This window comes from Pseudomonas sp. W2-17 (genome assembly GCF_041060445.1).
Lineage (GTDB): Bacteria > Pseudomonadota > Gammaproteobacteria > Pseudomonadales > Pseudomonadaceae > Aquipseudomonas.
Window position 1 is genome coordinate 115344 of sequence record NZ_JAUFNS010000008.1, and the last position, 56768, is coordinate 172111.

The following is a 56768-nucleotide window of genomic DNA, read 5'->3' on the forward strand; positions in this document are numbered from 1 at the left end:
GCCGCAGTCAGCTGATCCACATAGGCCGGCCCAATCTCTGGAAGCAGCGCTGACTCAAAACTGTCCATCCATTTATGTAAGTCGAGGAACGGAAGCTTGAGAGAGCCTTTTGCGGTGGTCACCGTTCGTTCAGTAAGCCAATTCATCAACGTTAGTTTGGCTCGGACTGGCAAGCCATGAGCCTCCAGCACGTATAGCGCTGTGCCGGCGGCGCACTTGGCGATGCTGATGGCTTCTTCCATGTTGGGTGCTTGGCCCGTTGGAAGATCAAGCGTGCCCGGCTTCTCAAGGTTGAGCAGGCTGTCGATGAGCACAGCAGCTACGTGTTGCTGATCCACTGGGTTGGCGGCCTTAACGATACGATCAATTTTCTCCACACCTAGAATCGTTCGCAGCTCTAAAGAGGTGACGAGGTCATTGCAAACAATGCCAAGCACCATTTCCCGTGTACGGACTGGCAGACGATCAATGATGTCTGCCACCACACGCATTGCGTTGAATTTCAATGCTTGCTCAGTGCGATGCAGCTCACTGAGCATGTTGTGCAACAATTGACCCTCGACGTCGCTCAGCAGGTCGTTTGCTCGCGGGGAAAGGGTCTCCAGGAAGCCCTGAGTATCACCCGAGACCAGTTGGTTGTAGATCCGTGAGGCGTGAGCACCGTATTGGCGAGTGACCGTGTCTTCCGAGAGCAAGAGAAGGCTCTGCAGAGATTCTGGCCAGTTGATGCCGACCAGGCTCGCCAGGAACTGGCGCAGATCCCGGCAACCTTCAACGAGTATGGGATTGTCATCCCCTTCCTGCGTGACGTATCGCTTAAGGACGTGATGTGCCTCCAGCGGCTCGTCATGTAGAGATGTTTGCCTGACCATCAGGTTGGTCAGTCGGAGCAGAAGCTGGGGATCGTCCTGTAGGTCACGATAGAAACCTGGAAAGCTCACGCGCGCTGCGCTGAGCGCGCCTAGGGCGATCGGGTGCTTTGTGACTGCTCCCTCATGCAGGCCCCCTGGGCGGTCACTGCCAATGGCGTCGAATTCGCGCGTCTTGGCGAGCCACCAAGTCTGAGTGAAGGCGTTGACGATCTGAAGCGCATTACGTGGGTCGGTTACATTCACATGAATCATGCGATCCACGATCTGCTCCACCGAAGCGCCCTTATCAGCGATATCTTGTACGAGCTCGGGGAAGCGTTTGAGCTTCGAAAGCGCGAATTGGCGCATGTCATTGCGCGGTGGTGGTGGAATCTCAAGTCGGAACTGGAAGATGCGATCGAGATAGCGACGGGCATCGGCAGAGCTGAAAATCGATCCCGGTTGCTCAGGGTTGCTCCGGCGTTTGAAGAGCGCGTCTGCGACCTTGCCTTCATCGCAGGAAATGACAAATACCAGCCCCAGGTTTTTTGGCAGTTTTTCTATGGGGATTTCCATGAAGGTGCGGACAGCGTCCAATCCCAACACCATTTCCTCTGCGGATAGGCGATCGAGGTCATCCACGAAAATGACCAGCCGCTCGTAAGGCACTGAGTTGTCTTTGCTGGGCTTAAATTTGCGCAACTGTTGGAGGAGCAACTCCTCGTACTGCTCCGCACTCACGCTGGGCAGATGCACCCGAGTAACGGTGTTGAATGGGTTAACTGCTGAGGGCTTCATGACGTTAATCAAGTAGGTGTAGACCGCACTGACTGCGGCTACAAACAGCCCCTGGGCTATGCCGCCGTCCAATGGCAGGAACAGCAGCCCGACGATTACCAAGATGACGTAGGCAGTGAAGGCGAGCGCAAAGGCGGGCACCGGCGCTGCCCAGGTGTGAAGGTGCTCCTTGATAAGTTCCTTGACCTTCTTGGGCACCGATGTGGTGTGAGTCACGTTTCGGTACAGGTCGTCCTGCAGCCTGCTCTCATCTCCGCCCAGCTCCAGGAACACGTGGCGAAGAAGCGCTCGTTTAATATCTTGCTCTTTTCCACCAAAGCGCCAGGCGTTGAAAGTGATGCTCTTGAAGCGCTGACTTCTGGGCTGCTGTCCACCAGCAGTCGAGGTGTCGTCCGCAAGTGCCCTTGTATAGAGTTCCTTCACCGAGCTCTTGCCGGTCCCCCAGCCGCCCAGCAAACCGATGCTGAACGGGGGCTGATGCCTTTCATCCTCGATCAAGCAACGCAATGCTTGAGCATAGTGGCGGTGTCCGAACGCGTCCTGGTCTTCGCGTTCAATGTGGCGATCCAGTACGGCGGGCATCATGCGACGCGGATCTTGCATTAGATCATCCCTAAAAACTGTGGCAATTGGCTACCTTGGTAAGAGCTTACTTACCTTGTGGTCGAGTGACTAGCGCATCTGGGGGAAAGACCCAAAGCCTGGCTGGCTTTTGACAGGAAGCTTGGCTTTACAAATATGGTGAGGCATCGCGGCGACGCCAGCGTATCAGCGCTCTCGCCACGAACGTAAGAAGGCCGAAACGTTAGCCCAACTCAAGCGCATTCTGAAACTGGATCGCTTGCGACTATGTGAGTGGCGCGTCCGATGAGTTAACGCTGGCCGCCGCGGTACAGAACCTGCGACGTCTGGCCAAAATTTATCTTTCAAGGGCCACCAGCTATGGGATAGGTGCGCCTGCACGAAGCAAAAAACCTCAAACTAACCCACTAGCCAAGCTGCAAAACTCAACGAAGGGCCGAAAAACCACTCAATGTGGTGAGTAGGTTCTCCGGTGGTGGTTGTGCCTGAGCTCAGGGGAGCTGAAAATCTGACTTTTCAATAGAATCGGTCGCAAGCATGCCCTCCATGACCGGCAGCTTCTGGCCGTGAGCTGCCTCAGGACTGGGTATTCGCATCACGAATCGGTCTGAGCACTATCGCCCCATTAACCAATTCGATGCTCAAAGAATCACCTAGACCGACGTTTATTGCTGCAAGGACATCAGGTGGGAGATCGATGATTACGTCTCCGCTACCATCACCTAGATCTTGGCACTTCACGATTGTCCGCACGGATTGAGTCATAAGGGAAAAGGTCTGGACTGATGGGAAAGGCCTCATCCTACGCCAGCATGGCCCCTCCACGAAGCCATACAGCCTGTCCGGCGAGCAGCCCTATCAAACCTGACTGGCACCTTTACCCTCGCGCGAAGTCTAGGATCTCGTGGAGCGCAACCCACGGAGACTCGGATTTTTCTCCCTTGGCCGCGCATATCCGAGCATGAGAAAACGGCCTCTCACAATCTTCCAGTGCTTGGCTTTCCAGGCAATCACTGCAAACCGCTTGTCCTGCAACAATCATCCACTGGGTGTTCCATTCTTCAATCCTCCGCTCATTGTCCATAGCCGGATCTCTTCCGTGTGCGCTCTAGAGAACTGACGATACATTCGGGACAGCCGCATTGATACGCTCAAAAACGTACCCTTATTTGAAGGTAATGCCGCTATCCTTAAAACACGAGACATTGCGCTCAGTAAGCGTTCGTCACTGCCAGCTGTCGGCCAAAATCGGTCGTTCGAAAAGCAAGAGCGTCGTGCACGGATAGTGATGGCGCAGCTTTTGAGCACGGCATCAAAGAGGGAACATCACCGAATGGCGCCGCTCGTATGATTGGGTTAGCATCTCAGCACCGCGTCAGGAGGCTCTAACATGGCTGCTGTGCGCAAAAACATCGTCATATCAGGTGCACAAGACCGCTGGATCAAAACTCAGATCGAGTCAGGCCGGTACGCGAGTTACAGCGAATGCATCCGTGCGCTCATCCACTGTGAGCAGGAGCGATCTGATATTACCGAGGTTATCCGTTCTGCACTGATAGCCGGCGAGAACAGCGGCGAACCTATCACATTCGACCCGGAGGCATTCAACCAATTCATGTCAGAGAAGAAATGATAGCGTATTGATATCGGCAAGGCATCAGCGGGCGTAGGATAAGCCTCATCCCGTCAGCCGAGGGCGAATCTGTCGCAATGACTGGAGCTGCGCTGGCTACTCTGAAATGTCAGGACCGGAGGGATGGTAGCTGGGACCTCATTCCGACCACCCCGAAAGCATAAACCTCATTGCGGATTCTTTTTCACATCGGAACGGTTTCACCTACAGATCCCTTGGCCTACGCAGCTCCGCTTGTAGAGGAATTGAGAGATATCAATAGCTATGCGGGGCAATTTCACCATGACACTAACCCTGGGGTCTGCGACACTCTTCCAGTAACCACATCAGAACTTCTCACCTATAGCCAGCGGGCGCTGACTCTGGTTTATCGTGGGGCGGTATAAGCACTTTTTGGATCATCGCCACCTGAAGGCCGCTGTTGCCCGATTGCAGCCCTTTCCTACAGGCAGCAATCGGCCAGTTGCGAGCGATTGACTGGAGACATAATACTGCTATTGGTTAGCGGGTTGGGTGGAGCACTCCTTTGAGCGTGCTCACGACCCGAGATTTCTGGTGCGGGTAGGGCTTATCGAACTTTGTCAGCCAATCTTCATTTGTATCCGTCTTGGGAATACCCTAAGCTCCAAGTGCTTAAAAAGTATTGGTAGCGCGTCTCTGCAACGCAACGGCCATCATTTTTTCCGCGATAGTGTGTATCGTCTCCCCACCAAAGACTGTCACCGCAACCTCGAACAGAATCTGGTACCCCAAGAAGAGCCACGACTTGCTGTTGCGTAGTGCCCGTGCGTATTTGCTCGAATGCGTGACTTGCGTGGCTTTCTAAATGTGAACTGAGGTATAGGCCAAAAATGGTAGCTGCTATTGCACTAACGGTAGCCAGCGCTAGTATTCGATTCCATGCTGTATGACTTGGCACACATGATTTCCATAGGGCGTTAGATCACGATAGCTTAGCACCAAGCGAAGCTGACTTATGCGCGGCGCAAGCGGCCGCTTTTGGTCGATAGCTGTCAGTAGGAGCTACGCGGGCGTAGGATGGAAGCTCTCCCGCCAATGCAGGGAGATCTTTCCCTCATCAGTAAATCAGTGCAGATAGTCGTGAAATGCCAAGATCCAGGTGATGACAGCGGAGATGTCATCATCGATCTCCCATCGGATGTCCTTGCAGCAGTGAACGTCGGCTCGGGCGATTCCTAGAGCATCGAGTTGGTTAACGAGGCGATATTGCTCAGACCGATTCGTGATGCGGACACCCGGCCCTGGGGCAGCTATCGACCCCAAAGCGTCCTTTCAACTGCATCTCCACAAGGTGAGTGAGACCTCGGCCCACGTCTACCGTACTGGTGCGTATGTCAGCCACTCAAACAATGCGATTTAGCTTTACGCTTAGTAAAAGGCCTTACGCTAAGGAGGCGTGGATGAGCAGAAATTTTCTTGGTATTGCGTGGACGGGGCTCTATGCAGCCGATCTGACTGCGCTGGTCGGTTTCTATGTCGAAAGGGTAGGCCTTCCTATAGTGGAAAACGGCGATGGCTATTGCATGCTGGATGTCGGCGGCGGCGCAATTTTTGAGTTGTGGGCCGATGGCGCGCGCGCTCCTCATCGGAAGACGCCGGCAGAGCAGTCGGTGATCATCGGATTCGCGGTACTTTCTCTGGAGTCCGCCATGGAAGACTTGAGCAATCATGGGCTCCAGCCAGACTCCGAAGTCGGTACATACGGCAATAGTCGTTGGGTCTATTACTCAGACCCAGAAGGCAACAGGTTTGAGCTCAAAGAAACGATGGATTTCGCCCTCACTCATTTGGGAACGCCTTCGCGAATGGCGCGCGACCATAGTTGATCAACATGTCGAAGACATTCCGCATTTGCGCCGTAAGTCAGCAGCGGCAGCGCCTCGGCAAGCCGAAACCAGCGAAATGATGTGTGCTCTGCTGACAGGACAGGATCTCCCATACCCGAGATATCTGCAGTAAAGACGCGCTCTTCTACTTGCTGAGGCTCCGCACCATAGTGCTTGCGCCACTGCTCCTTGATCGGATATTGGTGACTGAATCCACAGTAGACAGGCGGACTGATGCGCAGCGCAGTTTCTTCGAATACTTCGCGAACTGCCGCGTCCTGGAAGCTCTCCTGATCTTCCAGCGCGCCCGAAATGCCCTGAAAAAACGCCGGCAAGCCTAGATCATCGCGTGGGGCTCGCTGGAAGATCAGATACTGGCGTTCGCCTCCCACAGAGCGGGTCAGAAATACGTGAACTGAATAAGCACGTCGCATTGGCCTTCCTTTGCAAAGGATCGATGGGCGAACGCGCGTTTACCTTTGCCAGGTTTTGGACAACTCTCTCACCTGTGCAGCAGTGCAGCCTTTGTGCGCCGGGACGTAGAGAATAAACATTTTGATCTGGGTAAGGGGACTTAAGCAGGTCGCCCCTCAAGCGTCACTCTCCGGATTCAGTCGTTCAGTCCGAGGAAGGTCAGGCGCTGCTGGTTTGGGCAGGGTGCCCCGTCGATACGTTCGATAAGATGGCGGTTATCCGCGATCATCATTACTGCGTGAGGTCGGATGCGTTTTTTGAGGTCATCAGTCGGCTGCCGGCACCTTGGCCCCTGCTTCAAGTGCTGAAGGTATTTCCACGCTGGCTGCGGGACTGGGTTTATGACCGTATCGCGCTCAACCGGAATAAGCTCAGGAAAACATTGCCTCCGTTGACCAGTTTGCTGCCGTTCGAAGCGGCTGCTCGACTGCAGAGCTTTTCGAAGGCCGCTGATGAGTTGCACATCACTCAAGCGGCCATCAGCAGGCAGATTCGGGGTCTGGAAAGCGATCTGGGGGCGAAACTCTTTATCCGCCGTAACCGAGCTGTCTTTCTAACAGAGGAGGGGAGACAGTTAGCGGGGGTGGTGAGCGCGGCATTGGCAAGTATCAGCGACGGTGCTGTATCGCTTCGCAAATCACATCGCAGAAATCGTGTTGTCCTGCTTTGCCAATTATGTGAAGCCTTTTATTGGCTGATGCCCCGCCTCGCCACGTTCCAGGATCGATATCCGGAGATCGAAGTGCAGGTAGTGACCTCAACGCGGCCTATTGCCGAATTCAATGACCGCTTCGATATAGCCCTGCAAAGCAGGGCGTGCGAACGGCCCGCATACTCTGGTCTCTACAGCTGCCGACGAAGTCTTCCCGGTGTGTAGCCCGAGCTACCTTGCGCTTGGCGAGACGCTAAGCCTTGAAGAGCTCCGCTCGCACTCTCTCTTATACTACGCTCCCACCTCCCCGGATTTCATGATCTGGGAGGATTGGTTGCAGGTGTTTGGGAATAGGATGGAAGCTCATACAGGCACTGTGTTTGACAGCTACCCGCTGATGCTTCAGGCGCCGAACGCCAGGCGCACAGGCCCGTCGATCTGAGATTTTTAGCGATCTGGACTTTTTGCTTTGGAGGTGAATTACGCATGAGCAGCGCGCACTTCGCAGGGAATTGCAGAGAAGACTCTCTCGGGAAAAGACCGCGCCAATCCCTTCGTTGTTCTTGTCTCTGCAGGTGGGGGCGGGCCGCTGTCGAAAACAAGCCCGTAAAATGCGGCTTACATCCTCACGGCCTCGCGCTCCGCTTGCGAGTGTCGTGGCCCTGAGGACCTATCCACTTACCAGCGAAGGCTACGAGCATCAGAACGTGCGCATGCCGGTCATTGCGGCTACTGTAATGGATGATTACTGCCTAAGGATTTCTTATGTATCAAGTACTCGGGATTCAAAAATGCATGTTCTACTTTGCGACGCTGTGCATCATCATTTTCGGAGCGCTAAGTTTTTGGCGTTTTGCTGAAGTTTTCAGCGGATTCGGTGCTTTCTGGCGTATTTGCTCGACGTCAGTTTTCATTGCAACCCTTGTTGTCCTGGGCTTGGGCCAAACCCTGATTTTTCCGTTGATTTGTAGGCTGCCCTTGGTACGACGATTTTTCCCCCCTATAGATGGTGAATGGCAAGTGACCATCCGATCTAATTGGAATGTATTAAGGCAGCTCGTAGCGCAGCCGGTGGGAGAGGTGCTGTTCAGCAAGCAAGGCAAAATCTCAATTACTTCCCGCCTGTTCAGCGTGCGCATGAAATTCCAATCCGACGATAAGTACTCCAAGTCGAGCACAACAGTCGTCGGTGTTCGACGCGACCCCGAGCACGGCTCTATCGAACTCAATTATTCCTATCATAATGTGACGCATAATCCGGAAGTGACCGATAGCGGCTGCCACTATGGTTCCGCGCGGGTGGAAATTCGCGACGAGAAGGATGTGGTCACTCTGGATGGCGAGTATTGGACGAATCGGAACTGGAACAAGGGATTGAACACTGCTGGATTGATATCGTTTGAGCGCTTGAGCCCACCGCAATAATCTCCTTCACCGCTACAGCCCGTTCGGTTGCCACCTCCGTCGGCTTCCATTTTTCCCTACGCCAATCAACGCCCATCTCCGGTTCAGGCAGATGATGGCCTGGCTCTAGAGCCCACGTGTGCACCCCCTAGTCGTGCACGCGCGCGCTCAACCAAGAAATGATAAAACCCGTTTCAGATTTTAGGACAGCTTCAAACCACGCTACACTACATGTGGTGTTAATCGGCCGTAATCTAGACGCTGTTGCACTATATCTGGTGTTGTGTCAGGCTTGGATCCAGCTTGTGTCCGTTCCGATACAGATGAGTGCATCTTGCCGAAAACCCTGATTGCAGGCGCAGGGATGAGGGCTCCTATTGGGAAGATTCCTGATGCCAAAATCAGTGTAAAAGCCGACACGATGCGCAATCGCCATCCAATGGAGTAGTCCCATGCTGAACCTAAGCCCATTGCTTTACACGACGAAAGATCAAAGTGGCGACAGCCAATCTAGCATCGATCATCCGACGTTCCTGAGGGCCATGGATCTCAGTCGCGAAGAGAAACAGACAATCGATGCTGCGCGAAAGGAAATTCGCCAGGCGCTACGAGATGGGCTGCCGCAGGCGTTGCGCGACAAAGGCTATGAAGGGGATGCCTGCGAACCAAAATTTTTCATACAGGGTTCTTGGGCATATAAAACGCTGAACCGGCCATGCCAAACCCCACCGCAACAATCTGATGTCGACGATGGGGTTTACCTGCCGTTGAGTATCATGAAAGAAGAATCCAAGCCTCACTTGGCGATCAACGATTTTTTTGAGGCCGTACAGGCTGTGCTGGAGAGTCTGTGCTGCGAAGAGAGTGGGTGGACGCTGGAGCGTAAGCCTAACTGCATGCGGGTGGTTATTTCTGATTACGCCCACATTGACTTACCGCTCTATGCGATTCCGGACGACCAGTATCTGCTGTTGAAGGCCGCTATTGAGTCATTCACTGTACGAGCGATGGATGGCGTTGCCACTGCCTCCACCCAGACTTGGAAGAAGCTTCCAGCCGATAAGATTTTGCTAGCCTGTGATCGCGGGTGGATCAAGTCGGATCCTTTGGAAATGAAGGAGTGGTTTGAGCGTGAGGTGAGCGACAAAGGTGAGCAGCTACGTCGCGTGGTTCGCTATATCAAGGGCTTCCGTGACCAGCAATGGGAGGAGAAAGGGCCTAGTTCAATATAGGACTCAAGAAGGCTTCATCGTTCCTTTTGTGAGTCTGAAAATTGGAACTGAATATCGCGTTTGGACAGGCACTTCGGGACATCCGCAAGCAACGAGGCCTCACCCAGGAGGATTTCTCGGACGTTAGTAGTAGGACGTATCTGAGTACCCTAGAGCGCGGCTTGAAGAGCCCTACGATTGACAAGGTGAGTCAATTAGCTAACGTCCTGAGCGTGCACCCAGTCACGCTTATCGTTGCAGCGTTCCTTATCCAAGAGAGATCAGTCACTCGTAGGGACCTACTCCAACAAATCGACACGGAGCTTGAGGAGCTCGGCATCCGTTAGAACGTGTCGATCGATGGGCGGGGGAGACGAGGACTGGTCTGGTCTGCCTTGGCGATTGTTAACTGGCGCTGACTTCGCAACAAAGAGTTCCAATTTTTCGCCGTAGGATAGCGACACGGTTTGGCGATTGAGCGTCTAGGTTCGAGCCTGTTCTAATGGAAAGTATCGAATTTCGGAGGTCACAAGACAGCGCGTTTGAGGACGTCGGTATGATTTAGGCAGAAAAGGTGAGGGATAGAGCAGGGCGCTGGCTTTGACGATGGCAAACCGTCGACCAGTTCATCGCCCAGATAAATTCTGAGACTAATGAGTCACTCTACAGATGCTTCACTCTTGAAACTAAGACTCCTAAATAACGGCTTACTATGCCATCACTGAAGATGGGGCGAAATATACCAGGAGGATAAAATATGACAGTCAGAAACACCGAGCACACTACACTTGATCAAGTAAAATATGCGGTAGCGGAATTAGATCGCAGTGACTGCTTCGCCAAATTTCCTGATCGATTTAAAGCGATAATTATGGCTACCTACACAGAGCTGATCGATGAAGTAGAAGCCGAAAAGCGTAAAAGAATTGTAGAAATTCAAGAGCTTGAAAAAGGTCTACGAGCTCGATGGGCCGTTCACATCAGAGAAAAAATTAGAGCTGTTCGAAGCCTTGAGGCGGAGGTCCAGCACTCCGCCAACATGAGAATGGAGTTAAAAGATGTAACCGCCAAAGCCTGGAAAGATCAAGAAAAAATCACTGATTTGATCGCGCGCTTAGTAAAAGCAGAGTCGGAAAATAAGTATTTTCTAGAAACCATTGAAAACTTACAAAAGCGGTGCGAAAACCTGAAAAAAAACATAGAGCACTTTGATGCTCAAGCTTTACAACAAAGAGATTCAGATTCTCAAATGTATTCGCAGAGGATTTCAAAACTAGAGCAAGACTTAATGAGTAGTCAAGCTCAGGTATTGGAGCTCTCAAAAGAACTATTGTCTGGTAGACACGGAAGATCGACGTGAAGTCCAACTTTCCAGCGGGATGGAATGCGAGCGAGTGCACTACAAAGGTGGCGAGATCACGATGCCGTCTATCACTGGTGCAACTCCATGCGCAAGTTCACTGCGTGCTCACCACCGGTGTCCGCCAACGCAGAGGGGCGAGAGCCTCTTGATAGAGATTTTCAAGATTGGCTTGGGTTTGGCAATGGCGCACGGCATACCAATCTTTACCAGTCATTGACGATAGAGGACTCGACAGAGGGAGACAAAAACCGTGCAGGCTTCTGATTCCCTTGTATTTATTGGCAATAGATAATTTTCTGTTGCCAATGATTGAGCCTGACAGTCACACCGCCCCAGCACCGTAACATCCAGTTACGCATAATGTATATTATGTTAAATTATATGTCCGAATCTCTGCCCAGCCAGTGTCACCGGTACCCGGAAGTGAATATCGAAAGTTCTCTGCTCCAGAGTGCTCTGAAGTAAAAATAGCCCTAGATTCCCTCTCAAGCGCCGAATCTGGACGATGTACGCCTTAAACACCGATTCCTTCAAATCTCCGACAGCTTTTCCCTCTCTGTACGCTCTAGGTTGCATTTACTTCCAAACCTCGCAGATATATCCATTTGGATGAGAGAAAGCGTGACATCTCGTTGGCCTACACGTCTACGCAACCATACGACCGACGATACTCGTAAAAAGTATACTCCATGGCTGATGCTTGCGATCCCCGCGTGAGGGCTCAAGTTACATGTATGCCCAGACCTGAGTTTTACTTCAAAAACTCATGCTTTAGCATCAGGATTCCTTCAAAGTCACATGCCGTAGCACCAAACTTCCTTCAAATCGTATGCCGTAGCCTTCATCTCTCTTCAAAACCGCATGCCTTAGCATCAATTTCTCTTCCGGTAAGGATTATAAAATTAGTACTTCCGGTCGGAAGTTTGGTGAGCTTTTCAACCCAGCGGGCTCTCCCGACAGCGATCCCTCAAGTCTTTATTGCCGAGGCAAGCAAGCGAAACCCGTTCAGCAGCGTGCCGAAGTCCACCAAATGGATCCCGTTGTATTGCCTAGCCGCTTCTCGGTAACCTATGTAGGCAGCCGCTTCATCCACGTTCGCCGGCATGAGCCCGGCAACCACGACGCACCGCGGTTTTTGGATCTGTCCCGGAATATCAGGCCGCAGCTTTCGACCTTCCTCTATCGCAGATGCCAACTCGGGATGGGGTATTAACCTTCCTGGCGGCTCCCCAGAACCTTGTAGGTCAGAATCACCAATACGACCTAAGCTGTCACGTATCATGAGCGTCGCATGAGGCGACCTCACAGTCAGCACCAACGCTTCATGCCCGTAAATGATTGGGCTCCCGACAGCGGATTTGGGTTGCGCACCCAGCGGCGGATCCAGCACGCCGCAGTCCGGATGCTGTAAGCATTTGACGACCAAATCGATGTTATGGCTCAGGAACGATTGCCACTCGGTTGCGCTGAGGTTTTGCGCCAGCATTATTTGATAATGGTGGATCATGCGGTATAGCTCGCCCCGATCCATCGATTCCCGCATTGCCTTGAAGTCTTCTGGCATCCCCAGAGGCAAGTCCCGAATGTATGCTTGCAGTGTCGCTAGATAATCTCGCTCGGCTTCACTAAACCCGCTGAGATAATGACCCCCACGGTCACCAGAATGTTTGAGAACAGGAGCTAGCTTTTCCACAATTTCTTCGTAAAGGTATGACCTCCGTGACCCCTCTTTTTGACGATTCCAAAAATCATCGCCGGTGTTGAACGCCGTCCTGAGATCATTGAGGGTGGCTTCCGAAACGCACACCACGTTCTCGCGTCTGAACAGGTCGCCTTCGAAATGTATTTCAATGGTATCGACACTCTTGTCGATCTGAAGCGCGCTAAGTACCGCGTTGAAGGATGCCTTGAACCCTAGCCCCTTGGCGCAGGTATTGAAAATCCCGGAGTCGAATACGCGTTCGATGTGAGACACCACCGAGATAGTTTCGCTTGGCAGTGGCCCAGCAAAGGGTTTTGGAAGCCGATATACGATGCGAGGGTAAGGCTTCCTCTGCCGCGTGTATTCTGAGATGAAGCGGGGGTTGATGACTGTTGGCCACGTCTCGATTCGGTCTGCAAAAATCCTCGCAAGCACATGCGAGTCTGCGCCCGATGAGCTATTTGTAGGGTGTTCGCCGGCCGTCGAAGACGGCACTGATAGCTCAACGTAAAAAGCTCGATTCACGACCCCTTTTCGGATACTAGGCTCTGGCAAGCTCTTCGCCCGTTCTCGCTGTTGCTTCTTCGTTTGGGAAGACTCATCACTGCCATCTTTCACGCGCCGCTCCCTTAGCCTGGAAGGCTGACTAAGCATCATCACGGCACCAAGCGCCGGATATCTCAAATATTGCGCGAGTAGCTAATAACTTTCAGAGCCTCATAACGGGGGATCGGATCGTGTCGCCGAACCGCCACGTACCTTAATCGAGCGGTTTACGGTTACCTGAAAGTAAATTTGTCGAAACGATTTCGTATATAACTGCCCCATGGATTGGCCATTGGGGAGTAGAATTATGAGGATAGTTCTCAGCAGTGCTCCGTCAAGTTAGAGCGATGAAAAAATTATGAATCCCTGCTCGCCACTGACCAGGTTCTCGGATCTCGCTAGTTAGTAAACTCAGTGTACTATTCTTGAAATGGAGTCAATAAGGCAGGCAAACTAAGCGCCACTGCAGGTTTGTAGATTTCTTCTGCAACGCATCGAGGGTGAAATATCATCTTTCTGATCAGAAATTTCGCTTTGAAGCCTGCGGCTAAACTTCCTGGATCGGCGTTGACTACAAATGCCAAGCTGTAAGGACAAGCCTTAAACCGTTATCTTACAGTCGCAGATCACAACCGCTTGATCAACGCTCCCAACTTCCTTTTGACCCCAATCTTGGGATTCAGTCGCAGAGCCTCCTCATAACACCCGATAGCCTCGCGAGCTTGCCCAAGCGCCTCATGGGCTAACCCTTGCACCTTCAACGCTGTCGGCTTCCACACTGGGTTATCGTCCGCCCCCAACGCTCGCGATCCAATCACCGCGGCCAGAATCCTCTCCAATTCAGACGTGGAGCATGCAACCTTCAGCATGGCCTCGGCAGTTAAAATGACGTCCGTATAGTTGGTCGAGCTTAGCAAGGCTGCATCCGCGGCGTCTTCATCCACCAGACCCCCGTCAGCACCGTAACGGTACTCGCCTCCTCCTGAGACCTTGACCACCAACTGCATCAACTTCTCATCAAACCCAATACGCTCAAAGGCACGCTGCGGCGTCACGGCGAAAAGCTCCACGCCTTCTTTGAGGTCATATAGAGCGAGCTTACGCCCATCCTCAGTCGGACTGTTTGCGGTGAGGCAGTACGCCAGGAGGCCATTGCGCGAAATCCCACTCTGCAGAATGTTTGCGGTCAGTACCTTGGTAATTATCGGTAGCCCCTGAGAAGTGAAGACGTGAAATGTGCCGGACAGCGTGCTCCCGAAGTGCCAATCTTCCAGGCAGAAGCTACCGTTGTCCGCGACTGCGCCGTTGTTCGGACGGGGCATACGGGCATCAATCACGGTGGCATTGTTGATGAGGTCGACCAGGATGTACCTGCCCTCACCCTCCTCTCGATGCCCGCCTCGCCTGCCATCTGGCGTCGCGTCATTCCAGGAAAGCACCCAAGCTTTCGTCGGCGACTGCTTACATAGGCCGTGGTAGTTAATGGATGGCGCCGTGAGGAAACCGCCAGCGATTTCCACAAGCTTTTGATTATGCGCCCTAGCCATAGAGGGGTTGGCTTGCGCAGGGCGCTTACCGGTTAACCAGGCCCATATCCCCATCTTTCATTCGCTCCATGAGCCCAGGCATGACCCAGGCGTGTCCTTTAACAAGAGCCATCAGGATGCTTCAGAGGATAGGACTGATCAAGCCAAGTCGGTCGCGGTGGTCGGTAGCTTCTTCAGTTTGAATGCGACGAGCAGCGCCGCCAGAAGGAATGCACCCATGAACGCCCCTACCCCATTCCACCCGCCTGCGTGGTAAGCAAAGCCACCAAGACTACCGACGACGCTCGATCCGACGTAGTAGGAAAAGAGATACAGAGACGATGCCTGGCCTTTTGCGCGCACGGTGCGGCGGCCAATCCAGCTGCTTGCAACTGAGTGAGCCCCGAAAAAACCAAATGTGAATACAACTATCCCTGGCAAAATCACGGCCACCGGCGACGCCATGGTCAGCCCTAACCCCGCGACCATGACCAGAATCGATACCATGAACATCGAGCGTCGGCCGTTCTTATCAGCCAGGGATCCCACCTTGGCAGAGCTGTAGATACCGGCCAGGTAGGCGGCAGAGATCAACCCTACCAACGCTTGACTCATGTGATAAGGCTCGGCCAATAGCCGATAGCCAATGTAGTTGAACATTGTCACGAAGCTTCCCATCAGCAGGAACGCTTCGAGAAACAACCATGGCAGGCCAGCATCCTTGAAATGCACAGAAAATCCATCGGTCAATGCTTTAGGGTTCAGGCGGATCGGGCGGAAATTACGCGATGCAGGTAAGAATTTGGCGAATAGGATGGCTGTCATTTGAGATATCCGAATAGAGACCGAGGCTAACAAAGCGCCCGTAGCGTGACACGCCGCCTCGGGGAAATTTCGTTACCATGAACGCCAGACTGCTCCACACAGGTACTTCAGTTTGTCAGCAAAACAGCTTACTGCCCGCGAGGCCTATCAGGTGCTTCGCGACATCGCTTTGGGCGTTCGCACCATGCGCCGCTTGGGTGAGAAGTCATGGACTGAAATGTGCAGCGGCATGATGACCGTTGAAACCGATGGCTGGGTCATCACGTTCTACAACGATTGCGAGACACTGGATTACTGCGATAGCTGCTATTGCCCAGACGGTCGTGCGTACACCTTTGACTCATCGCAGCAATTTGGTTGGGCAATTGCATGAACTTGACCAGCCATTTGCATTCGACTTGACCAGTCGTTTGCATCCGACTTGACCAGTGCGCATGATGCCAGTGTGAATCCTGCCCGGGTGGCAATGACGGCTGCCGGGCTTCTGTCCTATCAAATAATCAGCACGCGCTTAGGAGAGGAACATGAAAGGTTTTCTGGTCACTTTCTTTACTCAACAGAATCGTCGCTATCAGGGAAAGATGCTCGGCGACTGGATCGTTGATTTGGCGAAAGAAATGGGACTGCGGGGTGCGACTCTGTCCACAGGTATCGAAGGCTTTGGGCATACCGGCCGGCTGCATTCCTCGCATTTTTTTGAACTAGCGGATCAGCCTACCGAAATTCGTATGGCCATTACCGAGGACGAATCTGTGCAGTTATTCAAGCGATTGGAGCTTGAAGATATCTCGTTATTTTACATAAAAACCCCAGTTGAGATGGGCTTCGCCGGAACAGAAGTCACCTAGTCTGGCCTGCTTTCATAAGCGGTGACTCGAAGACGCCTACGCTTGCCTCGTGCTCCGAAACACGATTTTACATTTTGGACAGAGCTCGCTAAGATCGGCTCATTGGAGATGGCATTCCTCCATTAACCAACCGCTGTGCCCGTAGCAGCTGATGATGCCTACAGAAACCTGATCAACCAGGTCTGTAGGCGTTCGCGCCCAGAATCCCCTTTTTGGTCAGGCCCACTTACATTTTTGTGGCTGGCCAAATGTCTAAATTTCGACGACCTGAACAACTCGACTTACTGCCCTATATTGCGAAATGGCTTGCGCTTGCTGGTCTTGTAGCTCTTTTGGCAGGCTCTGCCTCTGCGTTATTCCTCCTTTCTTTGGATCATGCCACCCAGTGGCGAGAAGCCCATCCCTGGGTGCTCTGGCTCCTGCCAGTTGCTGGCTTTGCCGTGGGACTTGCGTATCACCTGATAGGCAAACCAGTTGATGCCGGAAACAACCTGATCATCGATGAGATCCACGATCCTAAAAAGACTATTCCCTTGCGCATGGTGCCGATGGTGCTAATCGGAACCGTGGTTTCCCACCTCTTCGGTGCATCTGTGGGACGTGAGGGAACGGCGGTGCAGATGGGCGGCGCTCTTGCGGATCAATTGACGCATGTCTTTCGGCTACGCCGCGAAGATCGCCGGGTGATTCTCATGGCCGGTATCAGTGCTGGCTTTGCGTCCGTCTTCGGCACCCCTCTTGCCGGGGCTTTGTTCGGACTTGAAGTGTTGGCCATCGGACGCATGCGTTACGACGCGCTTTTCCCTTGCGTGGTTGCGGCAATCGTTGCTGACCAGGTGGGGAAAGCCTGGGGAGTGGTTCATACGCATTACGTCATTGGCGAAGTGGTTCCCGTGCAGCTCTGGAGCGTCATGGCTGTGGTCGCCGCTGGGATTATCTTCGGCCTCACTGGCCTGCTATTCGCGACGACCACCCATAAGCTAGGGGCTTTCGTTAAACGACTTATCTCCTATTCGCCATTACGACCATTCGCCGGCGGCCTTCTGATCGCAGTGGCAGTGTGGGCGCTTGGTAGCAACCATTACACCGATGTCGATAAGTACATCGGACTGGGGATTCCGAGCATCGTCCAATCCTTTCAAATGCCAATGGCTCCTTGGGACTGGCTTGGAAAGATGTTGTTCACCGTTGTCTCCCTGGGGACTGGATTCAAGGGCGGCGAAGTCACTCCGCTGTTTTACATTGGAGCCACCTTGGGGAACGCGCTAGCGCCCCTCTTACATCTTCCCTTCGGCATGCTGGCTGGTATCGGTTTTGTCGCTGTCTTCGCTGGTGCAGCTAATACGCCACTGGCAACCATTGTCATGGCCATGGAGCTCTTCGGGCCTGAAATTGCTCCGCTTGCAGCCATTGCCTGTATCGCAAGTTACCTCGTATCCGGGCATACCGGGATCTATCACGCCCAGCGCGTCGGTCACAGCAAGCATCACCGTCCTCTGCCGAAGGAAATCCGGCTCTCCGATATCAAGCAATTTCATGCTCAAAGTGAATCCGCCAGCGAGCGCAAAGTGACTTTTATTGGGGAAGAGAAATGACCGAACATCGCCAAGATCGCCTGACAGCTTTGCAGCTCTATTTCCCTGGCGCTAGTCGGGCTCGAGTTACAAATTTCTGGCATCACCTGAGTGCGCCCGCACTTGCCCAACACCTTCTTAAAGTCGCGCAGAAAGCCAAGATTGATCAGGTCATGCTCAAACCGATTTCTGCGGGCTATTTGACGGGCCATCGCATTTCCCATCATCACCCGGAGCTTGGTGATATGCGTCATCCGCAGTGTCTGGAATTGCTGGATACAGAGGTCAAGCTGCGCACCTTCCTGCGCGACCACGCTGACGAGTTGCGCAAGGTGCGAGCAGTTCTTCTCTTATGCGAGTTACCGCTCAGTGAAGCCTTGTAATTCAGTTCGAAGAAACAGTTCGCAAATGAAGAGGCATAGCCGACTAACCGTTGGTCGCTCTCGCCACATTAGAGGATGTTGCCATGAATGGCTTTCAACTGACGTTTTTCACTGAACAGAGTACCAACTACCAGCATCTTCCACTCGGGGAGTGGCTGGTTGAGTTCGCCAAACGAGAGGGCATGTTGGGAGCGACGCTGGTGAGCGGTACGGAAGGCCTGGATCATTTAGGACATTTGCATACCGCGCATTTCCTCAGCGGTGCTGATCATCCGGTCACAGTGACGATATCCACTGATGAGCCCGGGTGCGAGAAGTTGCTGGAAGCATTGGCCAAGGAGGCGTTTTCGCTGAGCTTTATCAAATTGCCCATCGAGTACGGTCGAGTGGGCCAGGCGAAAAGCTGAAAACCACGGTTTGTTGGACAACCAGTAAAAAGGATAAACGCCATGTACCGAATTTATAACCTGCGTCCACAGCCAGCCCCCGTCAACTGGGCTCGTGACAACAGGCCGCTCCTCGTAGGACTGGTTTTTTGGGCGCTTTTTTTGGCGGGCATTGCAGGCAGCCAAAAGGTATCGAGCGAGGGTTGGTACATCGTCACCTCGCTCGAAGGCGCCTTGGTCACGATGCGCATGCCCAGTGAGAAATCCTGCAAGGCAGACGTGACCATCACCTGCGTACCTGGCTACGAGCTGAGAGCACAGCAACGTTGAACGTTACGAGCGCGATGGTGGTGGGCAATCCAAAGATGAGATTGCGAAATGGAACTCACCGACGTCGGCTCATCAAAACCACTTTAGAGAAATGGGATACCACATGAGCGCAGTGATGCTGAGCATCGTATTCGGGCTTGTGATGGGCAGGCTTTTTACAGGATCCGTCTATGAATTCGTCGCGCTTTTCATCGTAAGCATTGGAGTGTCGTTGCTGACGTTTCATCTGCTAGATCAAAGGCGGGCCATGCTACAAGCCCAGACTGCGTACTGCTGTTCTGTGATGGTTGCGTCAAACCAAATGCTGGAGCTTTTCCAGATGGCAAAGGGAGGGCAATTCATGCCCTTGGTGGGAGAGATTCCTGAGCTAATTATTGGAGGCTTCTTGGTTCCCGCAATTGCGGTGTCGGCAGTGCAGCTGTTCAGAATACTCATGGAGAGCTGACTTCCGAAATCGAGGCCTCTCGACTTATTCACATGGTTAATGACGTTCCCGAATCGTCCCTTGGAGAAAATCAATGAAAACGCAAATCCAGGCTATTCATGCACGTGAAATTCTCGATTCACGCGGTAACCCTACCGTTGAAGTCGACGTCACCTTGGAGTGCGGAACACTGGGCCGGGCTTCAGTCCCGTCCGGTGCCTCTACAGGCGCTCACGAAGCTGTTGAGTTGCGTGACCATGATCCAAAGAGGTATTCCGGCAGAGGAGTGTTAAAGGCCGTTAGCAATGTGAATACCGAAATACTTGAGTCTCTGAGAGGCCAGGATGCAGTTGACCAGGAACAGATTGATCATCTGATGATTAAGCTGGATGGAACACCTGATAAGTCTAGGCTTGGAGGAAACGCCATCTTGGGCGTCAGCCTCGCCGTAGCCAGAGCGTCGGCTTCTGCGATGAAAGTGCCCTTGTTCCAATATCTGGGCGGCGAGCAAGCAGCAAGAATGCCCGTCCCAATGTTCAATATTCTCAATGGCGGTGTTCACGCAAACTGGCAAGGCCCTGACTTCCAAGAATTTATGATTGCACCTACAGGGGCTGGCAGTTTCAAGGAAGCCTTGCGTTGGGGCGCTGAGGTGTACCACGAGCTGAAAGCGGTGCTTAAGGACGCCGGCTACTCAACAGCGGTCGGAGATGAAGGCGGCTTTGCGCCGACGCTCAAGAAAAACTCAGATGCCATTGAGCTGATCATTAAGGCAATTGAAAGGGCCGGTTATACCCCTGGATCTCAGATCGAGATCGCTATCGACCCAGCATCCAGCGGTTTCTATGAGAACGGTCTTTACCATCTGCGCTCTGAAGGTCGTAAGGTCGATGCTCAAGAGCTGATTAGTCTCTATTCCTCCTGGGTCGACAAGTACCCGATTGCGGTACTGGAAGATGGCCTCGCGGAAGACGATTGGTCGGGCTGGAAGCAATTGAATGCTGCGCTGGGTAACCGGATCGAGTTGGTTGGAGATGACCTGTTTGTCACCAACGTCGAACGGATTCAACGAGGCATCAAAGAAAACGTCGCCAATGCTGTACTGATTAAACCCAATCAAATCGGAACCCTGACTGAGACCAAAGCCGCCATCGTAATGGCTTACGGGGCAAATTGGGGAGCTATGGTTTCTCATCGTAGCGGGGAGACTGTAGACAGCTTCATCGCAGATCTGACTGTTGCCATGGGTACTGGCCATCTCAAGACGGGCGCTCCATGTCGAGGGGAGCGGGTCGAGAAATACAATCAGTTTCTGAGAATAGAAGAGCATCTTGGCAGCCATGCGTTTTATGCAGGACATGATGCATTCGTGCGCTGACGGCCTATAGCCGGTAAACCTGTTGTACTGGTTACCGTAAAAAACGAACCACATATCGCTGTTGGCAAAAACGTCAGTGGCATTGGCCTTTCCTAGACGCTTGGAGATATGAGCATGAGCTACACGGATATTCCAGCTGGTAACGCGATCCCCGATGACTTCTTCACCGTTATCGAGATTCCTGCAAACCACTCGCCGATCAAGTACGAGGTGGACAAGCCGAGTGGACAAATTTTCGTAGACCGCTTCCTCAGCACGCCCATGTTCTATCCGGCCAACTACGGGTTCATTCCAAATACGTTGAGCGATGACGGAGACCCGTTGGACGTCTTGGTGATTTGCCCTTACCCGGTATCGCCTGGCGTTGTCATTCGTAGTCGCCCGGTTGGCGTGATGTACATGACGGACGAAGCTGGAGCGGATGCCAAGGTGATCGCGGTGCCTCATGAAAAACTAAGCTCTGTGTACAGCAACATAAAGGAATTCTCTGACCTCCCTGCATTACTCCTCGCACAGATCCAGCACTTCTTCGAAAGCTACAAGGCATTGGAGCCGGGTAAGTGGGTAAAGATGGGCCGTTGGGGGAGCGCAGATGAGGCCCGAGAAGAGATTCGCAAATCGGTAGCTACGTATAAACCAAAAAAGGGGGACCACTCGCCACATTAAAGGATGTGGCCACCTGTGTACCGAGCTACGCTCCAAGCACTGCAATAATGTCACTGATGGCGAAGTAACCCAAGGACTGCATTCCTGAACGGACTAGAGATTCCCGAGGCATTTAAAGGGTGTCAGTTCACTCAATGATAGCCTGCCTGATCGTTAACCTTTCCTCGGAACACGGAGTAGCTCCAAATGGTGTAGCCCAGAATGATCGGGATAATGAGCAGAGCACCTACAAGCATAAAACCTTGGCTTTGCGGGGGGGCTGCGGCATCCCAGATCGACGTCAACGGTGGGACGATGTTCGGCCACAGGCTGATGCCGAGGCCGCTGTAACCCAGAAAGATCAATACCAGGGTCAAGATAAAAGGCGCGTAGTGAGCACTGCTCGCCACGGCCCTGAACAACCCCCACATAGTCACCAACACTAGGACTGGCACCGGCAGGAACCAGAACAGGTTCGGTAGGCAGAACCAGCGTGCAGCGATATCGCCATGGGCGAGCGGCGTCCATAAGCTGACCACGGCGATCACAGCCAGCAGTGCCAACGTCAAAGGACGGGCCAGGTTATGCATGGCTTTTTGCAGCACGCCTTCAGTTTTCATGATCAGCCAGGTGCAGCCAAGCAAGGCATACGCAACTATCAGCGCAGCGCCGCAGAACAGACTGAACGGCGTCAGCCAGTCTAGGCCGCCCCCGGCGTACTGGCGATCGACCACCGGGAGGCCGTCGATGTAGGCGCCCAACGCCACGCCCTGGAAGAAGGTCGCCACCAGGGAGCCGCCGATAAAGGCCTTGTCCCAGATGTGGCGCTTCTCGTCAGTGGCCTTGAAACGGAACTCGAAGGCCACGCCGCGGAAAATCAGCCCGAACAGCATGAAAATCAGCGGCAGGTACAGGGCCGACAGGACCACCGAATAGGCCAGCGGGAAGGCGCCGAACAACGCCGCGCCGCCAAGCACGAGCCAGGTTTCGTTGCCGTCCCAGACAGGCGCGACCGTGTTCATCATTACGTCGCGATCGCCCGAGCCCTTCATGAAAGGAAAAAGAATGCCAATCCCTAGGTCAAAGCCGTCCATAATTACGTACATCATGATGCCGAAGATGATGATCACGGCCCAAATCAGCGGAAGATCAATGCCCATGAGTCAATGCCCCTTGTGATGGCTATCAGCATCGCCACCGTGGGCGGCAGATAGAGGACGGGCAGGTGTTCGCAGATGGCCAGGCCCACCGTGGCTAAGCGCGTCGCCTTCGTGATTTTGGGGTCCTTTACGTACCAGGCGCATCATGTAGCCCAAGCCGGTTCCGAAAAGCGCGAAATAAACCAGGACAAACAGCACTAAGGTAATGCTCATCTGCGCCACGCTATGGTTCGACGAAGCATCGGCAGTGCGCAGCAGTCCATACACTACCCAAGGCTGACGACCGATTTCAGTGGTAAACCAGCCGGCCAATAGGGCGATCAGCCCTGACGGCCCCATAAGCATCAGGAAGTATAAGAACGAGCGGCACCGGTAGAGCGTGCCGCGCTTTCGCAACCATAGACTCCACAGTCCAGTGAAAATCATCAGCATTCCCAAGCCAACCATGATACGGAACGACCAGAACACGATAGTCGAGTTGGGGCGATCCTCCGGCGCAAAGGATGCCAAGGCAGGAATCTGACGATCCAGGCTGTGGGTAAGGATCAAACTGCCCAAGTAGGGAATCTCGACGGAAAACCGGGTCTTCTCAGCCTTCATATCGGGCCAGCCAAACAGGATCAACGGCGTCGGCTCATTGCCCACGTTTTCCCAGTGGCCCTCTATTGCCGCAATTTTTGCCGGCTGATGCTCCAAAGTGTTCAACCCGTGAGCATCGCCCACCACGGCTTGTATCGGCGCCACAATCAACGCCATCCACATCGCCATTGATAACATTCGACGGACGGCCGGGTTATCGCGACCTCCCAACAGGTGCCAGGCTGCTGAAGCGCCGACAAAGAACGCCGTTGCCACGAAGGCAGCAATCGACATGTGCACCAGGCGGTAAGGAAAAGACGGATTGAAGATAATCTTCAGCCAGTCCATCGGAATCACTTGACCATGATCAATTTTGAAGCCCTGTGGGGTTTGCATCCAGCTATTAGAGGCGAGAATCCAGAACGAGGAAACCAAGGTGCCAACGGCCACCATCACGGTAGAAAAGAAATGTAGGCCACGGCCGACTCTACTCCAACCAAAAAGCATCACACCCAAGAATCCAGCTTCAAGAAAGAAAGCCGTCAGTACCTCGTAGGTCAGTAGGGTCCCCGTTATAGGGCCGGCGAAATACGAAAATCTGCTCCAATTGGTACCGAACTCATACGCCATGACCAATCCTGACACCACACCCATACCGAAGTTGACTGCGAAGATTTTGATCCAAAAGTGGTATAAGGTCCGATAGGTATTGTCATGCGTCCTCAACCAAAGACCTTCCAACACTGCTAGATAAGCAGCCAGCCCGACGGTAACTGCCGGGAACAGGATGTGGAATGAAACGGTGAAAGCGAACTGCATTCGCGCGAGGTCAAGAGCTTGAAGATCGAACATATCGTGGCCTCCTAATGGCAATTTCGTATCAATAGAGGAAGCGTCTTGTCAGTGTCGACTCACCAAGGCACCGCCCCCCTCGGGATTTCGCTTGAAGCGCGAGAAATTTTTCTGCTGATGCCGAACGTTGCGCAACTGACGCGCTGGGTGATTTCCCAGTCCACGGGCGACAAAACCTTGCCGTATTTCGATCCGTTGGATGGCGGCGTCTACGCCAAAATATTGATATTGCTAGAGTCACCCGCGCGAACGGTCAGTCGTGCACGGTATGTCTCACGAGACAATCCGGGGCCTGCACAACGCAACCTCAAAAGTTTCATGGAACAGGTTGGGTTGGAACGCCGAGAGACCGTTATCTGGAATCTATATCCTTGGCTGCCCGATCTTGAAAAGCCCAAGGCGTCGCTCCGCAGGGCGCAAATTGAGGAGGGAATTGAGAAGCTAATCACGCTGCTTCCGCATTTTCCTGATCTCGCGACTGTCGTATTTGCCGGACGTGTCGCTCAGCAGGCGATGCTGCGGGTTCGACACGCCTTTCCCGATATCTCATTGCTCGAGATGCCACACCCCAGCCCGCTTTCTGTTTGCACTCACCCGAGTGTTCGGCAACGCATCCTATCCACGCTGCGTGACGCCAAACAGTCGATTGAGTAGCCAAAGGTTCAGGGTTTGCTCATCTTGTTCAGCGAGGCGATGCAGGGCGAGATGAACAAGTTGCCGCGATACGCGCCTACCAAAGTTTTGGCCGCGACGATGATCCACATGATCGCAAGCAGCAATACCAGTACCACGCCCACAAAATTGAAGAACGCGAGGTGCAACATGGAGCCCAATTTAAGGGTAGTCACCGCATACACGCCTAGCGGAAAGGTGAAACCCCACCAGCCGAGGTTGAAAGGAATACCCTCCCTGAAGTAGCGACCGGTAATCAGCAGCGCCAAAACCATCCACCACAATCCAAGCCCCCAAAACAGCACACCACCGATCAAGCCAATGCCCTCGGCAACGCCTCCGATGCCGGCCATTCCATGAGCGGCGAAGATCGCCGGAGCGTCGCTGCCGAGTACCAGCATCCCCAACGCACCAGTACCAATGGGCCCTAATGAAAGCCAGCTCGATGCCGCCATGCTCTCATGAGGCAATTTATGCAATGCCATGCGCAGCAGCAGAATCACCAGAATACTCAAGGCAACGGGCACTGAGTATGCCCATAGCACGTAGCTGGTGATCAACAGGGTGAACTGTGCACTCGCATCAGCAAGGTGCGGCGCCAGTAGCCCACCACTGGCGGCGGCTACCTCGGCCGCAACCACAGGTAGCAGCCATACTGCTGTCATCTGGTCGATACTGTGCTGCTGGCGGGTAAACATCATGAACGGGATCAGAACCCCGCACGCCAACGCCATGGCGACATCGATCCACCACAGGACTTCAGCTAAAGCGACAACCCCATCCCCCCAGCGTGGCAAGCCATAAAGGAGAAATCCGTTGATGATTGTCGCCAGCCCCATGGGGATGGTTCCAAAAAACATCGACACGGTGGAGTGACCGAAGATCTGTTTGGCTTCATTAAAGAACAGGGCCCAGCGGCTTGCGTACAACACCGTAAAGAGGCAAAACAACGCGATATTGAAAAACCACAAGGCTTCACCTAACACTTTGGGCCACTGCGCGGCAAATGGCAGTTGGCCCAAAGCCAGAGCCAGAATCCCGGTGCCCATCGTGGCGGCGAACCAGTTAGGTGTGAACTGCCGGATCGCTTCTCGTGGATTGGACAATGCTGCCAGTGGATGGCTGCCGCCCATAATCGCTGCGAGTCGTGTATCACTCATTTTCGCGCTCCCGCTTCAGTGTTCATTCAATGTGACTTGCCTGAAGTATAGCTTGATGAGGTTAGCGGCTAAACGGATAGTATAGGTTTACGTTACCTGTTAAAGAGGTAGAAAATTGAAGTTAAGCCTACGTCAATTGCAAATCTTCTGCGCCATTGCGCAACAGGGCAGCACCACCAGCGCGGCCATCGCTGTGTCACTTTCGCAATCGGCCACCAGCGCCGCACTCAACGAGTTGGAAAGCGCCTTGGATACCCGGCTTTTCGATCGCGTAGGCAAACGCTTGGTGTTAAACAATAACGGCCAAGCATTACTGCCCCAGGCCAGAAGCATGCTTGAGAACGCGTTGCAGATAGAAAACAGCTTCCTTCCAGGGCATGCAGAGCTGAAGACTCGCTTGCGGGTAGGCTGTAGTACCACTATAGGCAACTATGTTTTGCCATTGATACTTGGCGAGTTACGCCAATCGGCTCCGCACCTGCGGGTCGATGTTGATATGGCCAACAGCATGGCTATCGCCCGGAAGGTCGCAGATTTCGAGATTGATATGGGACTGATTGAGGGACCGTGCCACTTGCCCGAACTGAGTGCCGAACCTTGGCTTGTAGATGAACTGCTCATTGTAGCGGGCCAACGTCACCCTTTAGCACTCAAGTCGCAGGTCACCCTTGATGACCTGCGTACTGCTGAGTGGCTTCTCCGCGAACCTGGCTCGGGCACTCGGGAGGAAGTCGAACAGTTGCTGTTGCGTCACCTGCACGACCTCGCTGAAACCCGCCAGATCGGCAGCTCAGAAGCCATCAAACACGTCCTTGCACAAGGCATCGGCATCAGTTGCCTGTCGAGCAGGGTCGTTCGGGATCTGCTGACTTCTCAAGACCTGATTGAACTGCCGCATGCGTTGCCTGGGCTGAGCCGGCGCTTTTTTCTGATCCGCCACCGGGAAAAATTCATCTCGTCCGGACTTGAACGGTTCTGGCAAAGTTGCACTCAGTTTGCGAGCCAAAGCTAACGAAATCTATTTGAAAAGTAGGTAACTACTACCACAACAACTTGTTTTCGGAATTTATCCCAAGCGCTTAAGGTCAACTCATTGTCTAGCAGCAATCAGCGAGCTGCATTTGCCAAGGCGCAATCTCACGCCTGGCTGCCCCTTGTGAGGAACCTCTGATGAATGTGATCAAGAAAACAGTGACTGCACTGGCGTTGGGTATCGCGCTCGCCGCATCAATGAGTGCGTCGGCAGCGGAAGATCGCTGGACCTTCGATGGTGATATTCATAACAACTCACTGGCTGTCAGCCCTGACGAATCGACAGCCGTAGTCTCCTACAGTCAGCGTCCTGACGTGGTGGTCTACGACTTGAAAACCGGCAAGGTTCGTCAGGTTCTCACCGGCTATATCACGCCACGCAACATTGTCTTTTCTCCAAACGGCGATGTGTTCTACCTTTCCGACAGCAGCTTAGGGGTCGTTCGTAAGATCGACACCAAAACATTAAAAGTCATCGCAGATCTTCCGTTAGGTGCAGGTGCTTTTGGTACCACGCTCAGCAAGGATGGGAGCCTGCTCTACGTCAACAACGAGGCCGCCAGCACCTTGTCGGTTATTGACCTTGATCACCAACGACCAGTAGCTGTGGTACCTGGCTTCTCCCAACCGCGCCAAGGCATCCGAGTAAGCCCTGACGGCAAAACCGTCTATGTCACCAACTTTCTTGGCGACAAAATCACCCTGGTCGACAGCAAGACCAATAAGATCGAAGGTGAGATCACTGGCTTCAACAAGTTGCGCGCCATCTCCATATCGGCCGACGGCAATACGCTGTACGCGGCTAACAGCGGCAGTAACAGCATCGCAGTTGTCGACACTCAAAAACGCGCTATCACAACCACCGTTATGGTGGGCAAAGACCCCTACGGTGCAGCCCTGACTCCAGACGGACTGCACGTCTACTCGGGTAACCTGGGTGACAACACCCTGTCAGTGATAGACACCAAAACGCTGAAAGTGACGACCACTGTGACCGGTTTGAAGGCACCCCGCCAGGCCATTGTCTTCACCAAAGACAAGTCGAAGGCTTATGTCCTCAACGAGGACCTGAGCATCTCCACCGTCGATCTCGCCAGCAACAAGGTGGTATCGACGCTCAAGGCTGACTGATCGAAACAACGCAGGCCTTCTCGAGGGCCTGCTGATACTCCACGACCTGGTGAATAATAATGAATGGAAGTGATGAGTTCTGGATGATGAATCGCCGTCGTTTACTCGGGTTGGCCACTAGCGCTGGTCTCGCTAGCCTGCTTCCGCGCCAAGCCCTTTCTGGAACGGACTTGGCGCAACTAGATAGGATCGAATCCGCAGAGTCCGAACGACGCCTTGTACGTTTTCCAGAGAAAACGGGACTGATTCTGATTACTGATCGTCCGCCGCAGTTGGAAACGCCGCTGCATTATTTTCGCCAGGACCTGACGCCTAACGAAGCCTATTTTGTTCGGTGGCATCTGTCGGGGTATCCAACTCAGGTCGATACGCGAACCTTTCGACTGCGTCTCGATGGCCAGGTTGCCAATCCTCAGTCTTTTTCTCTTGATGCCTTGGTCAACGAGTTCGAGCCCGTGACACTGGTGGCCATGAACCAATGTTCAGGCAATGCCAGAAGCTTGTTTGGTCCTAAACCTCCTGGTGGGCAATGGCAATTTGGCGCGATGGGAAATGCACAGTGGACAGGCGTTCGCCTCAAGGACCTCCTTGATCGTGCAGGTGTTAAAGCAGGAGCAGTCGAGGTGGCAATTTCTGGGCTGGATGAGTCGCCAATGCCAGGCTTGCCAAAGATCGTGAAGTCATTGAAGTTTGACCATGCCAATGATGGTGATGTGATGGTTGCATACGCAATGAATGGCGCACCACTGCCGATGCTCAATGGCTTTCCATTGCGCTTAGTGGTACCCGGTTGGTACGCGACTTACTGGATTAAATCATTGGCTCACATTGAGGTGCTAGATAAACCTTTAAGCAATATTTGGATGAACCAAGCCTACCGAATTCCTGATAATCCAGAGATCAACGAGGAGCCAGGAAACCTCTCCAAGAAAACGGTACCCATCAACCGCTTTGTCACTCACTCCGTATTCGTACGTCCAGAACCCGAAGAACTATTGCTTGTAAATCATCCATACATGCTAGAGGGCTTAGCCAATGATGGCGGCGATGGTATCGCTCGGGTTGAGGTTTCAGTTGACGGCGGGCGTACTTGGGCAGATGCGACGCTCGACCCCGAGATCGGCCGGTTCTCTTGGCGTCGGTGGCGCTTCGTATGGACCCCCCTTGACAAAGGCCGATACACGTTCAAGGTCCGCGCCACCAACCGCGCCGGGCAAGGTCAACTGACCACCCAGTGGAATCGGGGAGGCTATGCGCGCCGGGTTATCGAACAAACCACTGGAATGGTGGTGTGAGATGACGACATTTCTCCAGCCTAGAATGCTCTTTTTTGCCTTGATGTGTAGCCTACCTATTTGGATACCAAGCGCCTTTGCGGCCGAGGAACCGAAGGTCGATTTTGGTGCTCCCGTGCACTCAATCACTGTTCCCCACGACGAGCCCTACTTGCCGGACGGTCCGGGGCGCAGCGAATTTCTGGCACAATGCGTGATCTGCCATTCTCCTCGTTACGTTACCAACCAACCTGCATTTCCGCGTAAAACCTGGGCGGCTGAGGTCGCCAAAATGCGCGACGAATATGGAGCGCCCATCCCCGACGAAGCCGTACAACCAATCATCGATTATCTGATGTTCTTCAATGGCAAGGAGACACCATGAGTGATCCTGTTCGCGACACATCGGCCCATGGGATTTCCCGAACTGCATTGGCTATGTTGATTGGTGTATTGGCGCTCGGCACGTTGATATCTTGGAAGGTCATCGGCACCCACGGCGCCTCGGATATCACCCGACGAGGAGATGCTCTCCCGTCGCGAGTGGACTCAACAGATAAGGTCGAGTTGACCACTGCATTGGTCGGCGCAGGCGCAATTGTGGTCCAACAGCGTTGCGCAGGGTGTCATGACGCGACTCAACGTTCGGTAGGTCCTAGCTGGAATGCAGTCCTTGCACGATATAAATCTGTAATTGGGACGAAGCCGCTTAATCACGAAGCATTGGCTGTCATGGTCGCTGCCATTTCCCATCCCCAACCAGGATGGGATGGTTATTCTGCAGGGCCTACGGACATAACACTGACGCCGGAGGAGCGATCAGGAACGGCAGCATGGATTCTAAGCCGCTCCAAAACCGTTTCGTTGAAGGAGCTAAGCCATGAGTAGACTGATAGCTGGAACAGAGCATGCTCTAGACGCGAATCAACCCTCGGATATTTTGCCGCGCATTGATTACGATCTTATCAAAGCCCACGGTTATGCAGCAGTGATCACACTGTTTCTATCAGCTCTTGCGGGCCTGCTTGTTGCTCTGAAGCTGACAATGCCCGATCTGCTGAGTAGCCACGCAGCGCTGACCTGGGGTCGCCTGAGGTTCGATCACACACAAGGTATTTTTTTTGGTTGGCTTGCCAATGCTTTCTTTGCGTTCTGTTACCACATGGTCCCGCGCCTGGCTGATCGCCCGGTGTTCAGTCGCAGATTGGGCTGGGTCATTTTCTATATTTGGAATCTTGGTGTCCTTTTGCCCGGATGGTTACTTATTTCCCTCGGGCTCGATAGCCCATGGTTCGCAATACAGTCTTTAGAATGGGCGGAGTTCCCAATGATCGTGGACCTAGTGGTAGTACTCGGTCTGATTTTGGTATGTGCCCAATTCGCGGGGCCTTTCTTGCTTAAGCGGCAACGAGGAGGCTTGTATATTTCGGCTTGGTACCTGATCGGCGGAGCCGTATTTACGCTGCTTGCATATCCAGTAGGAAATTTCGCGCCTGCATTTATCCCCGGCGCGCAAGGTGCTGCATTCAGCGGGCTTTGGATTCACGACGCAGTGGGTTTGTTCGTTACGCCATTTGTACTTGCGATCTCTTACTACATTATTCCGGCCGCCACCAATCGACCTATCTATAGCCACTTTTTGTCAATGATCGGTTTCTGGTTTCTATTCTTTTTTTATCCGCTCAATGGCACTCACCATTACGTCTATTCGGCTATCCCCATGGACGCGCAGAAGGCGGCCATTATCGCCTCCGTGTATTTGGGCATGGACGTGATACTAGTTGTATTCAACCAACTGATGTCACTGCGAGGCCAAGCTTCGACAGTCGCAAGCGATGTCCCTCTGAGGTTTGTCTGGACGGGCACGGTGTTCTATTTAATCGTCAGTTTGCAGGGCGCGTTCCAGGCTCTGATGCCGGTCAACCGATTGACTCACTTTTCCGATTGGGTAATTGGCCATTCGCATCTCGCGATGCTGGGTTTTGCAACCTTCGTTGCCGCTGGCGGGATTGCCCATGCCTGGCAGCGTATACCAAACAACCGCTACAGCGCAGCGGCGATGAATTGGGCTTACTGGCTGATAACTATCGGCCTACTGGCCATGTTCACCACACTAACGGCCGGCGGTTTGGTACAGGCACAAATATGGGAAACCACCGCGCCGTGGATGGACTCTGTACGCGCATCTCTGGCGTACTGGTGGATCAGAGACCTAAGCGGATTGCCGATTCTGGCAGGCTTCATCGCGTTTTTCCTGGGCCTAACTACAGGAGCCCGAAACAACGGTGCTGCCGTAAGTACCTCTCCCGTCATTCACCCTACGTTAGCGGGAGTTTAAGGTATGCAAACGGTTACCAAGCATCGCCTGTTCAATAGCGCCTATCTGATCATATTTGTAGCCGGTATCGGCTTCTTTATCTTGTCGTTTATGCTGCTCGGGATATTGCCTGGGAAGCAACTGCAAAAGGAAATCGAGGCCCGTGCACCTGCCAACATGCAACAGTATTCCGCGAAAGAAGAACGAGGGCGCATTGTATATGCCCGCGAAGGGTGCGGTTATTGTCATACTCAACAAGTACGATTCGTAGCTCAGGACGTCAGTCGCTGGGGGGCGCCCACTGAAGCATGGGAAACGAAATACGACTACCCACAACTCTGGGGGACTCGCCGCATTGGTCCTGATTTAGCTCGGGAAACCGAGGTACGAAGTAATGATTGGCATCTGACCCACCTATTCAATCCTCGATATGTCGTTCGTGACTCTGTAATGCCTGGCTATCCCTGGTTGTTTAAAGGTGATGCCAACAAACCGACATCGGATGGAATTGACCTCGTTGCCTACTTACAGACGCTTGGTAGAGCTAGAAAAGTTTCGGGTTATGACGATCCGCTTCAGGCGCAGGTTGACGCTCAACAATCAACCCAGAAGAGCAGTAACGCGATGTCGCACGACAGCATGGCAGATGAAGAAATGTCGGCGTCACTCAATGTAAGCCAAGATGCAATCGCCGCGCGACCTCGCTTGGATGGGCCAGTGCCTGGCTTTGTGATACCTACTAACGCAAATGACCGCTCGATCGCATTACGTCTGGGACAAGCGGCTTTCGCGGAGAACTGCGCCGGGTGCCATGGTCCGAGTGGAACAGGTGATGGCTTAGCGGCGCCGACGTTGCTGCCACGTCCGGCTAACCTGCGCGATGCACAATTTACAACCCGGCATTTAGCCGATGTTTTGTGGAACGGCAGGCCCGGGACAGCAATGCCCGCTTGGAGAGACCTTGATAACTCAACGCTGGTGGCACTCACGCTTTATGTGCAAAGCCTGCATACAGCGGACGAGCGCGCCTTGCCGTCTAGCGACGTAGCGCTTGGGCAGTCTCTATTTTCCACCAATTGTGCTAGCTGCCACGGTGCCAGTGGCCAGGGCAATGGGCCTGCATCTCGCGGGCTCTCCCCACGCCCCGCGAACTTCTGGGAGAAGAAAGGCAACACGGCGTATCTGGAGAACGTCTTGCGTGAAGGCATACCAGGTACGGCAATGCCTCCCTGGAAAGCAGTGCTCTCGGACGAACAACGAACTGCTGTAGTTACCTATTTGCGTACGCTATACCAACCTACCGAGCAGGAGTGAATCATGTTTGCTTCAATGGTAATTGTGATGACCCTGATCGTTTCTGCATTCGTTGTAGCTTGGTGGGTCAGCCCTGAACTTCGGCTGTGGAGTGAGGCGCCCAAGCTCGTGATGCTTGAGCGTGAACGTCGTTTTGCTCAAATAAGAACGCCATTGGATCAACAGGGGGGGAAAGATCAGGGTTCCGGTAAAACATAATATTGGGAAGTTTTTTACGGAACTGGAATAGAACTGTCTGGCGTTCGTCTACTGTCTGGTCGCGTACTATTTCAAATAGCAGGCGAGCCTACAAAAATTCACAAAAACCAAAGGAATACGTATGTTCAAAAAAATGATCCTCACCGCTGCTGTTGCCGTCTGCTGCATATCTGGTTTTGCGTTCGCCGACGCGCCAGTCAAGGTTGCTGAAACAGACAAGGGAAAAGTACTCGTAGACGCGAAAGGAATGACTCTGTACACGTTCGGTAAGGACACCTCGGGCAAGTCGGTCTGCACTGGGCCATGCGCTGCAAACTGGCCACCTCTGGCAGTGTCGGCAAACGCCAAAGCGGATCATGATTATTCTGTCGTCACTCGAGACGATGGCACAAAACAATGGGCTTACAAAGGCATGCCACTTTACAGCTGGGTCAAAGATACCAAGCCAGGGGATACAACCGGCGACGGTGTCAACCAAGTCTGGCACGTTGCTAAACCGTAACCTCATTAATTAACAGGCTAGCATGCGCCCTGGCTTTGTCAGTGGCGCAAACTAGAAGTTTAACTACCTGATAGTTCCGCCAACGTGCGGCCGCTGCGCCTCACAAAGCATGATGGATCAGATCAACGTAAAATGGGGCCGAGGCACCGTACGCTCTTGAGATGTTCCCATAACGCCATACTGGGGTATGAAGCGCCAGATGCTAAGCCCCATTTGCACAACCCAGCTGGATCACCTCTGGACTGTTAAATTTAAATAGGGCTAGCACTGGGGCTGGGACTTACTAAAGGTTTCAACCCTCAGATCTGATTAAGGTAGGATGATTCAAAGAGCATAGCAAAAATCTTAATCCCGCCAATTATACATTATTGAAAAAACAGGTGATTGCGTTGCATTTGACCAACTGCTTGCATTCAATTTGACCAATTGCATTCGTATTGCCCACCTGGATAAACACCGGATCCTATTGCAACCGTTTGCGACTTTTGATCCTTCGCATTGATTCGCCTTTCAGTTCTATAACGTGGGACTTGTGAACGATACGGTCAAGAATTGCATCGGCAATCGTGGGGTCGGAGAACAGGTCATACCATTTTTCTTTAGGGTACTGACTTGTAATCAACAATGAGCCGTTCTGTGACTGCTCGTCGATAACGTCCAGGAGGAACGGGCCCAACTGGGCGTCAATGCCACCGATGCCCAAATCATCTATGACTAATAATTCTGCGCGGATCAAATGCCGACGTAGTTTAGGCGTGGTGTGGTCAGCGTAAGAAAGTGAGATTTCTTCAAAAAGCTTCGTGGCAGTGCGATACAGCGTCGCTCGCCCAAGGCGGCAGGCTTGGTTTCCGAGTGCGCAAGCGAGCCAGGTTTTGCCAGTGCCCGTAGCGCCCGTGATGATCACATTCTGACGTCGCGCTAACCACTCGCACTCACCAAGGGACATGACCGTATTGCGGTCTATGCCTCGAGACGCCTTGAATTCAATGCTGTCTATTGTGGCTTCATTCTCACGAAGCCTTGCGTTCTTTAGCAAACGTCCAACCTTTCTGCTCTCACGCTCGCTATTTTCGGCATCCATCATTAAACCAAGCCTTGTTTCGAATGGTTCTTTCAGCAGCGCCGGTGTTTCAAGCTGACGCTCGTAGGCTGCTGCCATCCCGTGCAGACCAAGAGACATAAGGTTTTGGGCAGTATCGAGGATTGACTTCATAGCGGCTCATCTCCCTGTGAGGCGTAGTATTCAGCACCACGTATGTTGGCGTGTTCGACCAAGGGGGCGGATCTTCGGTAGTTGGGGCGCAGGTCAGATTCGTTCCGAAGGATCGAACGCAGCCGCTCAGAACTTAGGATGTTCAAGCTATTCGCATAGCCGCACGCGGACTCAAGGCGTGACGGTGTGATTGCCCCTTTGCGAACGTCACGTTTCAGGCCAACAACGACCTTCAAACCGGTCGAGAAATCTTTCCGCAGGTTGAGGTTGTCCTTCACGAAACGGAGCGTTTCCGGCCCAATAGTCTCAGCCCAGACAATCAGAGCTTCCGGCTGGGAGTCCTGGAAATATCTGTGATTCGGGGCCAAGTGCTCTTTGAGAGTGCTAGTGCCCCGCTGACGATTGAGCTTGTGCGAGCCGATGAGACGGCGCTGATGAATGATTTCGAGCCAATCGTCTCGCACGCGCAAATCGACAAGAAGATTCGCGAAGTGGTAAGGAACCGAGTAGCTGTGCTCTTCAAATTGTACGTGGTAGTCGCTGCCTACCCTAACCTGATACACCCACTTGCTGTAGCTGTACTTATGTTCTGGGAGCGGCTTGAGGGCTGGATAGTCAAGCTCAAGGAAGCGGCTGGTTCGGCTCTTAGGGTACGTTCGAGTGATTCGACTGTTTAGCTCATCAACCCAGTAGCTGATTTTCTCGTTGAGCTCTTCTAAGGAAAAAAAGGTGCTCGCTCTCAGCCTTGCGAGAACGAATCTTTGTACCAGTTGAACAGCAATCTCACCTAGCGACTTGTCTTGCGGTTTACGCGGTCTGGCGGGGTAAATTTGAAATCCGTAGTGCTCAGAAAACTCGGCGTAGGCACGATTTAGGGTCACCACATCTCTCGTGTTTTTCGTCACTGCTGACTTCAAATTATCAGGCACAACGAACCGTGGAACCCCGTCGAAGAACTCCAGGGCCAGAATGTTGCATCTGAGCCAGTCTGGGATCGTTTGACTTCTCACGGCGGTGGCAAAAATGTATCCCGAGGCACCTAGCGTTGCCACGAACACCTGAGCTTGGCTGATTGCTCCAGTATCCGGGTTGGTCACAGGCATTGTCCTGCCACAAAAGTCCACGAAGCACTTGTCTCCGGGGAGGTGAGTCTGTCGCATGCTCAGCTTTTGCCTATTGACCCATTCACGATAAATCCGTGTGAACTGAGCATAAGACACGCCTTCTGGCTCGCTTGTACGAAACTCTTGCCATAGGAGTTCCAAGGTGATGTCAGGAAGTTTTAGCTGTTCATGGATGGCAGGCCATGACGGGTAAGCCTTCCTTTGAGATGAGACTTTTGGCTGGGTATGCAGACGCTCCGCCAGCGCTTTGTCGTCAAGGTGCTTCAGTTCTTCCCAGCTTTGTCCACACTGTGCCAACTGATCCCGAATGGTGCGAACAGTGTTATGGGACACTTTGGCTAATAGGCCAATAGCCCTATTCGACAGCTTGGGGTCGCTCGTAAGGCGTAGCACCTCGCGCTGCGTACTTATTGGCAGCCTCATATGTTCTCCTCGCGACAGGTGTGTGAACACCTCACAGGTCGCGCCGTGTGAAAATTGCAGACAAACGGAATGTGATCGACTTGACGCCGAACGCGAGGGAACACAGAATGACGGCGCGTAGGGCTGAAACCTAACACCATCAAAAAAGCCTAGGGCTCCACCCCTGGGCTTTTTTGTGCTCCAAATCCACCGGCTAGCTCCTATCCTGATCTCATTGTGATACTCCTCATATGCTTAGTTCATACGGCCTGCTGCCGTGCGCAGCGCTGCGTAGCAATCCACCAAGCGACCTCTTTGGACAGAGCAAAGAACCCCCGACGATTAGGCACTTCAAATAGCGGCACCTCAATTGTCCCTCGCTGTTTAGCTTTACGAAACGCGTCGTACGATGTGTAACCCAACTCTCTCCACAGCGCGCTGCCACCCACCATCAGGCCATATCGCTGTTTGAGGTCGAGCTCTAATTCGAATGACAGAAATTGGATTTCAAGGGGCTCGCGCATCGCACTTAATGTCCGGTTTGGTCACAGTTGATAGTAATAAACCGCCCCCTTGCGCTCCAGCCGTAAGACTTCTACATTTTTTACGGTACAAAGATCGTTCGGGGATTTTTAAGTGTCTGATTTTAAGAGAATTGCAAACATTTATTCGGAGTTCGCAGGCAGCTTGCGCGAACAAATTCCGGAAAATAGCCGCCCCCGAAGCAACACAGTGGAAATGCTCGCAGTGGGCTACTGGTTCGAAGGACTGAGGCAGCGGACAGGCCTCAAAACTGCCTATGCCCTTGAGCTGTATTTCGAAAAAGAGTCATTTCGAAGAAATACGAATGGCACGATCCGGCATTACCGAAGCAAGTGGTCTAGGTACGAACAGAAAATGATCTCCCCCAAGGCCAAGACCTTGAGTAGGGTGGAACTGCTAGCACCTGGATCGTCCCGCGACCTGAATCATCCCATATGGACTTTGATGAAGCTGATCTCCCGGCAACAGAAAATCAGCTTCGACAGCTACTTCCGTGCGTTAAATACCGATGTCCAACTGGTGCTTTATCGCAGCACCAGCAACATGATTTGGGACAGTGTTCAGCGCGAACCAATCACTCAAGTTCTACTCGAAAAACTCGAACGCAGGGCAAGCTTGGATGCCCTCGCTGCGTTGATCGCGATAGTGGTCGAAGCAGATCTCCTAGGTCGAAAAACCGTTGCTATCAAGGCAGCAGGCACCTTGCACAAAGTACTTCTGATGCTGGCAATGGAGCTTCAAGCGCGCGGTGTTGCCGTTGGCCTAATCGATTGGCTCGTGTTCAACGTCCTACCCCTTGGAGTGCCTGCCCATCTGCATATCTGGATGAGCAGCGCTGACTACATCCACGCGTCGGCGCATTTGAACACCATGGTTTACCAGCATCCGGAAAGGCGCGGAAAAGCCCTACCTTGGAAGCTTCGTAATAAGCTGATGTGCAAGCTGCTTGCCGGGGACATGGGAATTGACGTTTTGCACGCAATGCGCCCTCAGTTCGAGTTGCGGACGGACATAGGGGAAATTGCGGCCGAGCTGGTCGAGGAGTTTAAGAAGACGTCGGCACTGAGAACTTGGGGATGGATGTGCATCATCGATGGCGCGCCACAGACAGTGCCACCAGTACCGCTGCTTTAGCCTTTCAAATGACTCGCTAGGCGAGTGGTCAAGTCCAATGCAAATGCCTGGTCACTTCCGATGCAAACGACTGGTCAAGTCGAATGCAAATGGCTGGTCAAATGGGTTGCAATTTCCCAATTTGGTACTGACCCTTTAGAGCTTCTAAGTACCTGGGAGCATGCTCAGCTTGAAAAGCTGATCAGCAAACTGTAGTTGGCCGCCCGACTAGAGCTGGAAGCGCTGTCGAATACCTCGCCGCTGCGGCTATCAGAAAAACACGTCGCCAATTTCGACCTAGAGACGCTCTCGCTCGCTGGTTAACCTGAGTGCACCAACCACAGAGCGCATGCAGCCACCCTGAAGCGCTCCTCTCAGGAGCTTCACCATGACTAAGAAAACCTCCGGCTCGCAGCAGTCTTCGTCCCAACGTACCCAGGCGAACCATCGCTCGGATACCCTCAACGTCAACAAAGGAACGAGCGGGTCAAACATCACCAACTCTCGAGTGCATGGCAATCGGGGCAAGCAACTCAATCCTAACCAGCAATAAGTAATAGCGGCTTCGGGGCATTATCGATGGAACGACAGTACACCTCCCCTACCCTTGGCGATGTTGCTCAATACGCCGTGGCGGCTTGCGGCGTAATGCCCCGTAAAGCCCGTAACCGAGATGACGAAACAGAGTTTGATGAAAGCACGGCCAAAACCTACCAGAAGCGTATGCAGCGGCTGGCGAAGGAGGACTGCAACCTACAAGAAGCCTTTGAAGACATTGCTCAGCTGCTGACCGATTCGTTGGGGCGCTATATTCGTTGCCCCTTTTGGGCAGAGCAGATTCGAGACCTGCTCAATGAGCTGTATTGGTCATACTCGTCCATGGTCAAAAGCATGGGCACCATGATGACTAAACGGGACACCACGCGCTTCTTCCTGACTAGCTATGCCGTTGACGTTGCGGTGAGGTCACTGTCGCGCAACTGGGTGGTACTCCAAGGCTATATCTATGCTGCCCCCCAGCCTATGGAGCCCTGCTGGTACCTCCCTTCCAGCGTAGAGGGCAAGCTTTCAACTCCGTTGGATAAAGTGCTCGCCTGGGCTTACGCCTCTTGCGGTCTCACCCTGGCCACTTTCCATGATCCAATCGGTGTGGCCGGTGATACGACGAAGCTTAAGCAGAATGAGCGGGCTGCGAGGAGTTGGAAAAACGGACAGCACCTGCCATCTGTGCCGACGCTTGTGAGCATCCTGGATGATTCGTTTCAAGCCTTGTCGTCGATCGGGAGACCCGTTGAGCGAAGACTTCAAGACGGCATCGTGACCTGCGCCGTCATCGCAAGGATCACCACATGCATCTCGAAAGATATCAAGGAGCACCTTGGCACTGAATACCTCATCGATATCCTGAGACAAGTCCGACTCTATTACGGCTGGATAAGGGCTGAAATCAATGAGTACATGAGCCAACTCAACGAAGAGGTCGCGTCGAGACTGGCCCATCATCTTGTGGAAGTGGGAACAGATAAAAGAGGTCAGGCCGAAGCATTTTAACGGGTGGAGCTTGGGATAAAGACGGCCCCAGATTTCTGGGCCTTTTTTGAGAGCAAACGCCACAATGCGAGCGAGCTCTTGCTGAGCCACAGAGATGACGACGGCCACGTCCCCGACGACGTCGTTCAATGGATTGAGAGTCACTACGGTGCCTACGCAGCCAGGGTTCGGTCGGATGGCATCTCTCGTTGGAGAATTGATAAGCCTGAACTGTTTGATCACTACCTGCAGCGAGCCCTGGCCATGAGAAATGGCTCAGGCGTGACCCTGTCAGCAGTAGAAACGCTACATGCAGAGATGAAGTCGGCAGGTGTCGCTGAACGTCTCCCTTGGCTAGTGCATTGGCTGAAAGGCATCGTGTGCTATCGAAAAGAGGACTATGACTCTGCATCCAGCCACTACGCTACAGCCTTCCAGCTCGCTAAGTACTCCGCCGGAGACCTGCAGTATTCGCTGGTTAACCAGTACCTGGAGGTAATGGCGAAGACCAAGCAATGGATACGGTTCAAGCAAGGCGTGCGTTGGGCGAATTATTTAGACATTCCTGTTCGTTGGCTGCGAGATAAGGAACCAACCGAAGAGAACATCCGAAATTCCTACGGCATCCTAGGACTTGAGAAGATTCACTATTTTCAGATGTGATCGCATACACCACGACGTCGGTCGTGAATCAGGCGCCCGACTTCGTCGATGTATTGGCCCTTCGGGCCCATGAGCGTGTCTGCGCGCTCAGCTTGCTTCGTTACATCTCCTCAGGATTGATCGGGCAGGCATCCTCTAGCTGGTTTGGTATTAGCCCTTTCATTGCGCCGTTTGTTGAGTCCCCCTGTCCTCAAACCCGCCCTTACCATGACCGCGTCTTGACTCAATAACCAGCTGCGCAAATTGAACCAAATCCCGCACGGCCCCCCTGCCCGACCTATCCAAATGAAACCCAAGCATCCCTACTGCCCTGGGCCCATCTTGATCGCATTTCAGCGAGTCGCCCACCATCGCGATCTGGTCATGCTGATCGCCGAACAGGTGCCCAGGCTTAACCTGCAATGCATTGCAGATGGACTGGTAGATCACGGCGTCCGGTTTTATCGCACCGACTTGATAGCTAAAGGCGTAGCCATCGAGATTAGGAAACGCCTGAAGGACAGCTGCCCCATAAGGCTCACAAAGGTTGGAGCATATGCCCACTCGCACGCCCTCTGCGCGCAATAAAGCAACCGCCTCAATGCCATCCTCGAACGCAGTGATCGATGCGACTTCGCGATCCAGATCTTCCTGTAGTGCTTGCAGGCGAGTGGGCGATACGCGGATGGCCAGTTGATCCGCAGCGTCCTTCAGCGACCATGGGTTGCTCATCAGCACCCGCAAATCCTCCGGGCTGGCTCGGCGGCCACCGACGATTCCTTCCTTGAGTAATTGCCTGAAAGGATGACGCTTGCTTCGGAGGTCGACCAGGGTGCCAAAGGCGTCAAAGACAACAGCTGAAATCATGGGTTTACCTAATGAGTTCGCACAGGCCAAACCGTTGGAAGCAGTTACCGTGGGCTGGCATATGACCATACCGTCCCCACAGGATTTGTCGAGTGGGGCACCCAGTAGGACTTGAGCACCCTACCCCCGCTAACGCTTAGCAGACGTCGTAAGCAGCTGCCTGCCCTCTGAATATGGTCGATAGTTCTAAAGGACGAGTCCCTTTGCGAAATGCTCCACGACAAAATCGACAAACGCCCTCACTTTCGGAGCCATCTGCCGGCTGCTAGGCCACACAACGTGGAAGGTACTCCCGCCTACCAAGCAGGAGCCCAGTACTTTTTGCAGTCGGCCATCCGCCAGACTGTCCTTCACAGCAAAATCCGGAACGCACGCTAACATCGAGAAGGAAGAAAACCTAAAGGTCGTGGTATTTGAAAGCGGTGATAGACCTCAGAGCCCCGCTCGTCTGGCTCGGTGAAACCGAGGGGGACAGCATGTCGCCGGCGGGCATTTTGAATGGGACGAAGCTCGTCATCGACAGAGCACGGACGCCGCAGGTTGGGAATGTGGTCGTCGCCTACATCGACAATCAACCCGTGGTCAAACGCCTGGATCGACAGCTCAATGGTGGCTGGATGCTGAGCTCCGACAACCCAAGTACCCTCCGATCCAGGGCCTCGAGGAGATCGAAGTCTTTGGTGTGGTGACCTGGAGTCTGACCCTCCATGTCCCCTAAGCGCCCCACCTATGCACTGGTGGACTGCAACAGCTTCTACTGCTCGTGTGAGCGGCTGTTCCGTCCCGAGCTTCGGCAAGTCCCGGTCGTGGTACTCAGCAACAATGACGGCTGCGTGATTGCCCGAACACCCGAGGCAAAGGCGCTGGGAATCAAGATGGGCGATCCGTTCTTCAAGATCCGGGATGCTTTGAAAGCAAAAGGTGTCGTCGCCTTCTCAAGCAACTACGAGTTGTACGGTGACATCTCCTCACGCGTGCAGCGCACCATCGAATCTTTGGCTCCGCGGGTCGAGGTCTATTCAATCGATGAGAGCTTTGCGGAGCTCACTGGCATTGCGGAACCCCTTGGGGACTTCGCGCGGCAGATCCAAGCGCGTGTACGGAGCTGGACGGGCATGCCGGTGGGCATAGGTATTGGCCACACCAAGACCCTGGCCAAGGCGGCGCAACACGCGAGCAAACTGTACAAGGAACGCACCGGCGGCTTGGTCGACTTGCGCGCAGACCATGCGGTCGAATGGCTCCTCAAACGGATGCCGACGCAAGAGGTCTGGGGCGTTGGTCGACGAATCTCGGTACGGCTCGAGGCCGACGGGGTCACGACAGCCTGGCAGCTCGCAAACACCAATCCCAAGACGATTCGCCAGCGGTACGGCGTCGTGCTCGAGCGCACAGTGCGCGAGCTCACCGGTGAGCCTTGCATTGAGCTGCAGGAAGCGGAGCCTGACCGACAGGCCATCTGCACGTCCCGAATGTTTGGTGAGCGTGTGACGACCCTTCAGGCTATGCGAGAAGCTGTGGCCAGCTACATGCACCGGGCGACCCAGAAGCTTCGCAAGCAACAGTCCCTGACCGCCGTGTTCCGGGTTGCTGTGCTCACATCACCATTTGGCGACGGGCCGAAGTACGCGAACTCGGTCATGTGCTATCCGCCCTACCCGACTGACGATGTGTTGATGCTGACTCGGGCGGCGATGGAGGGATTGGAGGTCGTCTGGCGCGATGGGTACCGATACAGCAAGGCGGAGATCTTGCTGATGGATCTTCGCAAGCGTGGCGAATTCACAGGCGATCTATTCGCGCCGTCCCAGCCCGCCAAGACGGATGAGCTAATGCGTGTACTAGATCGCATCAACGTGAAGTTCGGCAAGAATGCTTTGCACTCCGGACGGATGCCGATTGAAGCGACGTGGGCCATGAAACGCGAGATGATGAGCAGGAGCTATACCACCAGCATCCATCATCTTATGCGCTTCCAGGCAATATAGCTGGACGCTGCCCCCTGCTAAGGCATAGGTGCTGGTGCTGGAAGCTCCAGAATCGACCAACCAGCTTTCTCGAGCGCCGCCTTGCGCTTATCCCCTGTTGCGCCCTCCCCCAATGAACTCTGGCGTATGGCCAAGCACAACATGTGCGACGGACGGGTCATCCCCACGTACATCAGCATCATGTCTTTCTTCGCTGTTTCCTGAGGCCTCTTGGCATTTGCTTTTTTGCCCTCAAGACATGGCATGAGTTTCTGAATGAAGTGGCTGCCCCTGAAGGTCTCCAAGATTATCGTCGCTGCGTGTGTCTTGCCTTTTTCCGAGTGAATGGATGACATCCGGATATCGACGCCGGCGGAGACATCCTGGAACCGGTAGGTGTTTACAAGTGATCCCCCTGTTTCTCCGGCTTCGGTGGCAACTGGAGCAGGCTCATAGGCAAGGTATTGGCGACCCAGGAGTTCAGCTGCCACACCCTCAGAATCATAGAGCGCGGCAGCCAGCACCATGAGTTTCGGTGCGATGACTTTGACCCAGTCCTGCTGCGTGATTTCGGACGGCACAAACAGCATCTGCTGGAGACACTCGCGGTACTGAGTGAAGGCTTCTGGCTTGGTCGTGAATTTCTCATGTACAGCGGCTTGGTGCCGACCTCGTATCTGAACCAGGCTACGAGGGAAAGCCAGCTCACCGAGGTTGATCAGACACGAGGCCAGCAGCTCAACGGCGGAATTGGCCGTTGGCTCCTTCATCGCATATCGACGTGCGATATGTGCGCCCTCGGCGAATGTGCGGGACTTGAACGCCGTCTTGGTCGTGTCAGACCGATAGGATGGCCAATAATGTTCCAAGGCTTTCGGGTACTGGTTCGGTTTGAAGTTCTCAAGCCGATGCACGGCGCCGACGGCGAACACACCCTTCTCGCGGATATCTTCCGGTAGATGTTTCAGCACCAGCTTGCCGAATTCGTCCAGCACTCCGGTTGCATCCTTGTCCGGAAAGACGATTATCGTGTTCGGGATGGTGCTGGGTTGCCTTGCAGCCCGCAGCCCCTTCAAGCCATCCGTGATCGGGACATAGGCAAACGGGTTGGCAATCGATGCAATGGCCTGATCAAAGCGGAAGCTGCTGGCGATCTCCAACTGACGCTTTGGGTCAGGGAACGGATCCGACAGTGGTGTCTTCTTCTCGAAGATTTCCTGGTTTGGGTCGCCAACGCGGATGACGCGAACATCTGGGTCATCGTGGGGAAAAACCCGTTGCAGTATGCCCGCCTGGTCAGGTTGGGTGTCTTGCATCTCATCGATCAACACGCACGGGAAGCGCAGACGCAATGCGCCGCCCACAGCCGGCTCTTGTTCGAGTAAGGCGTGGCCTAGCACGAACACTTCATCGAAGCAGAAATAACCCGCGTTGGCAGCGCCGCTCAGCGATTTCACCACACTTTTGTAGGTGGCGGTGTGTGGCGCAAAACCGATATCTTCATCTCCGAGTGGATGATCGAAATCGGCAGACCGGACTCGCAAGCTGTGGAGGCTTTTGTGCTTCATCTCAAAGGCCGTCTTTGCACCGAAATGCTCGCTATCCGTCAGCTTTCTTCGGCGTGCCTTATGCGTGAGGTCATCGTCAATGGCCTGCAGTGCAATCCCTTTCGAGCGCAACCAGGGCGAAGCCAAGAATCGCCCGGTGAAACCGTGGATTGTGTCGATATAGTGAGGGAATCGAAGCAGCCGTTGACCGACTTCGGTGCCGCCGAGGCGTTTCTCGATCTCTTCTCGGGCCGCGTTGGTGTGCGAAAGCACGCAGATACCCTGCATACGGCTCTTCCAATGGCGAGCTAGGATGGCCAGTTTAGCGACGACCAGGGTCGTCTTGCCGCTCCCCGGACAAGCCGCCACATCGATGGTATCCATGCATTTCAAGAAATCACGGCGGGGCATGTCGAGCGTTTCTAGCCCCATGAGCTTGATGACCCAGTCCACATCGGCATCAGTGATGGGGGCAACCAGTTGTCTAAGCGTCATTCGGAGACCTCTTCCAGCGGATCAGCAGAGCCTGCAGGTGCTGTCGGCACCACGAGGGCGTGAGCCGGGCTGGAGGTTGTGGTCAGTGCGGCACCTCCGGTTGCGTACTCGATCGCGTGGACAACATAAGTTGGCAGCAGCCCCCGCAGTGTCGTGGCGTCCAGGGTACTAGCTTCAAATCGCTCGTCGATCAAATCGATCAGGTGCTGAGCTGCGATCGCTTTAGAGGCCCTTTTGAACAGTTTGTAGATCGCGGAACACCGAGCATCCTCGGTTGCATAGGTGGTCTGGATCTTGTCGAAGGCTGTCTGCGCTTTCTTCAGCAGCGTGACCTTGGTCTCCTTGTGCTCATCGATTTTTTCCTCATTGATGGCCAGGTATGCGGCGTGGTGGACTTCCTTCGAAAGCCCCTTGAACGCCAGGTCGTACTCGAGCGTCCAGTGATCCGCAACGAACGTGCGCACGCATTGCCCATCACTTTCTGCTCGCTTCTCGCGGTGCTCCTTGAGACCTTTTTCAAGTTCAGGCAGAGTGGCACCGAAGTCTTTCATCGCGCGCCAGCGTCGATCGGCTTTGTCTGGCCATACAGCCCCCTTTACCCCCCTCAGGCTCAAAATCTCGGGAGCACAGTCCGGCATCACGTCCATGTCCGTAATGCAGGCGGTAGGCACGGATATCTCGCCCTTGGAGATGTCTTGTCGCTGCAGGATTTTCGAATACCGCCGCAAGCCAACACCGCCCACGTTGATGATCGATACGCCATGCTTGGTGAGATCTTTGGCAAGTCGCCGAGCAAGCGACGGCAGCAGAATGGCCTCGGCATCGCCTTCCACTACTAGCAGCCCCTTGGCGAAGAACAGACCCGCTTTGGTGACGTCCAGGAAACGACTGAGGAAGCGGTAGTCGTCGGGAGCCAGGCAGGTTTGCTCTTTCGCGAGTGAGAACGCCTGCCGCCGCTGCATCAGAACCAGGTTCTGTAATGGAATTTTCGAGCTCAGGTTGGGGCTGTGAGTAGTCAAAATGACTTGAACCGGCCTCAAGCCTGTAGTTGGCTGAGCCGCGGCTTCAAGAAACTCCATCAACTGGAGCTGACGCTGAGGATGCAAGTGAGCTTCAGGTTCTTCAATGAGAAGTAGCGGAAGTCCGTCGGGCTCTCTACCAAGCAGCAGTAGCTCACAGGCCATGAACAGCACGTTGTTCGAGCCCAACCCATAAAAGCCGCGGGCTTCACCTGTGGCGTGATCCAGCAGCCCCAGTTCGAGTCGCTCTAGGATCTGCTTAAGTTTGGCGGGATCCGTTCCCGCCTCTCCGAAACCGATACGACTCGTCAGAGGTTGGCCTGCAAGGGATAGCGGACGCAGGTAGGTGTCGTTGATTTCCTTCTGCGCGGAGACAATGGCGCCGTGGCTGTTCACCAGGTGACGGAGATAGTCGCCCATGCCGGCAATGCTGAGGGCTTCAGCGTTAGCGAGGTCAGCTGGGAGCACCGCAGGATCAAATGCGCTGCCGGCGTCAATATTGGGGAAATTACTCAGTACTTGGGACAGGCGGGAGTTTCTACCCGGGGACATCTCCCGCTCTGCGTCGCGCAGCGGTTTCAGGTATGCGGTGGCCAGTAGTTGCCGTACCCCTCCGTCCAGAGATGGGCCCTCTCCGTTTTCACCCGAACGAACCGAGATGTCGACCCATTTGCGGGTTGAGGCAGAGGCGACGATTCGGCGAGCTGACCAGTGAACGTACAATCTTCCAGCGCCGCCCTTGTAGGTCACGTATTCAGCGAAAGCGCCAAGTTCCGCAGAGCTCAATCCCTCCAGCGTACACCTGAGGGTGATGGCCTCCGCCTGGGTACCATCGTTGGCAATGTGAAAGTCCTCGATCTGCAACCTGAGATACTCAGCATCACGGGTTTGCAGAACGTAGCGGATCGCATCGATGACTGCTGTTTTACCTGCGTCGTTTTCCCCGACGAGGGCAGTCACGCCTTCGTTGAACTGGATGTTCAATGCATGGCCACCTTGGCCGAACTGGCGGAAGTTTTCGATTTTCAAACCCGAAAGATACACAGCGCTGCCCTCACCTGATTTCGTGGCTGGGAGAGGGTTGCTTAGCGTCAACCTGGCCTTCACCATCCCTCCCTGGATGCGCATAGCTATATGCCATGAAAAGTCCATTGGTGCTAGACGATTCGGTCGGTTCCTCCCGGAACCGCGCGGGCTTATGTCCTTTGTAAGCATCAGCACAGCTCATGATGCCGGCGAAACACGCCCAGATGACCAAGGTACACACAGTCCGGCAACGGATAATCGGGAGGAGGTAGTTCCGGTAGGACACCGCGCTTGACGTCGAACGCACGCATTCCAGCAAATTGGGCACGCCCTCCGGCACGTCTGTTGTGAACCAAGCCCCGACTACGTCGGATCTTGCCGTCCGGGCTTGCATCCTTGTGTCAACGGCCGAACGCCTGTGCGCTCCGCTTGCTAACAGCCTTCCGCCGGCGTAATAAGCGCATGACGCAATTGTTCAACACGCAGCGGTAGAAAGAGCTCGGACTCAGCTATTTGTCACCAAACCTTGTGTCCGGCTCGGGCGACCTCGTCCTCTTTCCACCGCGTCCCGATGGTTTTAGCTTTCCAGCAGGATGTATTCGGTCTGTCCAGAACCTAGTCATTCCCATAGTCTGGCTCATACTCGATCTCTCGGTCATCTTGCTCAACGTACTCTTCATCAAAGTCTGCAGCTTTCATCGCTTCTGAACCCTCCAGATGCAAATCGCAAGTTGGACAGTAGAACTCGACGGGTGTGGAGTACCGCTCAATGGTTTCGTACCCACTTTCATGATCCTGCTCGATGACTTCTTCGTGGATGCGATCGCCCGCTAGGAAGGCTTTGCTTTCACACGCAGGGCACGAGACGTCCCAGTGGCTATCCAGGACGTATCTGAAAGCGTCTCGATACGTCCACCAGCTGAGGCTTTGTGATTGCTCTCGCAGTGCCTTGACGTCCTTTGGAGAACGCTTTTTAGGTTTCTGCTGTGAAGATCCCGATACCTCATCAGGTTTTTCAAAGGTTGCTCGGGCATTTGCGATGCTCTGTTTAGCCGCCTGGACTTTGATCGTGTGAAAGTCTTTAGCAAGGGCGGCGGGGATTTTGGATTCACCGCCGACCCAATCTTCTAGCTCCATCCCCATGGATGCCAGTATGAGTTCGGATGTTGCCCAGAACCCCCCTTCCCAGTCGCTATCCGCCACGCCAGCGAAGGCTGCCTGGCCCGAGTGAAGCTCGGCGTTCCGGCGCGAGGAGATCAATTCGCATGACTTGGCATGCGGTGTCCCAAACTTTGCCACCGTGTGCTTTAAGCGCGCGAAAACCACATGAGCACCAATGGTCTTCACTTTGGTATCCGTCTCGACACCGCTCGCCTCCAGAAGGCTATTGGGATTGTCGGTCTCCACGACTAGGCTAGGATGAATCGCCGCAAGCTGAGCTTTACCAAGAAGCTCAAGGGCTAGGGCTGCCCATATCTGATAGACCTCCGAATCCTTCGACGCCTTGGCCTGCAGCGCTCGCGTGGCGTAGAGCCGCGATTTACCTAGCAAGGCCTCCGCCGAGATTGCTGAAGGCACTTCCTTGCGCGGCTTTTTGCCGCTATTCCCTGTGTTAGCCATGGTTCATTCTCTCCATTACGGTGACCCTGAGGAGCTTCCGCTCAGTGCTTCCCTGTGCAGCTCCACGGCGATGTATAAAACGCCAGTTATCAAGCAGTAGGAACGTCCCGGCTTGCCAAGTGATTGCATGCTGGTCTTCGGGCTCAAAAAGATCGATTGCGCGCACGATCTTGTGAGCGCCGGCATCCATCGGGGTCATGCAGCCAGGGTCAAACCTGTAGTAACGATCAGCACTGTCCCGGGCAGCGGTGTAAAAGCTGTTACTGCCATTAGTGACCCTGAATGTCGACGACCGTGCTTCCTCTAGATTCAAGGGCTCGAAGGCACGCCCTTCACAAAAGATAGTTTGGGCAGTGCGCGGGGCAGCCTCCAAGCACCCCATAACGAGGTACCGTGGTGGGGTACCCCAGTGGGCCCCGTCGGTGTGCCATGGAAATGGATTAAGGCCGTACCGGGCGCTGAGCGAGCGTAGATTCGCAGCGTGCTTGTTAGTCGGGATCAGCTCATCGATAAGCGGCCCGTGGCGCCGTGTAGCCTTGGGCTGTCCAAGGAGAACAGCAATCTCGAGGGCAGCTTGCTCTATTGCAACGGCGTCATCGTTAGGAAGTTGAAAAGCTGCCCATCCATTGGAAAGCAATTCTGATAGGGCATTATTGATCAACTGTGCCATTAAGCATCCTTGCGCCTGCAGGTTTGGCGACTAGGCCACATTCAACCAGTGTAGATGCTTATAAAGGCATCAATAGCGCGCATTCACGCTTGTGTTCATCAGGCTTGGTAAGGTCGGCGCCCCACCCGAAAGCTTGTGCACGCTGATCCTTAACCGGGACACGCAACGGCGCAAGAGGGCCGTAAAGCAAAGCGGGAAATCGGCTGATGCCATTTGGAAAAGCTGCGCAATCCGGAGGAGTTTACCCCAGTAGGCATCATCGCTTCCTCCGTCCGGTTTAAAGTTCGCGGAGTTCCCCCTGGGTGGGCAGAGGCCGCAGCCCATTCTCCTCAGTTAGCTTCCGGAGGGCTCGACCGTGCTAATACGATCAGGCTGAGATAGTTGATCGCAAAGACGTTAATCACGTATCTCTAACTCGTGAGTTTGATGCTTGAGAGGTCGCCTTGCTCAACGTAGGCTGACATTGCGTTCTGGGGGAGTATCAAGTGGATGAGATAGCTGACGAAAATCATCACTAACCGTTAACTGACTCAAGCATATCCAAAGCGGCTGGATGCCAGACCCGCTGTCACTCCCGCCATGATATTCAGAACAACTGGGCCTACTGGTTTGAAGAATTCGTACAGATCTAGGTTCCATACTGTTTCCATAAAACTACCCTCCTTAATGGCGTTGATTACCATCAAAATGTTTGGGCACCGCTCAAAAACAACGGCAGCTACGAGCACTGAAACGAGGCTGAATACAATCAGGGAGATAGGGGCTTTCGAAACCCCGCATCCAGGTAGTCGTCGCGTCCCTAGCCAGCTAGAAGACGCTTAAAATGTTTACAGGCCTTACCGGGGCCTGAGAAGACGCAAATCTTAACCTCAAAGGGGCTCATAAATCCAGAGATCCTACTCTCGAAAAGCTCGTCGTACTCATCATTTTTGCGCAGCAAGTGCTCAAGGTGTGCCCGTTTGGTGGCGCTATCAGGCAATGCCTTGAGTCGCTGCTGGATGTTGTGGGCTCTTATGTGAACGGGCGTCTGCAACACAATGATGTGTTGTGCTTCACGGAAGCTTTTCCCTAACCAACTGAAATAGACTCCTTCAGCAATCCACCGCGACTGCTGGCTGTATTCGTCTACCCGGCGCAACCTAAGGTCTCTATCAGTGGTGCTGCTAAAAGCTCCCAATGCAGCGTCATTATAGGCAATCTCGTCCAAGCGAACGACCGGCGCCGGCATTAACGCCGATAGCCGCGTTGCCAGCTCGCTTTTGCCGCTCCCCGGGCCACCTATGATGTGGATTCGTTCCAATACATTGTCCATTTTGGTTTTGGTATTTTTCATACAGTACCTTGATCCAGCTGCCCTTTCTGTAAATTTTGGTGATAAAAATGATCGGAATGGAGCTCGGCGGCTCAGCCAAGATAATAGCGAGAACCAACCGGCTCCGAAGCACCCCCATAGCCAGAGCATTTCTCGCGGCCTGGCAGAAATACTCACGCAGTGGATGCGAATCAGGATGGCAAAGACATAACCCAAAGCAGCCAAGTCCCGGGTGGTTAACGGGTGGAAATGTCGATTCGATCGCAAGCAGGGAAAAGGTCGTAACGGTGAAGTGTTCGAAGTGGAGAAAGAGGGGTTGCCGCCATTTTTCACGCCTGAGTGTTGTCGTGATCTTGCCGAAACGCTTCACGCGATCTCGCGTGAGTGGGTGGCAAGCTTGGGGGCATTCAGAAAGCAGGCGTTGCGCATATGATGCCGGCGCATCTCGTTGGAGTCGTGGGTAACTCAGTAACGATCCGAGTTAGAAGATGCTAGCGTTTCGTGGCGATCCTGTACTGTTCAGGACAGCAACACGGTCAGCCGGCCGGCAGTGACTAGCTGGTTCATCCTTTGGTGCGCTCGTTGATGGTCACATTTTCCTGCTAAAGCTTGTCGCTTAGTACGGGAGGCAAGTGCCATCGCCATCACCTCTTTCGTTTCGTTTGTATGCCCTTAGGCACTGGCGCATCCTGAGTCGCTGAAACAGCCTGATCGACTGAGAGCGACGAGTCCTCTAGGGCCTGACGGGCCGTTTCGGCGGACTCAAGCTGAACCTTCAAGTCTGTAACAAGCTTAGCCAACTCTGATTCGCGGGAAGCACCCTGTGCCATCGAGATGTGCAGGGCCTTGAGCTCGTCATTGAGCTCATTGGCTTTAGTTCGGTGGTGCTCGATGATCGCCCCTGCCCTAGCCTCGGCCAGCGCCAAGGCATGCACCTGTGCAGTGAGTTTCTGCACCTGATCAACCTGAGCTTGAAGCGTCCTAGCCTGTTGGCGAGATTCGCCGAGGAGACGTTCATTATCGCGGTTGAGTCTGGTTGACTCATCCTGTTTGATGGCCAGCGACTCGCGAAGCTTTCGTTGCTCGACCTGAGATTCGTGCAGCTGAGCTTCATGTCGGCGTTGATCCTGATCGCGCTGTTCTTTCACGGATTCCCGGTAGTGCTCCAAGGCACCACGCGCATGAACATGCTTCTCTTCGAGGGACTGGATCTGATTGTCCCTATCGACCACCAGGGCTTCAAGGTCAGTACAGCGCTGGCTGATGCCAGCGTTACGCGTCAGCTCGGCTTGAAGCGAAGACTGAGTGGTTTGAAGGTCAGCGGTTTGAGCCTCAATGGCTGCTTGCTGTGTATCCAGCTGCCTGCGTGCGCCGGTCAGTTCCGATTGTAGATTAGCAATTTGCGCCTCGAGCCCCACGCGCTGCAAATCGAAGGCTGATCGAGCCTGTTCGATCGACTCGTCGCCCTCCTCCATAAGCCGATCCAGAAGGCTACCAACCATCGCTGAGAGCTCTTCTCCCATCCGTTCCCGGGAGGACGGCGGGCGCGGATCGAAGGATTCTATCTCCTTCAAATACCGGGAAATCGTGGTCTTCGAGCCTGTATTACCCAGCTCAACGCGCACGGCGTCAATGCTCGGGTACATGCCCTTGGCGAGCAAGGACTGCCGAGCTTTTTGCACTACTACCTTGTTTATGCCGCCGCGCGCCATGGAAGCTCCTACGATTTCGTTGTGTGTTACGTGTCATGTATTTACGTAGCACTTTATCACAATACTGGTGGCTCTATCATGCTCTTCCTAAAAAGCTATAATAATGTCTTATGGCTTCTTCACTCTCAAAAAGGCGTTTAGCTGCCGCTGGAAGTGTGGAATGCTGAAATCACTCCGATTTTGAAGGCAAAACGTGATGGACAAGGCTGACCGGTACCTCAAGGCAGGTACACGGGAGAACACCCGCAAAAGTTACCGGGCTGCGATCGAGCACTTCGAAGTGACGTGGGGCGGCTACCTGCCCACTACAGGCGACGGCATCGTTCGCTACCTGGCTGAATACGCCGACAAGCATGCGATCAGCACCCTCAAGCAGCGGTTGGCCGCGCTGGCGCAGTGGCACATCACTCAAGGATTCCCAGACCCGACAAAGACGCCCAACGTGCGCCAGATGATCAAGGGCATCCGTGTCGTGCATCCCGCCCAGGTCAAGCAGGCCGCGCCGCTCTTACTCACGCATCTCGAACAAGCCGTGAAGTGGCTGGAAGCAGAAGCCGCCGCCGCGCTCGATCGCGGCGACTACAAGACGCTCCTGCGCCACCGTCGCTCGGTGGCCATGGTGCTGATCGGATTCTGGCGTGGGTTTCGCGGGGATGAGCTGGCCAGGCTCACGGTGGAGAACACAAAAGCCTATTGCGGTGAAGGCATCACGTTCTTCCTGCCGCACACCAAGGGTGATCGCCTGCACGAGGGGACAACCTTTCAGACGCCGGCGCTAACTATGCTCTGCCCGGTCGAGGCCTATATAAACTGGATCACCGTTGCAGGCCTGTCGAAGGGGCCTGTCTTCCGCCGCCTGGATCGCTGGGGGAACTTGGCCGACAAGGCCATCCAACCTCACAGCTTGATTCCCATGCTGCGCCGAATCTTCAAGGAAGCCGGGCTCCCCGAAGAGCTGTACAGCGCCCATTCGATGCGACGAGGCTTTGCAACCTGGGCGTCGGCCAACGGGTGGGACATCAAGGGGCTGATGAGCTATGTGGGCTGGAAGGATATGAAGTCGGCGTTGCGGTATGTGGATGCAAGCGTTTCCTTCGGGGGAATTGCGTTGCGTTCAAGCAGAGATGCATCTGGGGCTGGAGCTGAAACCAAAGGCTTGGTCTCAAAGGGTTGAGAACAAGCTCCCTGCAGAAACAGCTGACCTTGCGCCGTGGTCGTTCAGTCGAGCATGTACAAACTTGCTACGTACGACTCAGACTGCACTACGATCTAGCCCACATCCAACGCCAAGCGCTGAAGGCGCAATGGAGCCATCTTGAAGCAATGTGTAGCAAACACCATTGGCGAGTTCGATGCGCTTATAGCGAGCTTCGGGTCGGACGTGTTGTTCCGTGGACAGACATCCCATTACGGCGAACCCGGAGCGCCATCGGTTGGCACATCGTTCGACCGGAAGGGGTGCGTCCCCAGTGAGATGCTCAAATGGTGCCGTTACTCCCAGAATGTCCTTGATACCTTCATCGTCAAACACAGAGCTGATTTCGGTTTTCAGCAGGCTTTGCTTCAGCACTATGGTTGGCGCTCGTTCTACGTCGACTGCACATCCAACCCAGGTGTGGCGGCCTGGTTTGCTAGCCACTCATACTCCGAGGCCGTGAATCTGGAGGTTAGCGAGGACTGCGATGAACGCGCTGTGTGGCTCAGAAAGCGCATGGCCCGCTATGCACCCGCGAAGGGTCAAGGCCATGTCTATATCTTGAGCAAGCATGCCGCAGCGCAGGTGGGCTTAGTCGATCTCGCAACACTTTCAGTGGCAGGCTCAAGACCTAGGACGGTTGCACAGTCAGCTTGGCTGCTAGGCCCGCTGCATAATCCGATACCCCAAGATTGTTATCTGGCGCAGATAACTGTGCCCGTCGAAATACTTCAGGTTTATGCGGCCAGTCGCGGATTAACTGATACGAACACCCTCTTCCCTTCTCCCGCTGAAGATCCGATGCTCAAGGCACTGCTGGGCTTGCCGTGGGAAGAGATCAAAACTGCGTCGTCGCTCCCGGGTCTTCCCGCGTTCAAGCGAACTCTGGAACTACCTGAGTATCATCCAAGCTTCGTAAAAATAGCGCCTGCGCAGATTGCCTTCTACCGCGGTACCAGGATCCTGGATACGCAGGACTCCGTAGATGGCGATTCTCAAGGGGGAATTTTCGTTGAGATTCCAGACATGGTGCTTTACGGCTCAGTCCAGCAAGCAAGACCCCTTCTCTTCCCAAGTATAGAGAAGCTGGTGGAGGAGAACGGTACGGTGGCATTCGAGGCACCCGTTCTGATCAAACATGCGAGCTTGGGCCATTTGCCGCTTTATCAAAAAGGGGTCGGTGTCATGCCAAGGGGGCCGGGCTTGTTTGAGGTATGTGAGCTGACAGTCGAACACCCAGGACTTGAGCTGACAGGCGCGGGCTTTACCAGAGGATGGACATATCGAAAACAGTCGAACGGAGTCTGGGCACGGGAGGCGACGTCTTCTGACTGTACCTGTGACAATGCAATCGTTCACGATCAGCACATCAGTGCGTTGCATATCGCGGAAGATTTTTTGGATGAGCCGGAAGCTTTCGACTAGACCGGCTCACGGGGATTCTGGAGGATAAAGGCCCGCCCTACGACGGGCATCTGTGATCCATGCCTCCAGTTCCTCCTTTACGGTCATCGCCGGCACTTTAATATTCGAAAGCTCTTGAAGGGTCTTCAGCATTGCCCATGCTTCGAAGTCGTGAAACGGGTTGAGTCCCATAACATTACCCAAGGTCTCATCAAGCGGAACTGATGCGGAGACTATCCGGGCAAATTTCCCTACGGCAGTGTTTAGCTCCCAATCTGACATGAACAAGAGCAAGGCAGCAAATGCCAAAAGATACTTTATGTTCTTCAGACTTGTTAGTGGAGCATGATCGTTTCCCAGTTTGGCGAGGGGTGCGTGGTTGACGCAAATAAATTCAGCCAAATCTTGTGTCAAACCATAGTGCTCAGCAAGAGCCGTCGGATCAAAGACTGACTTACCCTGAAAATCAGTGGCCATTTTCTCGATCCTGGTACTCACACCGTGCAGGAAGATTTTTTTATCAAACATTTCCTTCAAGACAGCTTGATACCTGAGTGTGAGCTCCGTCCTTGCTGCAGCTTTAAAATCGAAGGCTGGGATTTTAAAGACATCATCCGTAAGGGCAAAATGCCTGGCCGAGCTGCGCGGAGTCCAGTGGCAGTAGCGCCTCAGTGACTCCAACCAGGTAGGCAGTCCGGGCTCCAGTGTCACTACGAATTGGGACTGCTGCTTCTGCCGAAAAAACCACTCCCGCATTGCTCGAATATCCCGCTGCTCGAATATATGGAGCGCTATGCCCTTGCAAACCAGATCGCGAACAGCTCGCGAAACCCCATCCTTGGCAGTCGAGAACAACACCAGATTCTCGGGGATATGCCCTGCCGGCACGTTGCCCGTGAAGTCACAAAAAGGGTGATGCCCTGTTGTCGCACCGCTTTTGCCAAATCGAAAATAAGCTTGGCGAACGACTGTAGTCAGGGAATTCTGAACGTGCTTTCGCCAGACACTCAGGAAGCCTTAACAGACAACACATGTAGAGCCGTTCGTTGCTATAGAGTAAGCGGCCAGCGAACACACCTTCAGAAATCCGGAATTAAGGGCGATGGTGTCCGCCTATTTTGATCTGACCCCGAAATGTTGGACGCCTTCTATGCCCGCCGTGCTTGAGTCCTGTATTCCACAGGGCTTAGGCCACTCAGCTTCAGCCTGATTCGCGAATGATTGTAGTAGTGTATGTACCCCTCTATCCCTGCTTCAAGCTCATCAAGACTGCTGAATTTGTTCAGGTAAAAGAACTCCGACTTCAAGGTGCCGAAAAAGCTTTCCATAGCCGCATTATCATAGCAATTTCCTTTGCGAGACATGCTCGGCTTCACTGCTCGCTCGCTCAGGACGCGACGGTAAATAGGCATTCGATATTGCCATCCTTGGTCAGAATGCAGGATTGGTTCATCGCGTGGCCGTAGCCGTTCAAAGGCTTGTCGTAGCATTCCGCCGACCATATCGAACAGCGGGCGCCTGGCTGTCTTGAAAGCGATGATTTCGCCATTGTAGAGATCAAGTATCGGTGAGAGGTAAAGCTTCTGCCCGCCGACCCGAAACTCCGTCACATCCGTAACCCATTTCTGATTTGGTCTTTTGGCATTGAACTTCCGCTTCAGCAGGTTCGGCGCAACCTGACCTTCTTCGCCTCTGTGAGCACCGCCTGGCGTAACGGCTTGCACACGGCCTGGGACGTATCAGCGATTGTCCTTACGGAACGGATGTCATTGGTGATCGTCACTGGAGGAACGT

The 56768-nt window shown here is 53.9% G+C and carries 54 protein-coding genes, 6 pseudogenes and 1 riboswitch (2 of these 61 cut by a window edge); of the genes and pseudogenes, 37 read left to right on the top strand and 23 right to left on the bottom strand.

From position 1 onward, the window contains the following. Positions 1–2252: the 5' portion of a P-loop NTPase fold protein gene (locus QWI20_RS12205; protein ID WP_369305693.1), read on the bottom strand. 1831 nt of this gene lie to the left of the window's left edge; the window shows 2252 of its 4083 coding nt (coding positions 1–2252); it begins with the start codon at positions 2250–2252; the stop codon falls past the left edge of the window. A 145-nt stretch (positions 2253–2397) separates the two neighbouring features. On the opposite strand from QWI20_RS12205, the pseudogene QWI20_RS12210 reads away from it, so the two are divergent. After that, positions 2398–2600: pseudogene (locus QWI20_RS12210) on the top strand (IS5/IS1182 family transposase); the annotation flags it as partial. A gap of 207 nt (positions 2601–2807) precedes the next feature. Here QWI20_RS12210 and QWI20_RS12215 read toward each other — a convergent pair. Beyond that, positions 2808–2996 carry an AbrB family transcriptional regulator gene (locus tag QWI20_RS12215; protein ID WP_080052661.1) on the bottom strand — a complete coding sequence of 63 codons (189 nt, stop codon included), beginning with the start codon at positions 2994–2996 and terminating at the stop codon, positions 2808–2810. Between the two features lie 625 nt (positions 2997–3621). Between QWI20_RS12215 and QWI20_RS12220 the strand changes: the two genes are divergently transcribed. Both QWI20_RS12220 and QWI20_RS12225 read left to right on the top strand, forming a co-directional pair. After that, on the top strand, positions 3622–3864 hold the full coding sequence (locus QWI20_RS12220) for a type II toxin-antitoxin system ParD family antitoxin (RefSeq protein ID WP_369305694.1): 243 nt from the start codon (positions 3622–3624) through the stop codon (positions 3862–3864). Positions 3865–5285: 1421 nt separating this feature from the next. After that, positions 5286–5711: a VOC family protein gene (locus tag QWI20_RS12225; protein WP_369305695.1), complete on the top strand. Its 426-nt coding sequence runs from the start codon at positions 5286–5288 to the stop codon at positions 5709–5711. Here the strand turns inward: QWI20_RS12225 and QWI20_RS12230 are convergent. Further along, positions 5669–6145 carry an NUDIX pyrophosphatase gene (locus QWI20_RS12230; RefSeq protein WP_369305696.1) on the bottom strand — a complete coding sequence of 159 codons (477 nt, stop codon included), beginning with the start codon at positions 6143–6145 and terminating at the stop codon, positions 5669–5671. The genes QWI20_RS12225 and QWI20_RS12230 overlap by 43 nt on opposite strands. Positions 6146–6321: 176 nt before the next feature. On the opposite strand from QWI20_RS12230, the pseudogene QWI20_RS12235 reads away from it, so the two are divergent. From QWI20_RS12235 to QWI20_RS12260, 6 genes and pseudogenes are all read left to right on the top strand, one after another. Continuing rightward, a pseudogene (locus QWI20_RS12235) lies at positions 6322–6558 on the top strand (DCC1-like thiol-disulfide oxidoreductase family protein); the annotation flags it as partial. Then, a pseudogene (locus QWI20_RS12240) lies at positions 6535–7246 on the top strand (LysR family transcriptional regulator); the annotation flags it as partial. The pseudogenes QWI20_RS12235 and QWI20_RS12240, both read left to right, overlap by 24 nt. Before the next feature lie 356 nt (positions 7247–7602). After that, entirely contained in the window at positions 7603–8262 is a 660-nt protein-coding gene (locus tag QWI20_RS12245) for a hypothetical protein (RefSeq protein WP_369305697.1), read from the top strand. A 431-nt stretch (positions 8263–8693) separates the two neighbouring features. Continuing rightward, entirely contained in the window at positions 8694–9473 is a 780-nt protein-coding gene (locus QWI20_RS12250) for a CBASS cGAMP synthase (RefSeq protein WP_369305698.1), read from the top strand. 41 nt (positions 9474–9514) lie between these two features. Continuing rightward, the gene (locus QWI20_RS12255; protein ID WP_369305699.1) at positions 9515–9799 is read left to right on the top strand and encodes a helix-turn-helix domain-containing protein; all 285 of its coding nucleotides are present in this window, start codon (positions 9515–9517) and stop codon (positions 9797–9799) included. A gap of 410 nt (positions 9800–10209) precedes the next feature. Then, positions 10210–10812, top strand: coding sequence for a hypothetical protein (locus tag QWI20_RS12260; protein WP_369305700.1), 603 nt, complete (start codon positions 10210–10212; stop codon positions 10810–10812). 970 nt (positions 10813–11782) lie between these two features. Here the strand turns inward: QWI20_RS12260 and QWI20_RS12265 are convergent. From QWI20_RS12265 to QWI20_RS12275, 3 genes and pseudogenes are all read right to left on the bottom strand, one after another. Further along, a complete protein-coding gene (locus tag QWI20_RS12265; RefSeq protein ID WP_369305701.1) occupies positions 11783–13135 on the bottom strand; it encodes a hypothetical protein in 1353 nt (450 codons plus the stop codon). A gap of 554 nt (positions 13136–13689) precedes the next feature. Next, positions 13690–14502 (bottom strand): tetratricopeptide repeat protein, encoded by an 813-nt coding sequence (locus tag QWI20_RS12270; protein WP_369305702.1) that lies wholly within the window; start codon positions 14500–14502, stop codon positions 13690–13692. A 246-nt stretch (positions 14503–14748) separates the two neighbouring features. After that, positions 14749–15414, bottom strand: a pseudogene (locus tag QWI20_RS12275) (MFS transporter); the annotation flags it as partial. A 112-nt stretch (positions 15415–15526) separates the two neighbouring features. Here QWI20_RS12275 and QWI20_RS12280 point away from each other — a divergent pair. From QWI20_RS12280 to ppa, 9 genes and pseudogenes are all read left to right on the top strand, one after another. Then, positions 15527–15772, top strand: a pseudogene (locus QWI20_RS12280) (hypothetical protein); the annotation flags it as partial. Between the two features lie 166 nt (positions 15773–15938). After that, positions 15939–16262 carry a DUF190 domain-containing protein gene (locus tag QWI20_RS12285; protein ID WP_012723172.1) on the top strand — a complete coding sequence of 108 codons (324 nt, stop codon included), beginning with the start codon at positions 15939–15941 and terminating at the stop codon, positions 16260–16262. 95 nt (positions 16263–16357) lie between these two features. Continuing rightward, a riboswitch (Fluoride riboswitch) is annotated at positions 16358–16430 on the top strand. A gap of 80 nt (positions 16431–16510) precedes the next feature. Further along, positions 16511–17857: a voltage-gated chloride channel family protein gene (locus QWI20_RS12290; RefSeq protein ID WP_012723171.1), complete on the top strand. Its 1347-nt coding sequence runs from the start codon at positions 16511–16513 to the stop codon at positions 17855–17857. Further along, on the top strand, positions 17854–18219 hold the full coding sequence (locus QWI20_RS12295; protein ID WP_012723170.1) for a hypothetical protein: 366 nt from the start codon (positions 17854–17856) through the stop codon (positions 18217–18219). The genes QWI20_RS12290 and QWI20_RS12295 overlap by 4 nt, the downstream gene beginning before the upstream one ends. A gap of 83 nt (positions 18220–18302) precedes the next feature. Next, entirely contained in the window at positions 18303–18626 is a 324-nt protein-coding gene (locus tag QWI20_RS12300; protein ID WP_012723169.1) for a DUF190 domain-containing protein, read from the top strand. 42 nt (positions 18627–18668) lie between these two features. After that, positions 18669–18935, top strand: a complete 267-nt coding sequence (locus tag QWI20_RS12305) for a hypothetical protein (RefSeq protein WP_012723168.1) — start codon at positions 18669–18671, stop codon at positions 18933–18935. Between the two features lie 103 nt (positions 18936–19038). Beyond that, entirely contained in the window at positions 19039–19380 is a 342-nt protein-coding gene (locus tag QWI20_RS12310) for a hypothetical protein (RefSeq protein ID WP_032657050.1), read from the top strand. A 73-nt stretch (positions 19381–19453) separates the two neighbouring features. Then, a complete protein-coding gene (eno, locus tag QWI20_RS12315) occupies positions 19454–20737 on the top strand; it encodes a phosphopyruvate hydratase (protein ID WP_012723166.1) in 1284 nt (427 codons plus the stop codon). A gap of 114 nt (positions 20738–20851) precedes the next feature. After that, complete coding sequence (ppa, locus tag QWI20_RS12320; protein WP_012723165.1) at positions 20852–21403, top strand: inorganic diphosphatase; 552 nt, start codon at positions 20852–20854, stop codon at positions 21401–21403. 131 nt (positions 21404–21534) lie between these two features. Here ppa and cydB read toward each other — a convergent pair whose 3' ends face one another. Beyond that, positions 21535–22542: a cytochrome d ubiquinol oxidase subunit II gene (cydB, locus tag QWI20_RS12325; RefSeq protein WP_012723164.1), complete on the bottom strand. Its 1008-nt coding sequence runs from the start codon at positions 22540–22542 to the stop codon at positions 21535–21537. 3 nt (positions 22543–22545) lie between these two features. Then, the gene (locus QWI20_RS12330; protein ID WP_012723163.1) at positions 22546–23973 is read right to left on the bottom strand and encodes a cytochrome ubiquinol oxidase subunit I; all 1428 of its coding nucleotides are present in this window, start codon (positions 23971–23973) and stop codon (positions 22546–22548) included. A gap of 51 nt (positions 23974–24024) precedes the next feature. Here QWI20_RS12330 and QWI20_RS12335 point away from each other — a divergent pair, with 51 nt between their 5' ends. After that, positions 24025–24627, top strand: a complete 603-nt coding sequence (locus QWI20_RS12335) for a uracil-DNA glycosylase (RefSeq protein WP_032657055.1) — start codon at positions 24025–24027, stop codon at positions 24625–24627. Between the two features lie 8 nt (positions 24628–24635). Here QWI20_RS12335 and QWI20_RS12340 read toward each other — a convergent pair whose 3' ends face one another. Then, a complete protein-coding gene (locus tag QWI20_RS12340) occupies positions 24636–25805 on the bottom strand; it encodes a TDT family transporter (protein ID WP_012723161.1) in 1170 nt (389 codons plus the stop codon). Positions 25806–25920: 115 nt separating this feature from the next. Between QWI20_RS12340 and QWI20_RS12345 the strand changes: the two genes are divergently transcribed. The 10 genes from QWI20_RS12345 (at position 25921) to QWI20_RS12390 (ending at position 33832) form a co-directional block, all read left to right on the top strand. Then, positions 25921–26817 carry a LysR family transcriptional regulator gene (locus QWI20_RS12345; protein ID WP_012723160.1) on the top strand — a complete coding sequence of 299 codons (897 nt, stop codon included), beginning with the start codon at positions 25921–25923 and terminating at the stop codon, positions 26815–26817. A gap of 158 nt (positions 26818–26975) precedes the next feature. Beyond that, positions 26976–27968 (top strand): beta-propeller fold lactonase family protein, encoded by a 993-nt coding sequence (locus QWI20_RS12350; protein WP_012723159.1) that lies wholly within the window; start codon positions 26976–26978, stop codon positions 27966–27968. A gap of 59 nt (positions 27969–28027) precedes the next feature. Then, on the top strand, positions 28028–29263 hold the full coding sequence (locus QWI20_RS12355) for a molybdopterin-dependent oxidoreductase (protein WP_103388956.1): 1236 nt from the start codon (positions 28028–28030) through the stop codon (positions 29261–29263). Between the two features lies 1 nt (position 29264). Beyond that, on the top strand, positions 29265–29627 hold the full coding sequence (locus tag QWI20_RS12360; RefSeq protein ID WP_224265906.1) for a hypothetical protein: 363 nt from the start codon (positions 29265–29267) through the stop codon (positions 29625–29627). Next, the gene (locus tag QWI20_RS12365; RefSeq protein WP_012723156.1) at positions 29624–30130 is read left to right on the top strand and encodes a hypothetical protein; all 507 of its coding nucleotides are present in this window, start codon (positions 29624–29626) and stop codon (positions 30128–30130) included. The genes QWI20_RS12360 and QWI20_RS12365 overlap by 4 nt, the downstream gene beginning before the upstream one ends. Further along, complete coding sequence (locus QWI20_RS12370; RefSeq protein WP_046722265.1) at positions 30123–31580, top strand: cbb3-type cytochrome c oxidase subunit I; 1458 nt, start codon at positions 30123–30125, stop codon at positions 31578–31580. Before QWI20_RS12365 ends, QWI20_RS12370 begins: the two co-directional genes overlap by 8 nt. A 3-nt stretch (positions 31581–31583) precedes the next feature. After that, positions 31584–32873: a cbb3-type cytochrome c oxidase subunit II gene (locus tag QWI20_RS12375; RefSeq protein WP_012723154.1), complete on the top strand. Its 1290-nt coding sequence runs from the start codon at positions 31584–31586 to the stop codon at positions 32871–32873. Between the two features lie 3 nt (positions 32874–32876). Continuing rightward, positions 32877–33071, top strand: a complete 195-nt coding sequence (locus QWI20_RS12380; RefSeq protein WP_032657047.1) for a hypothetical protein — start codon at positions 32877–32879, stop codon at positions 33069–33071. A gap of 121 nt (positions 33072–33192) precedes the next feature. After that, on the top strand, positions 33193–33573 hold the full coding sequence (locus QWI20_RS12385) for a hypothetical protein (RefSeq protein ID WP_012723153.1): 381 nt from the start codon (positions 33193–33195) through the stop codon (positions 33571–33573). A gap of 169 nt (positions 33574–33742) precedes the next feature. Further along, a complete protein-coding gene (locus QWI20_RS12390; protein ID WP_311138688.1) occupies positions 33743–33832 on the top strand; it encodes a DUF4113 domain-containing protein in 90 nt (29 codons plus the stop codon). Between the two features lie 204 nt (positions 33833–34036). On the opposite strand, the gene istB is transcribed toward QWI20_RS12390, so the two are convergent. The 3 genes from istB to QWI20_RS12405 all read right to left on the bottom strand — a co-directional run bounded on the left by istB (position 34037) and on the right by QWI20_RS12405 (position 36836). Then, entirely contained in the window at positions 34037–34786 is a 750-nt protein-coding gene (istB, locus tag QWI20_RS12395; protein WP_012723152.1) for an IS21-like element helper ATPase IstB, read from the bottom strand. Continuing rightward, complete coding sequence (gene istA, locus QWI20_RS12400) at positions 34783–36333, bottom strand: IS21 family transposase (RefSeq protein ID WP_032657045.1); 1551 nt, start codon at positions 36331–36333, stop codon at positions 34783–34785. Before istA ends, istB begins: the two co-directional genes overlap by 4 nt. Before the next feature lie 239 nt (positions 36334–36572). Beyond that, on the bottom strand, positions 36573–36836 hold the full coding sequence (locus QWI20_RS12405) for a hypothetical protein (protein ID WP_012723150.1): 264 nt from the start codon (positions 36834–36836) through the stop codon (positions 36573–36575). A gap of 112 nt (positions 36837–36948) precedes the next feature. Here QWI20_RS12405 and QWI20_RS12410 point away from each other — a divergent pair, with 112 nt between their 5' ends. The 4 genes from QWI20_RS12410 to QWI20_RS12425 all read left to right on the top strand — a co-directional run bounded on the left by QWI20_RS12410 (position 36949) and on the right by QWI20_RS12425 (position 40161). Beyond that, positions 36949–37989, top strand: a complete 1041-nt coding sequence (locus QWI20_RS12410) for a hypothetical protein (RefSeq protein ID WP_012723149.1) — start codon at positions 36949–36951, stop codon at positions 37987–37989. 367 nt (positions 37990–38356) lie between these two features. Then, a complete protein-coding gene (locus tag QWI20_RS12415; RefSeq protein ID WP_080053232.1) occupies positions 38357–38521 on the top strand; it encodes a hypothetical protein in 165 nt (54 codons plus the stop codon). A 26-nt stretch (positions 38522–38547) separates the two neighbouring features. After that, positions 38548–39519, top strand: a complete 972-nt coding sequence (locus tag QWI20_RS12420; protein ID WP_369305704.1) for a hypothetical protein — start codon at positions 38548–38550, stop codon at positions 39517–39519. 3 nt (positions 39520–39522) lie between these two features. Beyond that, complete coding sequence (locus QWI20_RS12425) at positions 39523–40161, top strand: hypothetical protein (protein ID WP_369305705.1); 639 nt, start codon at positions 39523–39525, stop codon at positions 40159–40161. A gap of 159 nt (positions 40162–40320) precedes the next feature. Here the strand turns inward: QWI20_RS12425 and QWI20_RS12430 are convergent, their stop codons facing one another. Next, positions 40321–41007, bottom strand: a complete 687-nt coding sequence (locus QWI20_RS12430) for an HAD family hydrolase (RefSeq protein WP_369305706.1) — start codon at positions 41005–41007, stop codon at positions 40321–40323. A 186-nt stretch (positions 41008–41193) separates the two neighbouring features. Continuing rightward, entirely contained in the window at positions 41194–41388 is a 195-nt protein-coding gene (locus QWI20_RS12435) for a LysR substrate-binding domain-containing protein (protein ID WP_369305707.1), read from the bottom strand. Between the two features lie 95 nt (positions 41389–41483). On the opposite strand from QWI20_RS12435, the gene QWI20_RS12440 reads away from it, so the two are divergent. Both QWI20_RS12440 and QWI20_RS12445 read left to right on the top strand, forming a co-directional pair. Then, positions 41484–41696 (top strand): S24 family peptidase, encoded by a 213-nt coding sequence (locus QWI20_RS12440; RefSeq protein WP_369305799.1) that lies wholly within the window; start codon positions 41484–41486, stop codon positions 41694–41696. Positions 41697–41714: 18 nt separating this feature from the next. Beyond that, positions 41715–42995 (top strand): Y-family DNA polymerase, encoded by a 1281-nt coding sequence (locus QWI20_RS12445; RefSeq protein WP_369305708.1) that lies wholly within the window; start codon positions 41715–41717, stop codon positions 42993–42995. A 17-nt stretch (positions 42996–43012) separates the two neighbouring features. On the opposite strand, the gene QWI20_RS12450 is transcribed toward QWI20_RS12445, so the two are convergent. From QWI20_RS12450 to QWI20_RS12475, 6 genes are all read right to left on the bottom strand, one after another. Then, the gene (locus QWI20_RS12450) at positions 43013–45016 is read right to left on the bottom strand and encodes a UvrD-helicase domain-containing protein (protein ID WP_369305709.1); all 2004 of its coding nucleotides are present in this window, start codon (positions 45014–45016) and stop codon (positions 43013–43015) included. After that, entirely contained in the window at positions 45013–47163 is a 2151-nt protein-coding gene (locus QWI20_RS12455; protein WP_369305710.1) for an ATP-dependent endonuclease, read from the bottom strand. The genes QWI20_RS12450 and QWI20_RS12455 overlap by 4 nt, the downstream gene beginning before the upstream one ends. A gap of 513 nt (positions 47164–47676) precedes the next feature. Further along, positions 47677–48681 carry a hypothetical protein gene (locus QWI20_RS12460; RefSeq protein ID WP_369305711.1) on the bottom strand — a complete coding sequence of 335 codons (1005 nt, stop codon included), beginning with the start codon at positions 48679–48681 and terminating at the stop codon, positions 47677–47679. Beyond that, positions 48674–49351 (bottom strand): TauD/TfdA family dioxygenase, encoded by a 678-nt coding sequence (locus QWI20_RS12465; RefSeq protein WP_369305712.1) that lies wholly within the window; start codon positions 49349–49351, stop codon positions 48674–48676. Before QWI20_RS12465 ends, QWI20_RS12460 begins: the two co-directional genes overlap by 8 nt. A gap of 799 nt (positions 49352–50150) precedes the next feature. Next, positions 50151–50684, bottom strand: a complete 534-nt coding sequence (locus tag QWI20_RS12470; RefSeq protein WP_369305714.1) for a hypothetical protein — start codon at positions 50682–50684, stop codon at positions 50151–50153. Positions 50685–51307: 623 nt separating this feature from the next. Continuing rightward, positions 51308–52375 carry a DNA-binding protein gene (locus QWI20_RS12475; RefSeq protein WP_369305715.1) on the bottom strand — a complete coding sequence of 356 codons (1068 nt, stop codon included), beginning with the start codon at positions 52373–52375 and terminating at the stop codon, positions 51308–51310. A 196-nt stretch (positions 52376–52571) separates the two neighbouring features. Here QWI20_RS12475 and QWI20_RS12480 point away from each other — a divergent pair, with 196 nt between their 5' ends. Further along, positions 52572–53549: a tyrosine-type recombinase/integrase gene (locus QWI20_RS12480; protein ID WP_369305716.1), complete on the top strand. Its 978-nt coding sequence runs from the start codon at positions 52572–52574 to the stop codon at positions 53547–53549. A 141-nt stretch (positions 53550–53690) separates the two neighbouring features. After that, positions 53691–54995: an FRG domain-containing protein gene (locus QWI20_RS12485; RefSeq protein WP_369305717.1), complete on the top strand. Its 1305-nt coding sequence runs from the start codon at positions 53691–53693 to the stop codon at positions 54993–54995. Between the two features lie 6 nt (positions 54996–55001). Here QWI20_RS12485 and QWI20_RS12490 read toward each other — a convergent pair whose 3' ends face one another. The 3 genes and pseudogenes from QWI20_RS12490 to QWI20_RS12500 form a co-directional block, all read right to left on the bottom strand. Next, positions 55002–55832, bottom strand: a complete 831-nt coding sequence (locus QWI20_RS12490; protein ID WP_369305718.1) for a hypothetical protein — start codon at positions 55830–55832, stop codon at positions 55002–55004. Between the two features lie 290 nt (positions 55833–56122). Next, positions 56123–56668: pseudogene (locus QWI20_RS12495) on the bottom strand (IS3 family transposase); the annotation flags it as partial. After that, a protein-coding gene (locus tag QWI20_RS12500; RefSeq protein WP_369305719.1) for an MvdC/MvdD family ATP grasp protein crosses the window boundary here: on the bottom strand, positions 56632–56768 show its 3' end. Its footprint extends 403 nt past the window's final position; the window shows 137 of its 540 coding nt (coding positions 404–540); its start codon lies off the right edge, out of view — the gene reads right to left on this strand; it ends in the stop codon at positions 56632–56634. The gene QWI20_RS12500 and the pseudogene QWI20_RS12495, both read right to left, overlap by 37 nt.

What these genes read in the sequence shown, in the direction of transcription:
- QWI20_RS12430 (WP_369305706.1), bottom strand. Translation starts at nt 41,007, where the DNA reads ATGATTTCAGCTGTTGTCTTTGACGCCTTTGGCACCCTGGTCGACCTC.
- QWI20_RS12340 (WP_012723161.1), bottom strand. Translation starts at nt 25,805, where the DNA reads ATGAGTGATACACGACTCGCAGCGATTATGGGCGGCAGCCATCCACTG.
- QWI20_RS12420 (WP_369305704.1), top strand. Translation starts at nt 38,548, where the DNA reads ATGGAACGACAGTACACCTCCCCTACCCTTGGCGATGTTGCTCAATAC.
- QWI20_RS12285 (WP_012723172.1), top strand. Translation starts at nt 15,939, where the DNA reads ATGAAAGGTTTTCTGGTCACTTTCTTTACTCAACAGAATCGTCGCTAT.
- QWI20_RS12415 (WP_080053232.1), top strand. Translation starts at nt 38,357, where the DNA reads ATGACTAAGAAAACCTCCGGCTCGCAGCAGTCTTCGTCCCAACGTACC.
- QWI20_RS12295 (WP_012723170.1), top strand. Translation starts at nt 17,854, where the DNA reads ATGACCGAACATCGCCAAGATCGCCTGACAGCTTTGCAGCTCTATTTC.
- QWI20_RS12385 (WP_012723153.1), top strand. Translation starts at nt 33,193, where the DNA reads ATGTTCAAAAAAATGATCCTCACCGCTGCTGTTGCCGTCTGCTGCATA.
- QWI20_RS12375 (WP_012723154.1), top strand. Translation starts at nt 31,584, where the DNA reads ATGCAAACGGTTACCAAGCATCGCCTGTTCAATAGCGCCTATCTGATC.
- QWI20_RS12330 (WP_012723163.1), bottom strand. Translation starts at nt 23,973, where the DNA reads ATGTTCGATCTTCAAGCTCTTGACCTCGCGCGAATGCAGTTCGCTTTC.
- QWI20_RS12310 (WP_032657050.1), top strand. Translation starts at nt 19,039, where the DNA reads ATGAGCGCAGTGATGCTGAGCATCGTATTCGGGCTTGTGATGGGCAGG.
- QWI20_RS12405 (WP_012723150.1), bottom strand. Translation starts at nt 36,836, where the DNA reads ATGCGCGAGCCCCTTGAAATCCAATTTCTGTCATTCGAATTAGAGCTC.
- QWI20_RS12260 (WP_369305700.1), top strand. Translation starts at nt 10,210, where the DNA reads ATGACAGTCAGAAACACCGAGCACACTACACTTGATCAAGTAAAATAT.
- QWI20_RS12245 (WP_369305697.1), top strand. Translation starts at nt 7,603, where the DNA reads ATGTATCAAGTACTCGGGATTCAAAAATGCATGTTCTACTTTGCGACG.
- QWI20_RS12365 (WP_012723156.1), top strand. Translation starts at nt 29,624, where the DNA reads ATGAGTGATCCTGTTCGCGACACATCGGCCCATGGGATTTCCCGAACT.
- QWI20_RS12355 (WP_103388956.1), top strand. Translation starts at nt 28,028, where the DNA reads ATGAATGGAAGTGATGAGTTCTGGATGATGAATCGCCGTCGTTTACTC.
- QWI20_RS12230 (WP_369305696.1), bottom strand. Translation starts at nt 6,145, where the DNA reads ATGCGACGTGCTTATTCAGTTCACGTATTTCTGACCCGCTCTGTGGGA.
- QWI20_RS12475 (WP_369305715.1), bottom strand. Translation starts at nt 52,375, where the DNA reads ATGGCGCGCGGCGGCATAAACAAGGTAGTAGTGCAAAAAGCTCGGCAG.
- QWI20_RS12440 (WP_369305799.1), top strand. Translation starts at nt 41,484, where the DNA reads ATGTCGCCGGCGGGCATTTTGAATGGGACGAAGCTCGTCATCGACAGA.
- QWI20_RS12450 (WP_369305709.1), bottom strand. Translation starts at nt 45,016, where the DNA reads ATGACGCTTAGACAACTGGTTGCCCCCATCACTGATGCCGATGTGGAC.
- QWI20_RS12225 (WP_369305695.1), top strand. Translation starts at nt 5,286, where the DNA reads ATGAGCAGAAATTTTCTTGGTATTGCGTGGACGGGGCTCTATGCAGCC.
- QWI20_RS12460 (WP_369305711.1), bottom strand. Translation starts at nt 48,681, where the DNA reads ATGGCTAACACAGGGAATAGCGGCAAAAAGCCGCGCAAGGAAGTGCCT.
- QWI20_RS12220 (WP_369305694.1), top strand. Translation starts at nt 3,622, where the DNA reads ATGGCTGCTGTGCGCAAAAACATCGTCATATCAGGTGCACAAGACCGC.
- QWI20_RS12305 (WP_012723168.1), top strand. Translation starts at nt 18,669, where the DNA reads ATGTACCGAATTTATAACCTGCGTCCACAGCCAGCCCCCGTCAACTGG.
- QWI20_RS12290 (WP_012723171.1), top strand. Translation starts at nt 16,511, where the DNA reads ATGTCTAAATTTCGACGACCTGAACAACTCGACTTACTGCCCTATATT.
- QWI20_RS12215 (WP_080052661.1), bottom strand. Translation starts at nt 2,996, where the DNA reads ATGACTCAATCCGTGCGGACAATCGTGAAGTGCCAAGATCTAGGTGAT.
- QWI20_RS12380 (WP_032657047.1), top strand. Translation starts at nt 32,877, where the DNA reads ATGTTTGCTTCAATGGTAATTGTGATGACCCTGATCGTTTCTGCATTC.
- QWI20_RS12455 (WP_369305710.1), bottom strand. Translation starts at nt 47,163, where the DNA reads ATGCGCATCCAGGGAGGGATGGTGAAGGCCAGGTTGACGCTAAGCAAC.
- ppa (WP_012723165.1), top strand. Translation starts at nt 20,852, where the DNA reads ATGAGCTACACGGATATTCCAGCTGGTAACGCGATCCCCGATGACTTC.
- QWI20_RS12370 (WP_046722265.1), top strand. Translation starts at nt 30,123, where the DNA reads ATGAGTAGACTGATAGCTGGAACAGAGCATGCTCTAGACGCGAATCAA.
- QWI20_RS12435 (WP_369305707.1), bottom strand. Translation starts at nt 41,388, where the DNA reads ATGTTAGCGTGCGTTCCGGATTTTGCTGTGAAGGACAGTCTGGCGGAT.
- istA (WP_032657045.1), bottom strand. Translation starts at nt 36,333, where the DNA reads ATGAGGCTGCCAATAAGTACGCAGCGCGAGGTGCTACGCCTTACGAGC.
- QWI20_RS12445 (WP_369305708.1), top strand. Translation starts at nt 41,715, where the DNA reads ATGTCCCCTAAGCGCCCCACCTATGCACTGGTGGACTGCAACAGCTTC.
- QWI20_RS12470 (WP_369305714.1), bottom strand. Translation starts at nt 50,684, where the DNA reads ATGAAAAATACCAAAACCAAAATGGACAATGTATTGGAACGAATCCAC.
- cydB (WP_012723164.1), bottom strand. Translation starts at nt 22,542, where the DNA reads ATGGGCATTGATCTTCCGCTGATTTGGGCCGTGATCATCATCTTCGGC.
- QWI20_RS12250 (WP_369305698.1), top strand. Translation starts at nt 8,694, where the DNA reads ATGCTGAACCTAAGCCCATTGCTTTACACGACGAAAGATCAAAGTGGC.
- QWI20_RS12300 (WP_012723169.1), top strand. Translation starts at nt 18,303, where the DNA reads ATGAATGGCTTTCAACTGACGTTTTTCACTGAACAGAGTACCAACTAC.
- istB (WP_012723152.1), bottom strand. Translation starts at nt 34,786, where the DNA reads ATGAAGTCAATCCTCGATACTGCCCAAAACCTTATGTCTCTTGGTCTG.
- eno (WP_012723166.1), top strand. Translation starts at nt 19,454, where the DNA reads ATGAAAACGCAAATCCAGGCTATTCATGCACGTGAAATTCTCGATTCA.
- QWI20_RS12480 (WP_369305716.1), top strand. Translation starts at nt 52,572, where the DNA reads ATGGACAAGGCTGACCGGTACCTCAAGGCAGGTACACGGGAGAACACC.
- QWI20_RS12350 (WP_012723159.1), top strand. Translation starts at nt 26,976, where the DNA reads ATGAATGTGATCAAGAAAACAGTGACTGCACTGGCGTTGGGTATCGCG.
- QWI20_RS12360 (WP_224265906.1), top strand. Translation starts at nt 29,265, where the DNA reads ATGACGACATTTCTCCAGCCTAGAATGCTCTTTTTTGCCTTGATGTGT.
- QWI20_RS12465 (WP_369305712.1), bottom strand. Translation starts at nt 49,351, where the DNA reads ATGGCACAGTTGATCAATAATGCCCTATCAGAATTGCTTTCCAATGGA.